Source organism: Pseudomonas sp. GW821-FHT02H09 (assembly GCF_059421425.1).
The window spans coordinates 115,344-173,014 of record NZ_JBWKVA010000007.1 but is presented as its reverse complement, the minus strand read 5'-3'; the positions used below and the strand labels follow the sequence as shown (position 1 = coordinate 173,014).

Genomic DNA, 57,671 nt, shown 5'->3' with positions numbered 1-57,671 from the left:
GGCGATGCCCAAGTCAGCGCACATCTGCCTGATTTCACGCGGGCTGCCGTCGTAGTAGAGAAGGTCATTCTCGAAAATCTCCACCCCGTCAAAACCGGCGGCGGCGATGGCTTCAAGCTTTTCCGGCAGGGTACCGCTCAAGGAAACGGTGGCAATGGAACGCTGCATGTTTCAACTCCCGGTGAAATGGGCTGATCTTGTTAGAGGACCTGCACGCTTTTCGTAGCAGCTGCCGAAGGCTGCTACGGGGTTAGCGGTGTGAATTATTGAGCCGAGCCATCCATACAGCAATTCAAAGTGTACGAACTGGTTAGTTTTTCGGGCGATTATCGAACACAATGGCCGTTAGTGAATTGACGATTTTTCGCTCACTGCGCACCATCGACACCACATTGAACCCACCTTAAAAAAGCGGGTTTCAGTTACCAAAGACCCAGAACACACCATAAAAATTTCAAAAATCGGGTACACGCTCATGCTCGCATCCAACGCTTTGCTCCCTTGCTCGCCCCTTCACATGCCCTGCCTGGCGCCCATCCGCAGCCCTCATTCCGACGTTCTACGCGCCCTCGGCTGAACCGTGTTGCACGCTGAATAAACCGCTTTCGTCCGCTCGGCCCAGCCTTGAGTCGACGAGAACACTCAGCCGATCAATCATTGAGTTCGCCCTGCGTAAGCCCGCGCACCCTGACGATTGATCACGCGCCCTTGAAGTCCCGACGAGCAATGCTCGTCAGTCATTGAACGGATGGCACACATGATTCCTTCTCAAAGCTCACGCATGGCCCCAGATCTGGGCGTCGCCAGAGGCGGCGTAGGTGACAAGATTCGCGCAGCAATGTCTGTTGGCAAGACCCGCTGGGGCATGCTGGCACTGGTGTTTTTCGCCACCACGCTGAACTACATCGACCGCGCCGCACTGGGCGTGATGCAGCCAATCCTGGCCAAGGAAATGAGCTGGACAGCGATGGATTACGCCAACATCAACTTCTGGTTCCAGGTCGGCTACGCCGTTGGCTTCGTCCTGCAAGGACGGTTGATCGACAGGATCGGCGTGAAACGGGTGTTCTTCTTCGCCGTGCTGCTCTGGAGCCTGGCCACTGGCGCCCATGGCCTGGCAACCTCGGCAGCGGGCTTTATGGTCTGTCGGTTCATTCTCGGCCTGACCGAAGCCGCCAACTACCCGGCCTGCGTTAAAACCACCCGGCTGTGGTTCCCGGCTGGCGAGCGTGCAGTAGCGACTGGCATCTTCAACGCCGGCACTAACGTCGGTGCGATGTTCACGCCGATGCTGCTGCCGCTGATCCTGCAGGTCTGGGGCTGGCAAGCCGCGTTCCTCTGCATGTCGGCACTGGGCGCGATCTGGCTGATGTTCTGGGGCCTGAAATACTTCAACCCGGAAGATCACCCCTCGGTAAAACAATCCGAACTGGACTACATCCAGAAGGAAGTCGAGCCGGAACAACCTTCCGTACCCTTCTCGCGAATCCTGCGCATGCGTGGCACCTGGGCTTTCGCCCTGGCCTACGCGATCACCGCGCCCGTGTTCTGGTTCTACCTGTACTGGCTGCCGCCATTTCTGAACCAGCAATACAATCTGGGCATCAACGTGACCCAAATGGGTATCCCGCTGATCATCATTTACCTGACCGCCGACTTTGGCAGCGTCGGCGGCGGCATTCTGTCTTCGTTCCTGATCGGTCGCGGAATCAACCCGATCAAAGCGCGGCTGATGTCGATGCTGCTGTTCGCTTGCTGCATCATCGGCGTGATCATGGCTGCAGGCTCGAGCAATCTGTGGGTCGCGGTGTTCGCTATCTCCCTGGCCATCGGCGCACACCAGGCCTGGACCGCAAACATCTGGAGCCTGGTGATGGACTACACACCCAAGCACATGATGAGTACGGTGTTCGGCTTCGGCGGTATGTGCGCGGCCATCGGCGGGATGTTCATGACCCAGTTGGTCGGCTACATCCTGACCACCACCCATAATAACTACACCGTGCTGTTCACCATGATCCCGGCGATGTACTTCATTGCGCTGATCTGGATGTACTTCATGGCACCGCGCAAGATCCCGAAAATCGAAGACTGATCCACCTCCACGCAGGCCTGGGCTCCAGGCCTGCGTACATGCCCCTCCCCCCTCACTTGCCCCCCCTCTTTTTTCTCTTGCGCCCAAGGAACTCACACCATGTCGCCTGGCAACCTGAGCATCGCCAAACGCGCGTTGATCAGCTTCGGCCTGATCGCCCTGCTGGTCCTGCTGCAAGGGTTATTCGCCCTCAAGCAGGTCGCTGAGGTTCGCGCCACCGGTCAACATACAGAAAACGTTTCCCTGCCCAGCACCCGGTATCTGGGGGAGATCCGCGACTATATTCTGAGCATTCGGGTGCTCAGCCTGCGCATGGCTCTGAATCGCGAGCCCAAAGTACTCGACGCGACCATCGCCCGCCTGCATCTGGTAGAAGGCTGGCTGGAGCAGGCTATGGGTCGGTTCGCGCCCTTGGTCGGCGACTACAATCGCCCGCAATACCAACAATTCGTCAATACCGTGCAGAGTTACCGTCAGGCGCTGGATCAGTACGAACAGTTGTCCGGGCAAAACCGCAGCGAGGAAATGAGCGCGCTGCTCAACGGCAAGATCCAGGATTACTCGACCCGCACCGGCGATCAGTTCGCCGAACTGATGAGCCTTACGGCCAATGAAGTCAGCCAGTCGGCCAGCCATGCCGACACACTCTATTCCCAAGTGAAAATGACCGTGATCGGTGCGTTGATCGCCGTTGCCCTGCTGACGTTGTGCCTGGCCTGGCTGTTGATTCGCAGCATCGTCATCCCGATTCGTCAGGCCGTTCAGATCGCCGAGCTGGTCGCCCACGGTGACTTGAGCAGCCCTATCCAGAGCCTCGGCACCGATGAGACCGCACGCCTGCTCAGGGCCTTGGCGAGTATGCAAACCAGCCTGCGCGAAACCCTGCAATTGATCAGCGGCACGTCTACGCAACTGGCCAGCGCGGCCGGACAAATGAGCCAGAGCACGGAACAAGACTCCAACCGTTTGCAGCAGCAACACAACGAAATCGAGCAGGCCGCCACAGCGGTCAATGAAATGACCGCCGCCGTTGAAGAGGTCGCACGCAATGCAGTCTCGACCTCCGACGCCACGGGCCAATCGACCCTCGAAGCGACCCGCGGTCAGACACGAGTCGCCGAGACTCTGGATGCTATCCGGGCAATGAGCAACGACGTGCAATCGGCCCTGCATCAGGTCCAGGACCTGGCCGGACAGTCGCGGGAAATAGGTAAGGTGCTCGATGTGATCCGCGCCATTGCCGAACAGACCAACCTGCTCGCCCTCAATGCCGCCATCGAGGCCGCACGGGCCGGTGAGGCGGGACGCGGCTTTGCCGTGGTTGCCGACGAGGTTCGCGCTCTGGCTCATCGCACTCAGCAATCGACCCGGGAAGTAGAACAGATGATCGCCCGGGTTCAGGGCGGTACTGACAGCGTGGTGCTATCAATGCATAGCAACAGCCAACGCGTCGCCCACACCCTGGCTATCGCCGAACATGCGGGTCAGGCGTTGACTGAAATCACCCGGACCATGGCGCAGATCCACCAGCGCAATCTGGTAATCGCCAGCGCCTCCGAGGAACAGGCCCTGGTGGCTCGGGAGGTCGACCGCAACCTGCTGAATATCCGCGACCTGTCCCTGCAAAGCGCCGGTGCGTCCACCCAGACCAGCGCTACCAGCCACGAGCTGTCACGGCTGGCGGCCGGGTTGCAAAGCCTGGTAGTGCGCTTCAGGTTTTGATCGATGTCAGCGGCGGCGTTGTTGCCACGCTGCGGCCAGGCCACTCAGGCAGATCACCAGTATCCCGATCTGAGTGGTGAGGTCAGGGGTGTGCTTGAACAGCAACCAACCCAACAGGCCGGCAAAAACGATCTGGCAATAGCTGAAGGGTGCCAGCAACGCAGGCGCCGCATGACGGAAGGCTTGGGTCAGGAACAAGTGAGCGGTCATGCCGCAACCGCCCAGCGCCAGCATCAGCAAGCCATGACTGAAGCTCGGTACTTGCCAGAAGAACGGCACCAACGCGCTCATCACCAAGGTGTTGCACAGGCCGGCGAAGAAGTTGCTGGTGGTTGGACTGTCGTACTCGCTGAGCTTGCGCGTCAGCAACTGATAGAAGCAGAAAAACAGCGCCGAACAGAATGGCAACAGCACCGCCGGGGTGAACAGTTCACCGCCGGGGTGGACGATGATCAGAACCCCGATAAAGCCGCAGAGCACCGCCACCCACTGGCCACGCGTCACCCTCTCACCCAGCAACGGCACCGACAAGGCTGTCACCAATACCGGAGCAAGAAAGTTCACCGCCGTAGCTTCGGCCAACGGGATGAACAGCAATCCCGTGGTGAACAACAGGCTGGTACTGAGCAGGCACAGCGCCCGCAGCAATTGGAGCAGCGGCCGCTTGGTGCGCAACACCCGAAGGCCGGACTGCGGCACAAAGATGCCGGCCATCAGCAACGTATGAACCAGATAACGCGCCCAGACCACCATCACCACCGGATAGAAACCACAGAGGAACTTCGACAACGCGTCATGACTGGAAAACAGAAAGGTCGCCACGACGATCAACACAATGCCTTTAAAGGGCTTATTGACGCCGGAAAGGGGTGTGCTGAGGGTCATGGGATTCTCTTCATTGATCATTCCCACGCTCCGCGTGGTAACGCATCCATGGACGCTCTGCGTCCGCTTCCAAAGTGACGCAGAGCGTCACGGTATGCTTTCCCACGCAGAGCGTGGGAACGATCAGCTATAGGTTTTCCAACAACACCCGGGTCTTGTCCAGCGCCATCTGCGCCCGCTGCAAGGCACTCACACCCTGCTCCAACAACCGCGCGGTGGGGACTTCCAGACTCAAAGGGAGATTGCCTGGCAAACAACGCAACAGCTCGAGCAAATCGCACTCGCCATCACCAGGGAAACGCCGCTCATTACGCGCCTGGCGCAGGATTTCCTGCATATCGTCCGGTCGCGGTCCCGCCACATCGCAAAGTTGTGCATAACGCAGCCGGGACGGCGCGACCCTGGCCAGATCCTCCAGGCGCGATCCCGAGCGGTCGAAGTGGAAAGCATCCACCAGCACGCAACCATTCTCGCGGTCGGCGTTTTCAATGATGCGCACAGCCTGCTCGAGGTTGCGCGCATCGGTCCAGGGCATGAACTCCAGATGCAGATGCAAACCGTATTGACCGGCCAGATCACACAACGACGCAACGTTGTCGGTGAGTCGACGTTCATCAGGATCGTTACCGGCGACCAGCAATTCACTGGCACCCAGTTCAGCGCCCACAGCGATGATCGCCTCAAAATCAGCGACGCAGGTCTGCGGTTTGAGCCGCAGGATCTCGACATCCAGCACCTGTATGCCGGTATCGCGCAGCCGCGCCATCGTCTGACGGCGCAAACCGGTATCGCCGACCAAGGGGAAGTGATGCTCCTCAGGCGTCGCCGGCACTACGCGCAAGCCAACATGACTGTAGCCCGCGCGGGCTGCGACTTCGACCATCTCGGGCGGTGAAAGCTCAAGAACGGTCAGGGCTGCCAGAGAAAAAACGCGTTCGTTCATCATCGTCACTTCATCCAATGTGGGCTGGGGCGCAAGCACGACCGGTTTCGGCGGCTTCACGAATCGCTTCAATCAGCGCCAGAGTGCGAGCGGCGTCGGCGACACTCACCAACGGTTCCACTTCACCTCGCACAACCCGGACGAAGTGCTGCAGTTGCAGACGCAACGCCTCATCCGCGGTGAAGCTTTCCTGCACCGCCAGCAACGGCTGATGCCACCCGGCACCGGCCTCGGCGTACTGCCAACGCTTGAGCTGCGGGATGCTCAACGCGCCGCCGGTCCCGGCCAACAAATAGCAGGGTTGATCGGACTGCCGTGGATAAATCGGGTTTTCACCGGAGCCCAGTTCCCAGCTCCAGGGCGCCGCCACCGCGTCGGAGCCGGTCAGGCTGCCGAGCACGCCATTGTCGAATTGCAGCAACACCGCCGCGCAATCTTCATTGGCAAAACCGCGCACCGCGTTGCTGGTAATGGCTTGAACCTGGCGCACTTCACCACACAGGTGGCGCAGCAAATCGAGGTCATGGATCAGGTTGGTCAGCAGCATCCCGGCGCCGGGTTCGCGACGCCAGGGGGTCTCGAAATAGCTGTCGGGCTTTTGCAATTGCCAAAGCGCGGTGACCGTGGTCAGCCGTCCCAGCGCGCCGCTGCGCACCAGTTCATGGGCGCGGACGATCAGCGGATTGTGTCGCCGATGATGCCCCACCAGCACCGGCACCCCCGTAGCTTTCGAGGCGGCAACCAGCTCGCGCACTTCGTCCATGTGCACGCCTACCGGTTTCTCCAGCAGCACCGGCACGCCCATCGCCAGGCAATCCAGCGCCGTGCCGACATGCAGGTTGTTCGGGTTGGCGACGATCACCGCCTCAGGCCGTACCTGCTCGAGCATCTGCCGATGATCCGCGAAATACGGCACATCCCATTGCGCCGCGATGCCCACGGCCTGAGACCCGGGATCGGCCACCGCGCACAATGTGGCCTCGGGCAGATGTTTGAGGTGTTGATAATGCTGCTGGCCCATGTTGCCGGCGCCGATCAGAGCGATGCGAAGTGGCGGGTTCAAAGCGGAAATCCTCTTGTGATTGTTCTCGGGACGCTGAACTCAAATTATTTAGAACTCAGTTCCAGTTTCAATCAAGAGAAAAACAAAATGCTGGGCGAACAGCGAACAGATTTGAAGACGATTCGCCCGCGTAGCAGCTGCCTAAGGCTGCGTTCGATCTGGGCCGCATCCGGACGAAGCGGTCGTAAGAAGGTTAACCGCGATTCGTCAGGTGAAACGAGGAAACCCGATTGCGTCCGCTACGCGGCCGAACGCAGCCTTCGGCAGCTGCTACAGGTTTGAGGTCAACCCGAAAGGTTCAGCTGAAGAGTTCAGACGCCTGGCTCGCCGCCGACAACTCGTGCGCAAACTTCAACAGCAGCGGCGCCAGCTCATGCAGCCTTGCCTGCGGCAGCCGCGCGCTCGGCCCGGCGACGCTGAGCACGCCGACCACCCGCCCATCCACCGGATGACGTACCACCGCGGCAATCGCCGAGGTACCGACCGCCGAGCTTTCCTCGACCCAGGCATAGCCCTGTTCACGCGCCAATCGCAAACGCTCGAGCAGTTCGATATTGGAGCGTGGCGCGTTCGGCCCCAGCTCCGCTGGAACGTGCGCTGCTTGTCGCTCAACCAGCGACAAGGCCTCGGCATCGCTCAGACAAGCCAGCCAGGCATGCCCGGAAGCGGTGTAGAACAGCGGCGCTTCACGGCCCATGTCCGGGTCGTAGCGCAGGCCGGAGCGCGCCCCCTGAGACTTGGCAATCCAGGTCTGACGCTCGCCCTCGATCACCCCCAGACGCACCAGCTCACCGGTTTCCTGAGCGAGGCGATCAAGCACTGGCTGAACGATGTCCGCACCGCTGCTCGCCAGGTAACGAAAGCCCATCGCGACCAGTTTGGTTGACAGGTGATAACGCAGATTGTCTGGGTTTTGCCGCACATAGCCCAAGCGAATCAGCTCGGCGAGCAGACGATGGGTGGCGCTTTTCGGGATGTCCAGTTGCTCTGCCAGGGTCTGCATCGGCAGGCCCCGCGGGTCACTGGTGAGACTTTCCAGAACGCTGAAAACACGTTCGATTTGACTGCCGGCCATGGTTGGGGTCCAGACGAAATTTGCGTGATTCTAGAAGACAACACACCGAATACGAAACCTGGAACTGCGTTCCAGAGTGAAATCAGTCGGTAGCCCGTCACTTGCTGTTTCTAATTCGACTACGTATATTTTGGAACCAAGTTCCACAAAATAACAATCTACTGAATATTTCTGGAGTTCTGCCACGATGCCTGCCGCCTCCTCCCAGCAAGAAATCGACTGCGACGTGCTGATCGTCGGCTCTGGCGCGGCGGGTCTGGCAGCCGCCGTCACAGCAGCCTGGCATGGCCTGAAAGTCATCGTCGTCGAAAAGGACGAGGTGTTCGGCGGCGCCAGCGCCTGGTCGGGTGGCTGGATGTGGGTGCCGTGCAACCCTTTGGCCCAACGCGCGGGTATCGTCGAAGATGTGGAACTGCCGCGCACCTACCTCAAGCACGAACTGGGTGAACGCTATGAACCGGCGCTGATCGACGCCTTCCTCGAAGCCGGGCCACACATGGTGTCGTTTTTCGAGCGCCACACCTCGCTGCAATTCGCCGACGGCAACGCCATCGCCGATATCCATGGCGACACTCCCGGTGCCGGCACCGGCGGGCGCTCGGTCATCGCCGCGCCCTATGATGGTCGCCTGGTCGGCAAACTGCTCAAACGCCTGCGCAAAACCCTGCGTGAAACCTCATTCATGGGCATGCCGATCATGGCCGGTGCTGACCTCTCGGCGTTCCTCAACCTGACCCGCTCGCCATCTGCGGCACTGCATGTGGTCAAGCGCTTGAGCCGACATGTGTTTGACCTCGCGCGGCACGGTCGCGCCATGCAACTGGTCAACGGCGTCGCGCTGATCGCACGCCTGGCAAAATCGGCTGAAGACCTCGGCGTGCTGCTCTGGGAGTCGGCACCAGTCACAGAACTGCTGCGCGAGGGAGATGAGGTCAGCGGTGCGATAGTCAGTACCGCCAAGGGCACGTTCCACATCCGCGCCCGCAAAGCCGTGGTGCTGGCCGCGGGTGGTTTCCCCAACGACATAGAGCGACGTAAAGCACTGTTCCCGCGCACACCCACCGGCCACGAGCATCTGGCATTGCCGCCTATTGGCGCTTCAGGCGACGGGCTGCGGCTGGGCGAAAGCGTCGGCGCGCAGGTCAAGACCGATCTCGAGTCCCCCGTCGCCTGGGCCCCGGTCTCGCAAGTGCCGTACAAGGACGGCAGGATCGGCCACTTCCCGCACATTATCGAGCGCGGCAAGCCGGGAATCATCGGTGTCTTGAGCAATGGCCAACGCTTCGTCAACGAAGCCAACGGTTACTACGACTATGTCACGGCGATGGTTGAAGCAGCCCCACAAGGTGAGGAAGTCGCATCCTGGCTGATCTGCAGCCATCGTTTCCAGCGTCGTTATGGTCTCGGCATCTCTCGTCCCTTTCCCTTGCCGGTGGCGCCGTTTATTCGCTCGGGTTACCTCAAGACCGGCGACACCCTCGAGGAACTGGCCCACGCCTGCGGTATCGACGAGCAGGGCCTGCGCTCCACCCTGTCGCACTACAACCAGCATGCGCGACACGGCGACGACCCGCAGTTCGGCCGCGGTTCGACACCCTATAACCGTAAACAGGGCGACCCATTGCAGCAGCCCAACCCCTGCGTCGCCCCCATCGAACAAGGTCCGTTCTATGCAGTGAAAGTCCAGCCGGGGTGTTTCGGCACCTTCGCCGGACTCAAAGTAAATGAACACGCCCAAGTGCTCGATGGAACCGGCCAGGCGATCCGCGGGCTATACGCTGCGGGTACCGACATGGCCAGCATCATGGGCGGCTACTACCCGGCCGGCGGCATCAATCTCGGCCCGGCGCTGACCTTTGGCTACATTGCCGGTCGACATATCGCCGGTGCCACCGCTTACGAATAGGAGATCGACCAGCCCTCTCGAAGCAGACGTTCTGCCCTCCTTAATAAAACCCGTCACCCGACGGAATTTGATGGGTCGCCTGTGTTCTATGGAACGCTGAATATTTCTCGGCGACGACGAAATCGTTGCCGCGAATACCACCGTTCGCGGCAAACGCCGGACGGCCGGACTGGCGCCAGCGCCACTCACCAGCAACACTCATCACCAGATTAAGAGAGGATTCCCACATGCTATGGAAAAAAGGTCGACGCAGCGACAACGTGGTGGATGCTCGCGGTGACGATACTGGCGAGGGCGGCAGTGGGATGCGCTTCGGTGGTGGCAAGGGCCTGAGCCTGACTGCCGTCGTGCTGATAGTCGGCATCGGCTGGCTGACCGGCCAGGATCCGATGCAGATTCTCGGGCAACTATCCGGCCAGCTGACCGAGCAAGCGGCCACCACCCAACAGATGCGCAAGGCACTGCCGGCCAAAGATGAGCAAGCAGAATTCGTCCGCGCCATCCTCGGCGATACAGAGGACACCTGGGGGCAAATTTTCCAGCAGGCCGGACGCCAATATAAGTACCCTACGCTGACCCTGTTCAGCAACGGGGTGAACTCCGCGTGTGGCTTCGCCAGCTCCGCCACCGGCCCCTTCTATTGCCCGGCGGACCAGAAGGTTTATCTGGACATGAGTTTCTTCCGGGAGATGTCCCAACGTTTCTCCGTTGCGGGCGACTTTGCTCAGGCCTATGTCATCGCCCACGAAGTCGGCCATCACGTACAAACCTTGCTCGGCGTCTCTGCCAAGATCCAGGCTGCTCGGCACCAGGGTCGGCAGATGGAGGGCGACGGTGGTCTGTTGGTGCGTCAGGAGTTACAGGCCGACTGCCTGGCCGGTGTCTGGGCCAACAATGCGCAAAAACGTCTGAACTGGCTCGAGCCGGGAGACATCGAAGAAGCGCTGAACGCAGCCAATGCCATCGGTGACGACCGCTTGCAACAGCAGGGTCAGGGCCGCGTAATACTGGACTCCTTCACTCACGGCACCTCGGCACAACGGGTTCGCTGGTTCAAGACCGGGTTCGCCCAGGGCCAGATCAGCCAGTGCGATACCTTCGCTGTGAAAGACCTGTAAATGATCGCTCGATGGCTGACGTTTCTGGGCCTGTTGGTCATCTGCATCGGCAGCCAGGCTGCCGAGCACGGGGTCAAGGAGATCAGCCCCGGGCGCTTGCAGTTGGAAGCCGGCGAGATGACCGTGGACATCGGCCCTGCGCCGACGAAGATCGAACGCGTGCTGATCATCATTCATGGCCATTTACGCAATGCTGAAACCTACCGTCGGAGTGCCGAACGCGCAGCCGAGCAGGCCGGGCAAAGCGCGACCACACTGGTGATCGCACCACAGTTTCTCAATGAATCCGATATCGCCCGCCATCAGTTGCCCGACAGCATGTTGCGCTGGCAGGGCAATGACTGGATGGCCGGCGGCTTGTCCTCAGCTCCGCACCCTCTGAGTTCCTACGCAGTTATCGACGAAATCGTCGCCCGACTCGTCGATCGACAACAGTTTCCGGATGTGAAGGAAATCGTCATCGCCGGCCACTCCGGCGGCGCTCAGGTGGTTCAGCGCTACGCGCTGCTGAGCCATGATCAGCCAGCCATCAAGACCGCCGGCGTGAAGGTGCGTTATGTGATCGTCAATCCCTCGTCGTACGCGTATTTCGATGAAAAACGGCCAGTCGCGTTCAATCACGCCAGTTGTCCGGCATTTAACCACTGGAAGTACGGGCTAACGGATTTACCCGCCTATGCAAGCGGGCAGACGCCTGCGCAGCTGGAGGCAAACTACGTCAAACGTGACATCGTTTATCTACTGGGGAAGCAAGACATCGACCCGCATCATCCGACGCTGGATAAAAGTTGTGAGGCCCAAACCCAGGGCGCTTATCGATTGATTCGAGGGCACAATTATTTTGACTATCTGAGGCGGCGCCATCCTCAAGGACTGAGTCAGCGCCTGATCGAAGTGCCCGGGGTTGGGCATGACGAGGATGGAATGTTTACATCGCCTGAGGGGCAGGCGGCGTTGTTCAGGTAGTTGGAAACGTCGTCAAACAGGACGCCGCGGGCAAGGACTGGGCGCCCCTCGCTCCTACGGACCGCATGTACCTGTAGGAGCGAGGCTTGCCCGCGATGAACGATAACGTGGTGTGCCCTGACAGACCTACCCCGCAACCGCCTCGCTCAACTCCTCCAGCGTCTTGCCCCGGGTCTCCATCCCGAACAGCCAGACCACCGCTGCGGCGGTCGCAAAACACAGTGCACCCAAGGCGAATACACCGCCCTGCCCGGTGATCGGGAATACCAGCCCGGTCACCATCGGCCCGAGCAAAGAACCAATCCGACCGATCGCCGAGGCGAAGCCTGATCCGGTAGCCCGCGCCGACGTCGGATACAGCTCGGGTGTATAGGTATAAAGCACCGCCCACATACCGAACAGAAAGAACTGCATCAGCAAGCCCGAGCCAATCAGCAGGCTGACATTGCCGCCAAACACCGCACTTTGCCCGTAAAAGAACGCCATGATCCCGCCACCGAGCAAGGTCACGATGCACACGGGTTTGCGCCCCCAGCGCTCCACCAGCCACGCTGCCATCAAAAAGCCAGGGATCCCGCCGAGGGAAATCAGCACGGTGTAATACACCGACTGCGTCACGGCAAAACCCGACTGCTGCAGCAACGCGCTGAGCCAGGAAGTGAGGCCGTAAAAGCCCAGCAGAGCAAAGAACCAGACGCTCCAGATCATCATCGTGCGCTGGCGATAGAGTGGCGACCATAGCTCGCGGAATGCCGAAAAGAAGGTCACGGGGTGGATGACGATGCGCGGCAGGCGAATCGGCTCAGGCAAATCAGCCCGTTTCAACGAGGCGCGAACCCGGTCCTCGATGCGCAGCAATACTTTGTCTGCTGAGTCGTGGTGCCCGGCCTGTTCCAGCCAGCGCGGTGACTCCGGAATGAAGAAGCGGATAGCCAGAACAAACACCGCCGGCACCGCCAACACCAGAAAAATGTCACGCCAGCCAATGACGGGTAACAGGAAGTAGGAAAGAATTCCCGCCGCTACAAACCCAAGGGGCCAAAAGCCGTCCATCAACGCGATGTAACGTCCCCGCCCCTTGGCCGGAATCAACTCGGAGAGCATTGATTGGGCAATCGGAAACTCCATGCCCATGCCGATCCCCAACAGGATTCTGAATAGCGTAAGCATCTCGATCGTCTGCGCCGTGGAACACAGGTAGCTCGCCAGGCCCCATAACACAATGCTCCACTGGAACACCGGCTTGCGGCCGAAACGATCGGCCAACATACCGGACAAGGACGCCCCCAGGACCATGCCGAAGAAGCTCGAACTGGCCAGCAACCCCGCCTGCGCCGTGCTCAGTCCAAACTCGGCTTTGATCGAGCCAAGCAGGAAGGTCATCATTGCCAGGTCCATGGAGTCGAAGAAAAACGCCAGGGCAATGATGATGAAAATGATTCGGTGGTAACCACTGATGGGTAACCGTTCCAGACGCTCAGCAGCGCTATATCCTTGAATCCCCATGTCCTCTCCCCCGATTCGATAGTCTGCAAATCGAGTGTGCGGGATCGTTTACCAGGGCTATTGCTGGATGCGACCTGCCCGCATCTGTTAACGACTCTTTAAACCCAGGGCACAGACGTCTTATGGCGGTTAATCATCAGAGACAAACAATGTTGGACATTGGCTGGATATCGTCTCGCAACGTGACTTAATCATTTCACGCAACAAGTTCACCGGTTTACTTAATTGCGCGCGATGGGCGCACAACAAATTCAGCGGCGCACGCTCACATGACAATTCCGGCATCAGCACTCGCAAACGCCCGGCCAGCACATCGGCGGCCACATCAAGCCAGGACTTGTAGGCAATCCCTGCACCCGCCACGGCCCATAAGCGCACCACATCGGCATCGTCACTGAAGCGATCGCCGCTAACGGTCAGGCCCACTTCGCGCTTGCCGTCATGAAAACTCCAGTGATCGTGAACCCGACTGCCGAGCATGAATAGCAGGCAATTATGCTGGGCCAATTGCTCCAGTTGCCGGGGCTCACCCCGCCGGGCCAGATAACTGGGGGCCGCACACAACACCCGACGGTTCTGCGGTGCAATCGGCAACGCCACCAGGCTTGAGTCTTCCGGCTCACCGTAACGCAGAGCGATATCCACCGGCTGGCGGAACAGGTCGGCAATCCGGTCGCCCAGCAACAAACGTACGGTGAGCCTGGGGTGCTCACGCTGGAACTCATCCAGCCAGGGCAGCAACACGTTGCGCCCGAAATCGGAAGGCGCCGACAGCTGTAAGATCCCGCTCACCTGATCCTGCCCGCTGGTCAGCAGACGCCGGCCCTCATCGAGGTTACTCAACGCGGCCCTGGCGTACTCAAGAAAGCCTTCGCCCTCGGCCGTCAACCGCAGGCTGCGGGTCGAACGCGCCAGCAGCCGGGCACCCAATTGCTGCTCGATACGTTTCAACGCGGCACTGGCCACCGCCGCCGACATATCCATCACCCGCGCCGCCGCAGACAAACTGCCCAGGTCCGCCGCGCGCACGAACAACTGCAAGTCATCGAAACGCAACATCGTCTATCACCAGCCGATTATCAAAAAAATATTGAAAGAGACTGCTGTTTTAGCGGGTTTTATCTTCAAGAGAAATAACCAATGATCCACCTATCGAACTATTGCCTTTCAGCGCTATTACCCTTCAGGAGCTCCCATGAAAGCCGTTGCCTACTACACGTCCTTACCCATTGACGACCCAAAATCCCTGCAAGACATCGAGCTGCCAGAACCGGTAGCCGGCCCTCGGGATCTGCTGGTTGAAGTCAAAGCCATCTCGGTCAACCCGGTGGACACCAAAGTCCGCCAGAACGTCCAGCCCGAAGGTGGCACCGCTAAGGTATTGGGATGGGATGTGGCTGGCGTGGTCAAAGCCGTCGGTAGCGAAGTCAGTCTGTTCAAGGCTGGCGACAAAGTGTTCTACGCCGGGTCCATTGCCCGTGCCGGCGGCAACAGCGAGCTGCACGTCGTTGACCAGCGGATTGTCGGCCACATGCCAAAAACCCTCGGCTTCGCGCAAGCCGCTGCATTGCCGCTGACCGCGATTACCGCGTGGGAGTTGCTGTTCGAACGGCTGCAAGTCAGTGAAGGCAAAACCGATCAGGGCCAAAGCCTGCTGATTGTCGGTGCCGCCGGTGGCGTGGGTTCGATCCTGACTCAACTGGCCAGCCAGCTCACGGCGTTGAGAGTGATCGGCACCGCGTCACGCCCCGAAACCCGGAGCTGGGTGCATGAACTGGGGGCCGATCTGGTGATCGATCACAGCCAGCCGCTAAGCGAAGAACTCAAGCGTGCCGGCCAGACTCACGTGACCCACGTCGCCAGCCTGACGCAAACCGATCAGCACCTGGACCAATTGGTCGAAGCGCTGGCGCCCCAAGGCAAACTGGCGCTGATCGATGATCCGAAGGCGTTGGACGTCACCAAGCTCAAGCGCAAGAGCCTGTCGCTGCATTGGGAGTTCATGTACACCCGTTCGCTGTTCGAAACCACAGACATGCTCGAACAGCACAAGCTGCTCAACCGCGTGGCTGAGTTGATCGATGCGGGCACCCTGAAAACCACCGTCGGCGAACACTTCGGCACCATCAACGCGGCCAACCTGCGGCGTGCCCACGCACTGCTGGAAAGCGGCAAGTCCAAAGGCAAGATCGTGCTCGAAGGCTTCTAAAGCGCAGGGACATCGCAGTCATCCGCAACCTGAGCGGGATGCGGATGACACCGTCAGTCAGAGACTTGACCTGCGTCATATCTGCGACCGCATTCGGGTCTACACTCTAGGTCTTTGCAATGTTGTCTTTTACGTGAGGAGGTCAGCAATGAAGATCCTGATAAAAGAACTGGCAAAACCCCAAGGCCCTCAATGGCAGGTCCGGCTCGACCAACACGCGGTGACCTTCCGTAGTGAAGCCGAAGCCCGCGCCTTTGCCCATACACTGGAAACGCGGCTCCAGGCTCCCCATCGATTTCCCGACAGACAACAGTACACTGCTGGCTGAGTCAGGCAGCCGCTTGTGCTGCGGTCCGGGCGTTTTGCAGTCGGCGAGTGACCATCGCCACGCTCACCGCAAGAATCCCGCACAGACTGATCACCATAGCCATCGGCATTGCGCTGCCATCATGCAGAACACCTACCAGTGACGCCGCCCCGGCGGCAACACTGAACTGCAGACATCCCAGCATGGCCGAGGCGCTGCCCGCCCGTGCGCCTTGACCACTCATGGCGCAGGCCGAAGCATTGGGGATGATGCAGCCCAAACTCGCGATGCAGATAAACAGCGGCACCAGCAGCGGCCACAACTGAGTCGTGTGCAACGCACTGACGCCCAGCAGCGTTAAACCGGCCGCCAGATAAATCCACACCGTACGCGCCAGCAAAAAGGCCGGCCCACGCCTGGACAGCAACCGCGCATTGATCTGCGCTACCAGAATGAAACCCGCCGCGTTACTGCCGAACAACCAGCCGAAGTGCTCAGCCGGTACGCCGTAGAGTTTGATGAAGACAAAGGGTGAACCGGCGATATAGGCAAACATCCCGGCAATCGCAATCCCGCCGGTCAAGGCATGTCCGAGATAGACTTTGTCTGACAGCAAGCGACCATATTGGCGCAAGGCACCCGACAACGGTTGGCGCGGCTGACTGGCCGGCAGGCTTTCCGGCAGTCCCAGTGCCACGGCCAGTGCGGACAGGGCACTGAACAATGTCAGCGCAATAAAGATCGACTGCCAGCCATAGAGGTTGACCATCAGCCCGCCGAGCATCGGCGCGAGGATCGGCGCCAGGCCCATCACCAGCATCAGTTGCGAGAAGACTTTGGCCGACCCCACCGCATCGCATTTGTCGCTGACCACCGCCCGGGAAATCACCATCCCCGCGCAGCCGCCCAAGGCCTGGACAAAGCGCGCGCCGATCAGCCAATCGAGACCAGGCGCAAAGGCACAAGCCAGCGACGCCAGGGTGAACAGCGTGACCCCGGCCAGCAGCGGAATCCGCCGACCGAAGCGATCCGCCACCGGGCCATAGGCCAGTTGCCCGATAGACAAGCCGAGAAAATAAGCTGCCAGCGTTAGCTGAATATGTTTTTCATCAGTACCGAAAGCGACCGCCATCGCCGGAAAACCCGGCAGATAAAAATCGATCGCCAGCGGTGCGAAAGCGCTCAAGGCACCAAGAATCAGGATTGTGCGAAAGTTCATCAGGCATCCAGTTGAACGTCAGTCAGCAGCCCGACAGTCTAGCCGCGCTTGGACGCCTTGAACATTCCGATAGGTCGCTAACTAATAAAAAGACTCAGGCGAGCGTCACTGCGTAGCCTTCTTCGCTGATCAGGTTGATCACTTCATCCGCCGACAGAGCGCTTTCAACACCCACCTCTTTCGCAGCAAGATCGACACGAACACTGGCCGCCGGATCCTTGGCCTGTAGCGCCTGAGTAATGGCCCGAACGCAGTGGCCGCACGACATACCTTGAACGTTGAATACTTGCATCACACTTCTCCTTTTAATGAGGGATGTGACCATCCTCGACCTTGCCACGATGGCAAGGTCAAGTTCTGAAGTGATCTGCCGGGCTGGCAATCGGCGCCCTGCTCGGCCAAGCTGCGTCATCAATGAAACGACAGTAGGAGATTCAGCCATGCGCTGGTCAGCCTTTAGCCTATTCAGCCTCCTCAGCCTTTTCGGTGTCGCGCAAACGACCAGCGCCGCCGGAACAGATTACGGCGTGTTGATTATTTCCCGCGAACGCCTGGAAGTCGCGACCTCGTGCGAGATCGGCGTGTACATACAGGATCAGTTATCTGCGCGATTGTTCCAGGAGCAGAGCACTTCGTTCAATTTGCCACCGGGCAACGTTTCACTACGACTCAAGTTGCTGCCGGGCCAGGCGCCGGGCTGCAACCCCGGGATGCTGGCTTCGGGGCCGCAGAACATCACCCTCAAGGCGGGCGACATTGTCAAATTCCGCATCGCCATGACCCAGGCAGGCATGTACCTGAAACAGGCGTCGCTGGAGTATTAATCACCGCCCTGTAGGAGCGAGCTTGCTCCGGGCGGCGTTCCGACGATGAACTTGACGCGTTTCTTCAATGAGTACGCGTTATCGTTAACGTCCATCGCAAGCAATCGAGCGTCGACCGGCTGCTCCTACAGTTATTCTGTGTCCGCAAATTGGCGCTTGACCTTGCCAGCATGGCAAGGTTGATCCTGTAGATAATTTCTACAGGGAGTACTGCCCATGCCCGAATCAACCACCTTCGATCTGCCGATTGCCGGCATGACCTGCGCCAGTTGTGCCGGGCGTGTGGAACGCGCCTTGAGCAAGGTCATCGGTGCCAGCGCCGTCAGCGTCAACCTGGCCACCGAGCAGGCTCGCGTCCAGGCGCCGAGCGACAGCCTCCCGGCGTTGATGGAAGCTGTGCAGCTGGCTGGTTACAGCGTTCCGGCCCAGAGCCTGGAACTGAGCATCGGTGGCATGACATGCGCCTCTTGTGTCGGGCGAGTCGAGCGAGCATTGGGCAAAGTCGCCGGGGTGAAGAGCGTCAGCGTCAACCTGGCCAATGAACGTGCCCACCTCGAACTGCTTGGCCAGATCAATCCCGCGACCTTGATCACAGCCGTCAGCAACGCCGGGTACTCCGCCAGCCTGTGGCAAAGCGAACAATCGACTTTCACCGATCAGGAACAGCGTTTGCATCGCGAACGCTGGGCCTTGTTGCTCGCAATCATCCTGGCACTCCCGCTGGTGTTGCCGATGCTGGTGCAACCCTTCGGTCTGCACTGGATGCTCCCCGCCTGGGCGCAATTTGCCTTGGCGACGCCGGTGCAGTTCATCTTCGGTGCGCGCTTTTATATCGCCGCCTGGAAGGCCGTTCGGGCCGGCGCCGGGAACATGGACTTGCTGGTGGCGCTGGGCACCAGCGCCGGTTATGGCCTGAGTCTTTATGAATGGGCCACTGCCACCGCCGGCAGCATGCCGCACCTGTATTTCGAAGCGTCGGCAGTGGTCATCGCTCTGGTGCTGCTTGGCAAATACCTGGAAAGCCGCGCAAAACGCCAGACCGCCAGCGCCATCCGCGCCCTTGAAGCCTTGCGTCCGGAACGGGCGATTCAAGTCATCGACGGCCGCGAACAGGACGTCGCCATCAGCGACTTGCGCCTCCAGGATCTGGTCATGGTCAAACCCGGCGAGCGTTTCCCGGTGGATGGCGAGGTGCTCGAAGGTCAGAGCCATGCCGATGAGGCGCTGATCAGCGGCGAAAGCCTGCCAGTACCGAAACAGCCCGGCGACAAAGTCACCGGTGGCGCAATCAATGGAGAAGGTCGCCTGTTGGTGCGCACCCTGGCACTCGGCGCGGAAACCGTGCTGGCGCGAATCATTCGTCTGGTGGAAGACGCCCAGGCCGCTAAGGCGCCGATCCAGAAACTGGTGGATAAAGTCAGCCAGGTGTTCGTGCCCGTCGTACTATTGCTGGCCCTGGCAACGCTAATTGGCTGGTGGCTGTATGGCGCACCGCTAGAGATTGCCGTCATCAATGCGGTGGCGGTATTGGTCATCGCCTGCCCTTGCGCGCTGGGCCTGGCAACGCCGACGGCGATCATGGCCGGGACCGGCGTTGCAGCCCGCCACGGCATTCTGATCAAAGACGCCGAAGCACTGGAACGCGCCCATGAAGTCAGCGCGGTGGTCTTCGACAAGACCGGCACATTGACTTGCGGCACGCCACGAATCGCCCACCTCAGTGCCATCGACGGTGACGAAGGCACACTCTTGCAACTGGCCGGTGCGCTGCAACGCGGTAGTGAACACCCATTGGCCAAAGCCGTGCTGGACGCCTGCGCCGAGCGTAATTTGCCCGTGGCCAATGTCAGCGCCAGCCAGTCCCTGACCGGGCGCGGTATCGCCGGCACACTTGACGGCCGAAAACTGGCACTGGGCAACCGTCGCCTGCTGGAGGAAAGCGGCTTGAACGCCGGAATACTGAAAGAATCCGCTCAAGCATGGGAAATCGAAGGCCGGACCTTGTCCTGGCTAATCGAACAAAGCCCGCAACCTCGTGTGCTCGGCCTGTTCGCGTTTGGCGATACCCTCAAGCCCGGCGCCCTGCAAGCCGTGCAAGCGCTCAACGCCCGCGATATCAGCAGCCACCTGCTGACAGGCGATAACCGTGGCAGCGCTCGGGTCGTCGCCCAAGCGCTGGGGATTCGCGACGTACACGCCGAAGTGCTGCCAGCCGATAAAGCCGCCACCGTCGCCGATCTCAAAAAGACGGGCGTGGTGGCCATGGTCGGAGACGGCATCAACGATGCCCCGGCCCTCGCGGCAGCCGATATCGGCATCGCCATGGGCGGCGGCACCGATGTCGCCATGCATGCTGCCGGGATCACCTTGATGCGCGGCGATCCGCGGCTGGTGCCGGCGGCGCTGGAGATCAGCCGCAAGACCTACGCGAAGATTCGCCAGAACCTGTTCTGGGCCTTCGTTTATAACCTGATCGGGATCCCGCTGGCGGCGTTCGGTCTGCTCAATCCGGTACTGGCTGGCGCCGCCATGGCATTGTCCAGCGTCAGCGTAGTGAGCAATGCGCTACTGTTGAAAACCTGGAAACCCAACGACCTGGAGGACGCTGAATGAACATCGGCCAAGCAGCCCGTCAGAGCGGCCTGAGCGCGAAGATGATCCGTTATTACGAGTCGACCGGCCTGCTCAAAGCGGCCCATCGCACCGACAGCGGCTACCGCGTGTACGGTGACGTCGACCTGCACACGCTGGCCTTTATCAAACGTTCACGGGATTTGGGGTTCTCGCTGGAAGAGGTCGGCAAGCTGCTGACCCTGTGGCAGGATCGGCAGCGGGCCAGCGCCGACGTCAAGGCGCTGGCTCGTCAGCATATCGAGGAGCTGAACCTGAAGATCCGCGAACTGGGGCAGTTACGCGACACGCTGCAAGACCTGGTCGAACACTGTCACGGCGACCATCGACCCGACTGCCCGATCCTCAAGGAGCTGGCCTCGGGGGGATGCTGTGAGAAGGGTGTTGCCTGAAGCCGCTATACGATCCGTAGCAGCTGCCGAGCTTACGAGGCTGCGTTCGGCTGCGAAGCAGTCGCAAATCCTGCTTCCACGGTTCGCCTGGAATACCGCAGTGCCTGATTTTACGACTGCTTCGCAGCCGAACGCAGCCTAGCGGCAGCTGCTACAGGAAATGTGCCGCGTCGTGAGAAAACACCCTCCACAAAAAATCCGGCCGAGGCCGGATTTTTTTACCCAATCACTGCATCCAGGGTGGAGGCGGCTCTTCGGTTTTGCCCGGTGGCGCATCGTCAGCGGCGCGCACCGCTTGCCGACGCTCTTCATCGAACCGTGCGGCTTCGATCTCGCGCATGATGCCGCCGACGTCCGCCAGCTCCTCCGGTTCGTCGAACTCGCCGGTCAACACGCTGGCCGGATGCAAGGTGCCGGCTTCATACAAGGACCACATTTCCTTGGCATACCTGGTGCCTTTCAACTGCGGAGCAAAACGCCCGAAGTAGGACGCCATGTTGCCGACATCCCGCTCCAGCATGCTGAACGCATGGTTGTTGCCCGCCGCGTCCACTGCTTGCGGCAGATCGATGATCACAGGACCCGTCGGCGTCAGCAGTACGTTGAACTCGGACAGGTCGCCGTGCACCAGACCGGTACACAACATCAGCACGATCTGCTGAATCAGGAAAGCGTGATACTCAAGCGCCTGATCCGGTTCCAGCACCACATCGTTCAAACGTGGCGCCGCGTCACCGTATTCATCGGCGATCAGCTCCATCAGCAGCACGCCTTCAAGGAAGTCGTACGGCTTGGGAACCCGCACGCCGGCACTGGCCAGACGGAACAATGCAGCCACTTCGGCATTCTGCCAGGCGTCTTCGGTTTCTTTACGACCGAACTTGGAGCCCTTGGCCATCGCTCGAGCCTGCCGGCTGTTGCGCACCTTGCGACCTTCCTGGTACTCGGCCGCCTGACGAAAACTTCGTTTATTCGCCTCCTTGTAAACCTTGGCGCAACGTAACTCGTTACCGCAGCGCACCACATAAACAGCTGCTTCTTTACCACTCATGAGTGGGCGCAGCACCTCGTCGACCAGACCGTCCTCGATCAGGGGTTCAATGCGTTTTGGAGTCTTCATCAGCTTTTATTGTGGGTCCTTTATTACCAAACACGCGAATGTCACTCGTTATACGGCAATCCTCTCACAGCGGGGAGGGGTTGCCGACCTATGAACACCTCAGATGCACTCAATGTGCCAGATTAATCAGAGAAACCGGTCGACATCGGTCGACCGCACAGAATCATAGCCGAGAGTCCTGCCCTTGTTAGCGGCCCGATACGAGGGCATTTGTGACACAAGCTGAGACCGGGTCACCAGGCCAGTGCAGGATTTTTTTTGAAGAGCCTCAATTTTCTCTCCAATCAGCCGAAGTCATCAGAGACAAACCTATTTTGTCTGACAATCAGAATAAAGACGCCAGCGTACCGCACTGGATCTCCTTGATGGAGGCCGCGCACGTCGCAGGATGCAAGAGACTGCAAAAAACACCGCAAGGCTTTACGGCTGCCGTTAATCCGCGAGTCATCAGCACTTCGTGGGCTTATAAGAAAAATCTGGAGCGCGGATGAACATCAAACAAAAACTGACGTGGGCGTTTGCAATCATCGCCTGCTTGCCGGTCGTACTGGTCGCCACCCTGGTGGTGCTGAACCTGCGCAGCGATGCGAAAGACGCTTTCGTCGACGGCAGCGGCCGTGAGATTCGTCAGGTCAGCAACGCCATGCAAATATTTTTCGATAGCATCAGCCAGAACGTCAACTATCTGGCCAACCAGCCGCTGATCAAAAACAGCGATGACAGCCTCAAAACCTACATCAGCGCCAACGCGGCGGACATTCCCCAAGGGGAGATGGACAAACAGATTTTTACCCTGCTCGAGAGCATAGGCACCAGCCATCCGTCTTACGCCTATGCGATCGTGGGCACCAGTGCTGGCGGTTACGTCTCCTGGCCTGACGAAGCGAAGCTGAACAACTACGACCCGCGTCAGCGCCCCTGGTACAAGGCCGCCATGGCCAATCCGGGCAAACCGTTTCGCACAGAAGCTTATTACTATGCCGCCGACGACACGACCTACGTCAGTACCGTGCGCACCATCGGCAACAAGTTGGGTGCCACGGGCGGCGTGGTAAGTATCGACGTGACGCTCAAACAGCTCACCGAAATCGTCAAACAGATCAAGCTTGGCGATACCGGTTACCTGATGCTGATGGAAAACACCGGCACGGTGCTGGTCGATCCCAAGCAACCGGAGCACAACTTTAAAGCCCTGAGCAGCCTGGGTGATGGTTATGCGCAACTGGCCAAGGCCGGCAAAGGCCTGGTGGAAGTCGAACTGAACGGCGAGCACTACATGGCCAACGTTTGGCCATCGGAACAGCTGGGCTGGACCTTTATCGGCCTGATCAAACAGACCGAAGTGATGAGTTCGGCGACCCAGCTGACCTGGTTGATCGCAATCATCGCCACGGTGTTGGCGGTGATCTTCGCCGTGGTCGGTGCCAGTTTCGCCAGCCTGATCGTGCGGCCGATCCGCAGCGTCGCCAGCGGTCTGGAAGGGATCGCCCAGGGTGAAGGCGACCTGACGCAGAACCTGCAGATCCGTGGCAGCGATGAAACCGCGCAACTGGCCAACTGGTTCAATCAGTTCCTGGCAGCGATCCGTAACCTGATCCAGAACATCGGCCAGGCAGCGAACAAGATCCTCGCCACTTCCAAGAGCTCGACCCAGGTCTCCAGCGACATGGCCGAAGCCGCCGGACGCCAGCGCGAAGCAGTGGACATGGTGTCCACCGCGTTCCACGAAATGGTCGCCACCGCCAACGAAGTCGCGCGCTCTTGCAGCCAGGCCGCCGAATCGGCCGACAGTGGTCAGCGCCAGGCCCGCGAAGGTCAGCAACAGATCGATGCCGCGGTCAGCAGCGTTGATCAGTTGAGCCAGGAGATCGAGCAGTCAGCGCAGTCGATGCAGCAACTGGAGCGCGACAGCAATGACATCCAGTCGATTCTCGGCACCATCCGCTCCATCGCCGAGCAAACCAACCTGCTGGCCTTGAACGCGGCCATTGAAGCCGCCCGTGCGGGTGAGCAAGGTCGCGGTTTTGCCGTGGTTGCCGATGAAGTGCGAGCCCTGGCCAAGCGTACCGCCGACTCGACTGCCGAGATCGACGGCCTGCTGGGCAATCTGGCCAAGCGCACCAGTCAGGTCACGCAGCAGATGCACGCCAGCCTTGAAGTGTCGCAACAGTCCGTCAGCCGCATCGGGCTGGCGCGTAGCAGTTTCGGGCAGATCCGTGAGTCGGTGGACGTGATCCGCGACATGAACACCCAGATCGCTACGGCCGCCGAGGAGCAGCACCAGGTCGCTGAAGACATCAACCGCCACATCAGCCAGATCCATGGCGATGCGCAGCTGGTGGCCGAACTGGCCAACTCGGCGCAACTGGACTCCCGGAGCCTGGCAGGGTTGTCCAATGAGCTGGATGTTTTGGTGAGAAGGTTCCGCACTTGAGAGCCTGATCGTTCCCACGCTCTGCGTGGGAATGCCTCCGCTGACGCTCCGCGTCACGCTTCAAAAGCGCCGCTGGAGCGTCCATCGCTACACTCCCACGCGCTGCGTGGGAGCGATCGCTCTTTTAGCGCTTTCACTGTTTGAACAATTCTCCCGGGGTAAATCCGAACAACCCCTTGAACGCCGCAATAAACGCCGAGGTCGAGTCATAGCCACACGACAGCGCAGCAGTGGTCACGCTGTCGCCCTCCTCCAATGTGCGCAATGACGACAACAAGCGCATACGCTGACGCCAGCTGCGGAAACTCAGACCCGTCTCACGCTGAAATAGCCGCATCAAGGTTTTCTCCGATGTCCCCAGATGCTCAGCCCACTCGTGCAACGTGACGCTTTGCTCAGGGCTGGCGATCAACTCGTTGCACAGCCCAAGCAGGCGTGGATGGCGTGGCAGCGGCAAGGAGAAGCCGACCTCAGGCAAGCTCGCCAACTGGTCCATCAGCACCTGCACCAGGCGCGCTTCACGAGTGTTGCCCTGTGGATAATCCACCGGCAATTGGCAAAAACTCTTGATCAACTCCCGCGCCAGCGACGTCACTTCCAGCACCCGGCAACGCTCAGGGGCCCATGCGCAATCTTCGCGGCGCACATAGAGGCTACGCATTTCCGCACGCATCGAGGTCACCACGTGATGCTCCAGGTCAGCCGGAATCCAGATCCCCCACTGTGGCGGCGCAAAGAAGCTGCCCTCGGCGGTATGCACGCCAAGTACGCCACTGATCGCGTAGGAAAACTGCACCCAGTCGTGGCGATGAGCCGGCGTCCATGAGCCGGCGCTGAGACTTTCAGCCCGGGCATACAGCGGGCGCGGCAATGCCGTCAGAGCGGGAATTTGCCGTTCGAGTCCACGTTGTCCGTTAGTCGGCATTGATTGGCCTTATGTCGCAAGACGGCTTGTTGCACCGACGTTAGGCTAAGTCATCAATTCTTACAATCCTATCGGTGCCGGATATGCATGCCTTCAAACACCTCAAACGCGTGGTCACCGACTGGTTCTTGTGCGGCATGCTGGTGGCGACCTTGCTGTCGTACCTGTTCCCACGCTTCGGCGCTTCGGGCGGATCGATGCATGCCGAATGGGTGATCAACATTGGTGTGTTTCTGGTGTTCTTTCTGCATGGGGTCAACCTGTCCAGCGAACAGATCAGCCATGGTCTGAAGAACTGGCGTCTGCACATCATGGTGCAGAGTTTCACCTTCGTGGTGTTTCCGCTGATCTGGCTGCTCAGCGACAAACTGCTGGGTTCCCATTTCCCGTCGCTGTTGATGCTCGGCTTTCTCTACTTGTGCGCCCTGCCCTCGACGATCTCCTCCTCTGTGGCCCTGACCGGCAGCGCCGGCGGCAACGTGCCAGCGGCGATTCTCAATGCCAGCCTGTCCAGCGTGCTGGGGATCTTCCTCACGCCGTTGCTGGTGAGTTTGGTGATGGGCAGCGGCGCGGGCGGGATCGATCTGGGCTCGACCTTGCTCGACCTCTGCGCAATGTTGCTGCTGCCGCTGGTGCTCGGCCAGTTGCTACGGCCGTTCTTCGGCAAGTTTTTCGCCCGACACAAACGCTACACCAACATCGTCGACAAGCTGGTGATCCTGTTGCTGGTCTACGCCGCGTTCTGCAACTCGATGGTCTCCGGCATGTGGCAGCAGCAGGGTAACTCGGTCATTCTCAGCGCCTTGATTGGCAGCGCGATACTGCTGGCAACTATCCTCTGGATGACGACTCGCACCGCCCGCGCCTTGAAGTTCAGTCCGGCCGACGAGATCGCCGCGGTGTTCTGCTCCAGCAAAAAGTCTCTGGCCGCCGGCGCACCGATGGCCGCGCTGATCTTCGGCGCCAACCCGGGGCTGGGGCTGATCCTGTTGCCGATCATGATCTATCACCCCTTGCAGTTGATCGTCTGCTCGGTGATGGCCGAGAGTTACGCCAACCGCAATCGGTTGATCGCCGAGCAGCAAGGCGCAGCTGTGCTCAGCGCTCAATGATTGCAGTGACACCCTGACCGCCAGCGGCGCAGATCGAGATCAAGCCTCGACCCTGCCCCGCCGCGTCCAGCAACTTGGCCAGACTCGCGACGATCCGCCCGCCCGTGGCCGCAAACGGATGTCCGGCGGCCAGAGAGCTGCCTTTGACGTTTAGCCGACTGCGGTCAATGGAGCCCAGCGGCGCGTCCAGGCCGAGACGGGTTTTGCAATACACCGGATCGTCCCAAGCCTTGAGGGTGCACAGCACTTGCGCGGCAAAGGCTTCGTGGATCTCGTAGTAATCGAAGTCCTGCAGCGTCAGACCGTTACGCGCCAGCAAGCGCGGCACCGCATACACCGGCGCCATCAACAGGCCTTCCGCACCTTTGACGAAATCCACCGCAGCCGCTTCGCCGTCGCGCAGATACGCGAGGATCGGTAAGCCGCGCTCCTTGGCCCATGCCTCACTGCCCAGCAATACCAGCGACGCACCATCGGTCAGCGGTGTCGAATTGCCCGCCGTCAACGTACCCTTTTCACTGCGCTCGAACACCGGTTTGAGCGACGTGAGTTTTTCCAGGGTCAGGTCAGGGCGCAGGTTGTTGTCACGGGTCAGGCCAAGGAACGGCGTCATCAAATCGTTTTGCCAGCCTTCAGCGTAGGCGGCAGCCATTTTCTGATGGCTTTCAAGCGCCAGCTGATCCTGCTCGGCACGGGGAATGCTCCAGGCCTGCGCCATCAACTCGCAATGCTCCCCCATGGACAAGCCGGTGCGCGGTTCGCCATTTCGCGGCAGTTCAGGCTTCAGGTGATGGGGCCGCAGTTGCAGCAGGGTTTTGAGCTTTTCGACGGTGGTTTTGCTGCGATTGACCTGCAACAGAATCTTGCGCAACCCCTCATTCACCCCGATCGGCGCATCCGAGGTTGTGTCGACCCCGCCAGCGATGCCGCATTCGATCTGCCCCAGGGCGATTTTGTTCGCCACCAGCAGCGCCGCTTCAAGGCCTGTACCGCAGGCTTGTTGAATGTCGTAGGCCGGGGTGGCCGGTGACAGCCGCGAGCCAAGCACGCATTCGCGGGTCAGGTTGAAATCCCGCGAATGCTTGAGTACCGCGCCAGCAACCACCTCGCCCAGGCGCAGGCCGTGCAGGTTATAGCGTTCGATCAACCCTTCGAGCGCCGCCGTCAGCATCGCCTGGTTACTCGCCGTGGCATAAGGACCATTGGAGCGGGCGAAGGGGATACGGTTACCGCCGATAATCGCGACGCGGCGCGGCTGAGTCATGAAAAGCTCCCTATCCTGTGAGTGGTGCACGCTTGTACAAGCGTAGGTTGTATCTCGTTTAATCGAACGACTGATGACCATCAATGGTCCACAGTTTGAACCCCAGCAGCTGGAGGGCGTTCCATGTCTGATCGCTACATCGACTTCGCCAACTCGGCAATCGGCCGCCGCCTGGTCGGTGCCCTTGGCCTGCCGTCACCGGGACGTCTGGAGCGCTGGCAGGCCGGGCGCCTGCGACCCGTCGAAGGCGCGTTGCTGATTGGCGGTGGCCCGCTGGCGCAGAACATCAGCGCGTTCGCTAACAAGCTGACCGATGCTATTTACAGCTACGGCCCCGAGCCGCTGGTGGCGCCTGCCTGGATTCCCGGTCACGGCCCCAAACTCAAAGCCGTGGTGTTCGATGCCAGCGCCATTACCCGGACCGATCAACTCAAGCAATTGCGCGAATTCTTCCAGCCGCTGCTGAGGAACCTCGACAACAGCCCTCACGTGGTAATTCTCGGACGCGCACCGCACACCCTGAGTGACCCGTTCGCCGCCAGTGCCCAGCGGGCGCTGGAAGGTTTCAGTCGCTCATTGGCCAAGGAATTGCACAACGGCGGCACCTTGCAGTTGTTGCAGGTGGGCGAAGGCGCCGAAGAGCAGCTTGAAGGTGCACTGCGGTTTTTCCTTTCGCCCAAAAGCGCCTACGTGTCCGGGCAAGTGTTGCGCCTGAGTGCCTGCGACACCCAGGTGCAGGACTGGAGCCGCCCCCTGGCCGGGCGCAAAGCCCTGGTCACCGGCGCTGCACGCGGTATCGGAGCAGCGATTGCCGAGACTCTGGCCCGAGATGGCGCCGACGTCATCCTGCTTGACGTGCCGCCGGCCAAATCCGATCTCGATGCCCTCGCCGCTCGCTTGGGCGGGCGCGGTATCGCGCTGGATATCTGCGCAGAGGATGCCGGTACGCAACTGATCGAACAGCTGCCGGACGGCATTGATATCGTGGTGCACAACGCCGGGATTACCCGCGACAAGACCCTGGCCAACATGACCCCGGATTTCTGGGACGCGGTGCTCGCCGTCAACCTCAACGCGCCGCAAGTACTAACCCAGGCGCTACTGGACAGCGGCACCCTGTGCGATAACGGTCGAGTGATTCTATTGGCCTCCATCAGCGGCATTGCCGGCAACCGCGGGCAAACCAACTACGCCGCGAGCAAGGCCGGGCTGATCGGCCTCGCCCAGGCCTGGGCGCCGCTGCTGCAGGAGCGCGGCATCAGCATCAACGCGGTAGCGCCGGGCTTTATCGAAACACAGATGACTGCACATATTCCGTTCGCTCTGCGCGAAGCCGGGCGGCGCATGAGTTCTCTGGGTCAGGGTGGTTTGCCCCAGGACGTCGCCGAAGCTGTGGCCTGGCTCAGCCAGCCGGGTAGCGGCGCAGTCACCGGGCAAGCCTTGCGCGTCTGTGGGCAAAACGTATTGGGAGCATAATCATGGCAGTGGACTGGCACACACTCAACAGAGCCCCCAACCTGACCGAGCTATACGTTCGGGCAGCCACGCGGCGCAAGATCACCGGCACCACACTGCCCGAGAATGGCTTGCGCTGCTGGGTCGATGTCGACCCAAAACGGCTGGCGGCCTATCGCAAAGTCTGCGGTTTTACCGAGAACGGCTTGCTACCGCCGACCTATCCCCATGTGCTGGCGTTCGCCTTGCAGATGCAACTGCTCACCGCCAGTGACTTCCCTTTCCCGCTGCTGGGGCTGATTCATCTGGCCAATCGCATCCGCGTGTTAAGACCCATGGGCGGCGTCGGCAGTGTGCGAGTGAGTGTTCATCTGAAAAACCTGCAACCTCACGCCAAAGGTGCGGTGTTCGACCTGATCACCACGCTTGAAGATCCGCTCGGTCCGCTGTGGGAAGCCGAAAGCCGCATGCTGTGCAGAGGCGTCGAGTTGCCGGGCGAACCACTCGAAGAAACGCAATCAGCGCCCACGGCCTTGAGCGAATTGACGCGCTGGTGGGCTCCCGCCAACATCGGCCGTCGGTACGCCAGGGTCTCCGGCGATTACAACCCGATTCACCTGAGCGCCGTCAGCGCCAAAATGTTCGGATTCCCCAAGGCCATCGCCCATGGATTGTGGAACAAGGCGCGCACCCTGGCAGCACTCAGCGAGCGTTTGCCCGCGGCCAATGTAGAAATCGCGGTGGAGTTCAAAAAACCGGTGCGCTTGCCCGGCGAGGTCACATTACTGAGCAGCGCAGCTGGCTCCAGTGGGGACTTGCGATTGATGGGTGCCGGGGATCTGGAGCACATGCTCGGCAGTTGGCGGCCGATTGCCTGAGGCTGCGACTCAACCACGCCGGATCATGAACACCCCGGCCAGGATCAGCACCAGCCCGGCAACCTTGCCGACGCTGATCGGCGCTTCGCGAAAACCGGCCCAGCCGAAATGGTCCAGTGCCAGGGCCATGCCCAACTGACCGGCCAGTACCAGCGCCATGAACAACATGGCGCCGATTCGCGGGCCGGCAAACGCGGCCGTGGTGATAAAGAAAGCGCCGAGCAGCCCCCCGCTCCAGTGCCACCAGGTCAGGCTTTTCAGCGCGTTCAACGTCGGTACTTCACGTTGAACCATGACCAGAATCAGCAGCGCCACAGCCCCTACAAAAAATGAAATCAATGCCGCAGCCAGAACGCTGGACACCTGCTTGGCCAGTTGGCCATTGATTCCCGCCTGCAGCGGAAGAAAAGCGCCGGCAATAAAGGGCAGGCAAAGCAGCCACCAGACAGGGGCGGGCATAGTGTTCTCCAGCGGGGAAGTCAGGACGCGCAGTATAAGGCAATGCCTCTTGTTAAATGATCGGCATACCGCTTTCTTCCGGCATGCGCAGGTCGGCGATGACCAGCGCGATATCCGGATTGCGGGTCAAGTGTTGCAGGGCAAGTTTGACCGAGGTCGCGGTGAAGCAACTGCAAGAACGGATTAATCACAAAGTATTAACCGGAAGGATCACGCCAAAAGTCCGTCGTTTTTGAAATTTTTTCAGACGTCTTCGAGTTATTTCTTTCTGGGTAATGGCATTTTGGCTGGTCTGCGCTACCGTCAAATAGCAAATAGATACATGTTCATAGCTGCCTGATTGCGAAACTGACCGTCTGGAAATACAGACTGGTAATACGGCAGGAAAGGGAGAGCCGTGATGAACAGTCGCATCACCATGGGCCTGGCCGGATTACTTTTAGCAGGGGCCATTTTTGTTGTTTATTGGGGGCTCGTACTCAGCCACCAACCAGTGCTGGTAGCCGAACCAATGATCCAAAGCGCCGCCCCCGTCGCACTGGAAAAAGCTGTTGCCACGGCCGAAGACCAGCCCTGTCAACCGGTCGTGGTGCTGGTCCACGACGTACCTCCTTTCGTCCCGATCAGCGCCGCTGACCTTGCTCTGGAAAAACTTCGCAGTGCACCTGCTGGCAGCCTGAGCAGTATCGATCAGGTTGTTGGTCGTGCGCCTTGGCGGCACCTGAGCGCCGGTGCCTGGTTCAGTGATGACAGCTTCGAGGCCGGTGGCCCGCAAGCCCTTTCCTGGGCAGGCGAAAGCGACTCCCCGGCCAACCTCTACGCCGTCGATAGTCACTTGTTCAAATTCACCCAACTGGCCCTCGGTGCGGCGTCCAAAGGGCTGGCTAGAAACAATACTGTGGCTACGCTACACACAGCCATAGAGATTATTCGCGGTAACCAGGCCTCATGACAAACCCCTTGATAAAGCAGGGAAGAACATACATGCGCAAACATTCCGTGCCAGAGTTCAAACGTGTGATCTGGGCCATGATGCTGGCCGGACTACCTATCGATATGGCGCTAGCCGCCTCCAGCAACTGCCCCGCATTAGACCGATTACCAGCAGCGATTGAAGTCGGCGAGGGCCTCCAGCGAGAGATACCATCCCCTGTGGCGATCACTCGCCTGGCGGTAGGCGATCCGAAAGTCGCCGACGTGCACCTCAATGGCAACAACGCTTTTCTGCTCACGGGTATGGCCCCGGGCGCAACCAGTCTGATGGTCTGGACCGCGTGCTCCAGTGCTCCTCGTCAGAGCATGATATTCGTTCAGGGCAAAGCCAGCGCCTCCCTGACCAGCAGTTCGTTAGCACCGTCCGAAGACCCGACACTGCCCATCCAGGTGCAGACCGACATCCGCTTTGTCGAGGTCAGCCGCACCAAGCTCAAAGAAGCCACGACCTCAATTTTCGGTACCCGTGGCAACTTCCTGTTCGGCGCACCGAAAACCCTGCCGACGATTAACGGAGTCGTCACCGCCACCGCACCAGTGGATAACGCCCAGTTCAACTTCAACTGGATCGGCGGCAAAACCCTGGTAGCGATCAACGCATTGGAGGGCAGCGGTTTTGCCTACACCCTGGCACGTCCGAGCCTGGTGGCCCTCAGCGGCCAGAGTGCAAGCTTCCTCGCCGGCGGCGAGATTCCGATTCCGGTGCCCAGCTCCGGCAGCGACAGCGTGTTCATCGAATACAAGGAATTCGGCATCCGCCTGAGCTTGACGCCGACGATTGTCGGCCGCAACCGCATTGCCCTGAAGGTGGCGCCGGAAGTCAGTGAACTCGACTTCACCAACGCCGTGACCATCGCCGGTACCGTGGTGCCAGCGCTGACGGTGCGACGTACCGACACCAGCGTTTCCCTGGCCGATGGCGAAAGCTTCGTGATCAGCGGCTTGATCAGTACCCGCAATAATTCTCAGGTCAACAAGTTTCCCGGCCTGGGTGATATTCCAATCCTCGGAGCTTTTTTCCGTGACTCGAAGATCAATCGCGAAGAGCGCGAGCTTCTGATGATCGTCACCCCGCACCTGGTTCAGCCGCTGGCGGCCAATGCGCAACTGCCGTCGCTGCCCGGCGAGCAACTGCGCAATTACGACCCGAACTTTTACCGCATGTACTTCCTGGAAAACGGCGACTTCGACAAGAAAATGGGACTCTCGCAATGATCCAAAGCCTGAGTCAGACCTTCCTTGCGATCACTCGCAACAGTACTTACTTTGAGGCGCCACTGGGGCAAGTGATCAGCACCGACATCGCCCGTGCATTTGCTTACTAGAGGGATCCTGATGAAAGCAATGATTGCTGTACTAAGCCTGCTGATGCTGGGCGGCTGCGCCACCAACGGTCAGGGCTCCTGGTCGAGCCTTTCCCCACCCGGCCCCTGTGCCAAATTGAACTCCGATCAGGAACTGTCGCTGAACCTGGCCGACGACATGATCAATGATGGCAAGCTGCACGCCGGCCTGGCCAACCTGCAAAATCTGCCCGATGACCTCAACCAGGTGCGCTTGCGCAAAGCCAGGATTTACCGCTTGCTGGGCCAAAATGAAGCCGAGCCGCTGTACCGCAGCCTGCTCGGCACCTGCCTGTCAGCCGAAGCTGAACATGGCCTGGGCCAACTGGCCGCGGCCAAAGGTGACAACGACCAGGCCCTGGAACATATGTCGCGTGCCGCGCGACTCTCGCCCACTGACGAGAAAATCCGCAACGACCTGGGCGTGGTCTACCTCAACCAACTGCGGATCAACGAAGCACGCTTTGAGTTCCTCACCGCCATTGAGCTCAAGCAGACAGATCAATTGGCGGCAGTGAATCTGGTGTCCTTGCTACTCTATCAAGACAACTGGAGACAAGCTTCCGAGGTGGTCAGCCGCGCCGGCCTGAGCCCTGAACAATTCACCAATGCCAAGGCGCGCGCCGAGAAGCTCAAAACCCTGATCAAAGCCAAACCGGCCGTAGGCGATCAAGTCGTTACCGCCAGCGATCCACAACAACCGAGTATCAAGTAAGCACCAAGAGAGGCCATGATGAAACTGAATATCCTCTGCTATGCGGGCCTGCTGAGCCTGCCGTTGACCGCCCTGGCCATGGATGCCGGGCCCGCCTCGGCGCAGCAACAGGGAACCGAAGTCTGGCTGCAGCTGCAAGGCCGCAACACAGTGGCATCGTCAATACCGCAAATAGCAACGCCCGCCGAGCGTGAGCTGAGCATGCAGCGCTGGCTGAAAAGCTATCAACATGAAATTCCTGCCCTCTATGAGCAGAAAATGGCCGGGAGGGTGAAATCCAATTAGTAAAGGCGAGATCTTCGTTCAATGACAGGCCGCCATCACGCCCTGAGCCTTTCCGTCAACACGGCTTTGCTGTGTCCGGCTCGCTGATCAAAGGCGGCCCCGGCGCGTAGCGCCTTGATCACATGCTGCTTATCGGCATGCCCGGTGAGCATGATCGCCTCGAACGCTCGCTGTTTGCCGGCGATGCGTTGCAGCTCCTGCACCAACTCAATGCCGTCCAGCTCGGGCAAGTGCAAATCACACAGCACCAGGCCTATTTCAGCGTCCTCACTGAAACGTTCGATGGCGTGTCTGCTGGATTTACAGGGGACACAGCGATAACCGCTGTTTTCGAGAAATTCGCAGAGTTCTTCCACGACCGGCGGCTGATCGTCGACCACAAGCACTTTTACCGGGGACATTAGCTTGTTCACGCGCGACTCCATGTCTGGCAGCCGAAGACTGACTGACCTTTCCTGTACCTGCAGCGTCGGGCTGTTCAGGTACTGAATTGAAAATAGACTACTTTGCGACTATGTACATAGCGCTAGTGGCCTGTGTGGCTAGTTCGTTAGCTCAAATTCGGATGCCGGCGGCCCAGAGCCAAGGCGCTGTGACGAGTCATAGCCCGCTATGGCGAGGAACAGCAACGCAGGATATGGGCTGCTGGCGCCGAAGTTGACTAACAGAACTAGCCACACAGGCCACTAGTAGCTCAGGGCTACTAATGAATCCAGGCGACAGCCAGGAGCATGCCGACAAAAACGAATGGCGCAAAGGGTTGTTGTCTGGACTCTTTCGGATCGAGGTACTGCAAGCGGGTTCTCAGTTTTTTACTGATATGCGGCCATAGCCTGGGAGCAATCAGCAGCCAGATGACACTGACGATGCCCGCGCCAATGAAGGTTCCCAACAGATGCAGGTTGTCGGTCGCCAGCCCCAACGCAGCCATCAGCTTCACATCAGCCGCCTCCAGACGCCCTGACACGTAGCCGGGCAACGTGAAGGCCAACGCCAGCAAGAATGCCCAGACACCCTGCTCCGCACGGGCGCCTAGCCACGTGGTGTCGTTCCACAGCAAATACACCAGCGCCACGACCGTCGCGCCAAGGGTCAAGCCATTGGCAATTTGGCGGTGCTGAATGTCCTGCACAGCGCAGAGAGCCAGCCAGATAAATAGGATAAAGCTCTGCATCAGGTAAAAAGCGTCCCTTTTGGCTGAATGATTCTATGCTGGTATGACGTAATACTTGTCAGGGTAGACGCACTGATGACGCTAAGCCTCCTCAGAAAGCAAAAAGGTGCCGTGGCGATTGAATTCGCTTTGGTGTTTGTCATTTTCTTCGCGGTGTTTTATGGCTTGGTCAGTTACAGCCTGCCGCTGCTGCCGATGCAATCGTTCAACGAGGTGTTGACCGTCAGCATGAACTATCCAACCATTAAATTAAATCAGGTCCTGCCGTTTCTGCTGCTACCCGGCGTGGGAACAGTCCCCAATCTGCCGGTGACATTCAGCGCGAAGTCGAGTTTGCAGTTTTGAATTCGGGGGAAAAACTCTTCGGGCGCTTGCTCGGACGCCAGCCCCCGCTCACTGCCCAGACGCCGGGCAGCGTCACCGCGCGCAGTGTCGGGCTGCACCTGTACCTGGACCACGAGGGCCGCGTGCTGCAGATGACCGGACCCTTGCACCATGCTCTGGTCCAACAAACACCCGGTAATCAGTCGCCGCGTCTGCTCGATTTCCTGTTGCCCCACAGCGCGCTTGTGGTCGACGGCGCGCCCGCCGATTGGCAGGGACAGACCCTCGACCTGGACTTCCTGAGCCTCACCGGACAAAGCCTGCATCTGCGCGGTTGGGTCCAGCCCACAGCGGACGGCTGGCTGCTGCAGTTACTTGATATCGGCGACTTGCTCCACGAGCGGCAACTGTCCCAAAGCCGTGAGCAATGCCAAGTGTTTGCCGGACAGATGAGCGAACATCTGTACTTGTGCAGCATGGCGCGGCTGGCGGAGGTATTGAACGAACAACTGCAAGCGCTTGCCCAGCGCTGGTGCATCCCCTGTATCGCCCTCGCGTTGCTCGACGAACAGGAGCAGGGTTGGCAAATCCATAGCCAGTATGCGGCCCACGATGCCCCGGCGCTATGGCACGCCGGGCAGCTTCTGGGTACCAGCCTGGACAGCTTGAACGGCAATACACCGTTGCGCCTGAGCGTGCGCCAGGGCTTCAGCGAACATCCGCGCTTGCAAAGTGCCTTTGGCAATAGCGATGGGTTTATGGTGCCCTACCGCGATGATCATGGTGTTGCGGCCTGGTTGCTCTGTGGCTTCTACCCGGTGCAAAAGCGCGCCCCGGACCTGAGTGAGCGTGACTGGTTGCTGCTGACCGCTTCGCTGGCCGGGCCGTTGTTGAGCCGCTTGCGCGAACAGCATCACCATCAGCAACTGGAGCGACTGGAAACCCTGCAAGGATTACTCGGCACCGGTTGGTGGGAGCTTTATGCGCACAGTGGCGAGGTACAACTGGCGCCACAACTGGCCCTCAACCTGCATCTGAAACCAGACACTGCCCGGATGTCCCTGGACGCGTGGCTGGCCCTGATTCATCCCGCCGACCGCCAGGAGCTGAGCAGCCGCTTGCAGGACCTGCAACAACACGGCAAAGCCTTGTTGCTGTGTGTACGCCTGCACCGGTCAGACGCCGCGCAAAACCCGATCTGGTATCGCCTTCAAGGCCAGGCACTGGGAGTGGGCGAAACTCGGCGGGTGGTCGGTTTCATGCTCGACATCAGCGATATCAAGAACCAGGAACGGCAAGCCGATGCCGCCCATGCGCGGCTGGATAACCTGATCGCCAGCTCGCCTGCGGTGATCTACGTGCAGCGTTATGTCGAAGGTGCGTTGCAACCGACGTTTTTCAGCGACAGTTTGCTGCCGCTGCTCGGCTGGAACCTGGTCGATTGTCTCAATGGTGCACTGGTAGACCGGGTTCATCCCGAAGATCGCGACCTGTATTTCGAACGCACCCGGCAACTGCTGCGCGAAGGCTCGGTGCGCTGCCGTTATCGCCTGCAAGATAAACACGGCAATTACCACTGGCTGCTGGATGAAGCCAAATTGCTCCGTGATGACCTGGGCCTGCCGGTGGAGGCCGTCGGACTGTGGCTGGATATCACCGAGGCGACCCTGGCCGCCGAGCACGTGAAACAGAGCGAAGAGCGCTATCGCATTCTGGTAGAGGACTCGCCAGCGATGATCTGTCGCTATCGCCCGGACCTGACCCTGACCTTTGGCAACCGGCCCCTGGCGAACTATCTGGAATGTCTGCCTGCGCAACTGCCGGGGGTGAATCTGGGCAGTTGGTTGTCTGCCGAACAGCGCGAAGCGTTTGTCCAGCGCATCAGCCGGTTAAGCCCGCAACTCCCGGTGAGCACCGCAGAAATCAGCCTGCAATTGCCTGGGCGCGAACACGCCTGGTGGATCTGGTCGGATCGGGGGGTGTTCGATGAGCAAGGCCGATTGCTGGAGGTTCAAGCCGTGGGCCGTGACAACACCGAAGTCCGTCGCTCCCAACAGCAACTCGCTCAAAGCGCAAAAATGGCCACACTCGGTGAAATGGCCACTGGCCTTGCCCATGAAATCAACCAGCCGTTGCACGTGATGCGCATGGCCATCTTCAATGTGCTCAAACGTTTGAGCCGCGGCGAGGTGCAGATCGACTACCTGCAAGACACACTCAACCGTATCGACGCCCAGGTCCAGCGTGCGGCGCGGGTAGTCGATCATATGCGGGTGTTCGGTCGACGCTCGGAAGTCGAACAGCAACCGTTCAACCCGGCGCAGGCGATAGAAGGCATGCTATCGCTGCTCAGCGAAGGTATGCGCGGCAAAGGCGTCGAACTGCGGGTCAGGGAGATGGCCTTCGAGGTGCAAGTACGCGGTTATGTCGATCAGCTTGAGCAGGTGCTGATCAACCTGATGGTCAACGCTCGCGACTCACTGCTGAGCAAACGCGAGGCCAACCGGGAATTCATACCCTGGATTGCGGTGTCTGCCCAACGAGATGGCAGTTCGGTGCGCCTATGGGTGGAGGACAACGGCGGCGGAATCGACCCGCGGCTGCTGGAGCGGATTTTCGAACCGTTTTTCACCACCAAACCGGTCGGTGTCGGGACCGGACTCGGGTTGTCAGTGAGTTACGGCATCGTCGAGAACATGGGCGGACGGCTAAGCGCCAGCAACACGGTTGAGGGTGCGCGGTTTTGTATTGAGTTGCCGGTGGTGGGGTAGATCACCCGAATGGGACATCGAGCACTCCTTTGCCGGCGCAGTGCCGAGCGCTTCCTCCAGTAGGTAATCCCCGGGGGAGGCGAAGTTCCCTGCAGCCGCTGCCGCAGGCTGCGGCAGCAGGGTATTGCGCAAAACCAATTGCTTAACCGACTGACATTACCTGGCTTCTGATGAAAAGGTCCTTACCTCGGCGGATAATTCGCCAAAATCCTGCCCACTGTTACCCGTATAGCGGCGCTGCGGTCTGCCGGCTCCGGCGTGCGGCTGAGCATTTGCTCGTCACTGCCTCTCCAGACAAGCTTGCCGTCCTTGCCATCGAGCAGGTCGATCTGAATGGTCGCGACCTTGTAGGTGACATTGCGGGTTTCGTTGTACATCGGCCCGCCCCAATAACCATTCCATGGGCGACCCCAGGCGCCGCCGCCGCCGTAACTGGTGGTCACTTGTTGCTGACGGTTTTCGACGATCAGGTAAGCCTGCACCTTGAGATCGCCCTTGGTACCAGTGGCAGCCGGACGCAGACCACGCTGATCCAATTGATCGCTGATCGCCTGGCGGATGCGCTGCTCGGTCAGGTCACTTTTGATCCGTGGATCATCGGGGCGGTATTGCAGGGCGGGTTCTTTCCAGCTCCAGCTGCGATAGGCGGCGAAGTCTCGGCTGGCATCGAAGTCGTGGTTGACCTGGCTGGAAGCGCAAGCGCCGAGCAACGCAACCAAAGCCAGTAAAACGAGACGGCGGAACATGATTTTTCTCCGGTCGAAGACATGAACCTGACGACGTGTCGCTAACCAGGAGGATACGCCGAAAGGGCCTTTTCCACAGCTTTGCGCAATGCATCGGCACGCTCGCTGAGACTGCCCTGGCTACTGGTTTCGGCACTGGAGCTCCACACCGGCTGACCGCTGCCGGCGTCAAACAAGTCGACCCGCACGACCATCACTTGCACCTCATACGTGCGCACGACCGGCACCGTGTTGTACATACCGTAGCCATTGCCATATCGGTTATAACCGCCGTAGCCGTAGTCGTCCTGCACCTGACGCAGTCGTTTCTCCAGATGCACGTCGGCGCTGACCCACAGGTCCGCCGGACGGTTGTCACGCAGCGGGCGCAAACCGCGTTGGTCAAGAGCATTGCTGACCGCTTCAGCAATCTGCGCTGAGTCGGCCCAAGCCGAGCCGGCGGGCAAACGCCCGTTGAGCCAGGCCCAGTTGCGATAGCGACCGTAATCCCGTTGCGGCGCCGGATAGGCGCTGCGGTCGAAAGTATTGGCGGCTTGTGGCGGTGCGGGCGGAATCGGGTTAGAGCTGGCGACATAAGGATTGTTGCCCTGGCAAGCGACCAGGCTCAAGTACAGCGAGCACCACAGCACGATTGATCCAACGCGGCGTTTCATTTCGCTCTCCACTGACGGGACCGCTTAAACCGGACGGCAGATCCAATGCAAATAACGCCCAAGTCCGGCAAAGCTTGGGTGACGACGATGAGCCAGCTCCATTTCCAGCAAATCCAGCAATTCGGCGCGTGCCTGGAATTCCACCGGCATATAGTCGTGGAAAACCCGCACCCCGCTCTGAGTTTCGACCTGCCACAGACCTTCGAGTTGCACTGCCAATTCACGTGGATCAAGCGGCTGCTGAGGCGTCAGGCTCTGCTTTTCACCGGCCATGTTGTTCTTGCGCATCTTGCGGAAGTGGCCCTTGAGCAAGTTGCGATAAATCAACGCATCACGGTTGTAGAACGCCAGCGATAGCCAGCCTTCCTGGGTCGTAAGCTGATGCAGCACCGGCAGGATCGCGTGGGGCTCGGCCAGCCATTCCAGCACCGCGTGGCAAAGCACCAGGTCGTAAGGCTCGGTGAGCTGGCCGAGCAATTCCTGCCACGGTGCCTGAATGAAGGTCGCGGTTTGACCCGCCTCGGCGAAACGCTGGCGCGCGCCTTCGAGCATCGGCTCGGCAGGCTCGGCCAGTGTCACCTGATGCCCACGCTCGGCCAGCCACAGGGACATGTGACCAAGACCGGCACCGATATCCAGCACCCGCAATGGGCGGTCCGGCAGGGCCTCGGCCAGATCGGCCTGGAGCACCGCGAGGCGAATCGCGCCTTTGGCACCACCGTAGATTTTCTCGGCGAAACGGGTCGCCAACTGATCGAAATGACGGTCGCTCATTAGCTGAATCTCCGTTCGCTGTCTGCCAGCTTGCTGCGCACGACCTGTTCCATGTCCAGCCCCAACTCGCTGCACAACAACAATAGATAAAGCACGATGTCGCCCACTTCCTGACCGGCATGGGCAAGTTTTTCGGCAGGCAACTGCCGCGACTGATCCTCGCTGAGCCACTGGAATATTTCCACCAGTTCAGCCATTTCCACACTGGCGGCCATGGCCAGGTTTTTCGGGCTATGGAATTGGCGCCAGTCGTTACGGTCGCGGATGGAGTGTAGGCGTTCGGTCAGTTCGTCAAGGTTCATCGGGCTCTCCTGAAGGCGTATAGCTTCGGGTGGATGGCGAGTGAAGGCAAGTACCGGGCATTGCTGTCGCTTCGCGACAGATCGCGAGCAAACTCGCTCCTGCAAGAACAGCGCATAACCTTTCGGAGCAAGCTTGCTCGCGATGACGGACTAATCAACAACACTGAATTCGACCTGTGCGGTCTGCCCGCCCTCGTCGAGCACGCTGAGCTGGTAGCGGCCGAGCTGATCAAAGGTCGCGTTGATGCTGTCTTGACTGGCGCTGTCACCCAGCGGTGCGCCATTGATAAACCACCATCGTCGACCGCTGCCGCCCAAGGCCGAAAGCTCCAATCGCAGCAGTTCCTGGCTGGCGGCCGGGCGGCGCAGTTGATCGCCTTCGTGCACGCCGACAATCGATAATGGCGACGCGGCTGACAGCATCGGCCCCGGGCACTCAGGGTCGTTGGCCGGCAAACGCGCTTCGCGACGCTCCACCCTCGGCAACCACGGTTCCAGCGGTGCTGGCCACAACGCAATATCAAGAGCCTGCGCCCCTGGGCATTTGACGTCGACCCGCAGGCCCTTGGCGTTAACCCAGATTTTTTCCAGCAAACCGACGCCCAGTGGTTGATCAAGTGCCTGCAAGGTTGGCGGGGTGGTGCCGTCCAGGGTCCAGGCGAAACGCTGGCGCCGACAATTGGGATCGTTACGGTTCATGGGCTGACCTAATGGCCAACAGATCGCCGCTACCCCGACGTTCATCGGCACCGGTTGCGCCGGCACGGTGATTCCCCGCTGACTGTCGCGGTTGATCAGCACGTCGTGCACTTGCAGCATCAGTGGCGCTGCCGAGGCCAGACCAAACTGCCCCGGCACCGGGGTGCCGTCCGGGCGGCCGATCCAGGTGCCGATCAAGTACCGTGGGCCGACGCCAATCGCCCAGGCATCGCGAAAACCGTAGCTGGTGCCGGTTTTCCAGGCCAGCACCGGGCGCTGCACCAACTCGGCAAGCGGATCGCGATCCGGCCGCGCCTGACCGCTGAGGATCCGCCGCACGATCCACGCCGAGCCCGGCGACAGCAACGGCCGCTCATACAGCACATCGTCCGGTTGCAAACGAATATTGGCGCTCTTGCCACCACGGGCGAAAGCACTGTAACCACTGACCAGATCCTCCAGACGACTACCAGCCCCGCCCAAAATCAACGCCAGGTTCGGCTCGGCCAACGCCGGCAGCGTCAGCGGCACGCCGCCGATGCGCATCCGGGCGGCGAAACGTTTCGGCCCGTAGGCTTCGAGCAGCTGCACCGCGGGCAGATTCAGCGACATCGCAAGCGCGCTACTGGCCGACACCGCACCGCTGAAGCCCATGGAAAAGTTGCCCGGCCGGTAATCGCCGTAACGCCGCGGCACGTCCTGCAGCAGGGATTCGGAATGGATCAGCCCGGCATCCATGGCCATGCCATACAGGAAGGGTTTTAGGGTCGAACCGGGCGAGCGCATGGCGCTGATCATGTCCACATGACCAAAGCGCCGTGTGTCGTTGATGTCTACCGAGCCAAGGTAGGCGCGCACCGCCATGGTCTCTTCTTCGACCACCAGAATCGCTGCGGACGTATGCTCCGGCAAGCGCGCGCGCCAGCCCAGCAGCAGGTCCTCAAGACGTCGCTGCAAAGTAGCATCCAGGGTGGTGCGGATCAGCGGCGGGCTGTCCGGGCGATTCAACCTTCGCGCCAGCAACGGCGCGAGGCTCGGTTCCAGGCGTGGCGCCAGCAGCAAGGGCTCTTCCAGTGCTTCGTTCACCGCTGATTGCGGCCAGACATGGAACTGTGCCAGCCGCCGCAAGACTTTATCCCGTGCCACTTGGGCTCGCGCCGGGTGACGGTCCGGGCGCAAGCGGCTCGGTGCCTGCGGCAGGACCGCCAGCAGTGCAGCTTCGGCGTGAGTCAGTTGCTGCGGCGACTTGCCAAGGTATGCCCAACTGGCCGCCGCCACGCCTTGCAGCGTACCGCCGAACGGCGCGCGATTGAGATACAGGCTGAGGATTTGATCCTTGGACAGATGCCATTCCAGTTGCGCGGTGCGCCAGAGTTGCCGCAGTTTGCCGAGCAGCGTTCGCGTGTGCGGATCAAGCTGGCGCGCGACCTGCATCGACAATGTGCTGCCCCCCGACAGCACGCGCCCGCCAGAGAGGTTCTGCCATACGGCGCGCCCCAGCGCCAAGGGATTAACGCCGGGGTGCTGATAAAACCAGCGATCTTCGTAGGTCAGCAGCGCTTGGAGGTAATACGGCGAAACCTGATGGGGCTCCACCGGGTAGCGCCATACGCCATTGGCATCGGCGAACCGCCACAGCGGCGTGCCGTCTTCGGCCAGCACCACACGCGCCAGATCGTCTTGGGGCAAGGGCAACGGCCAGATGCGGTCGGCGAGCCAGAGCAGTGCGATCAACAGCAGTACAACAACCAGAACCCTACGCAAAAATCTCATCCAGCGCGGCCCCTGCCGGAGCCTGGGGGGACGCCGGGTTCTTGCTCGCGAAGGTAATTCACCTGACACACCGCGTCGCCGCAATCGCAGGCGAGCCAGCCCCCACAGGGAACGCAGACGCTCAGTAACTAATCGCAAATTCAAACCCGCAAACCTCTATGCTTTAAGGGAACTCGCTAAAGCGAATAATGGCCTAAGGCCCGGGCATGGCAATGACGCCAACCCTTTCATCAGGACGCATACATGCAGGTAGAAAGCTTTTCCGAATGGCTCGGCCAGGCACTTGGTTCAGTCATCCGGTTTATCGTCGATGTGCTCAGTGGATTTTTCGATGCATTGACTCACGCCAGCAGCAATTTTATCGAGGGGTTTTCCCGGGCGCTGGGCATGGACGCCTCGATCATCAGCATCCTCGCGCTGATTATCGGCCTGATGCTGCTGTACTCGGCGATCCGCGCCTTTATGCGGGCCTCAATCATCATGGGGATCATCTGGCTGGTGCTCGGGCTGTGGTTGTTGAGCTGGATTATTCATTGAACCCAAAGAGCAAAATATCGTCCGAACGCGACCCGAACCTTCGGCAGTTCCTACGCGCTGATCGTTCCCACGCTCCGCGTGGGAACGATCACAAAAATCTCTGCGCTATCTACCCTTGATCACCATCTGCGGCACTGTTTCGCCCACAGCCTGCCAGTTCGGCCGGTACATCGACTCCACTTGCGGCGGTGGTACGCGGTAGGCGCCAGGGGTGACGGCCCGCGCCAGGTACAGCAGGTGCGCAGTGCCGTAACCGTCCAGGTCCATCGCCGCCACGTAGCGGTCATCGCGGAATTCCTGATGCTTGAGGCGGGCGTTCTGCATCGAGTCCCGCCATTCCTTGACCTTGCTACTGGCGTTTTCCAGGCTCGCAGCGCTCTGAGCCAGGTTCTGGTTTTCCAGCTCCAGACCGGCCGGCAATAAATCCACCACCAAGGCATCCGGCACTCGCTGTTTGGCACTGAGTGCCAAGTGCACCAGTACCAGATCACCACTGGTCAAGGCCTTGAGGTTCAACGGTTGGCCGTTCATGCCCAGGTACTCGCGGCGAATGCTCAGGTTCTCGCCACCGGCTACCGGCGCCAGTTGTGGATAACCGGAGATGGTCAGTTGCTGATACACAGGCTCCTTGCCTTCGTTGTGGAGGGACAGCGGCGAAGCCAGCAACGGGCCTTCAAGTTTCAGGCCAGGCTGGTTATTGCTCAGCTCACGGGTTTCACCACCACTGCTCAGTTGCGCATTCCAGATGGCTTCGGGTTTACCCAGCAAACCACGGCCGGCGAGAAACAGCGAGTTGCGCTCCTGGGTCGACAGGTATCGGCTGGCAGCCAGTTGATCGGACAACTCGAACAGACGCTCTTCACGCTTACCCCTGGCCAGGTCGTTCTCTTCCAGCAAGGCTAGAATCAGCGCCTGATCGCGCAGCGGGCTGCCGTAATCGGCGAGCCAGTCCTTGCTGTTGCGCGACGCTGCCAACCCTGTGATCAAGGCCTGATCAGCACGCGGCTGATCGCCCATTTTCTGCAAGGCAATGGACAGTTGCACAAGCGGCAGACCGGAGCGGGCATCGGTACGCCGCTCGAACAGACTGCGCAACGCACCCAGCGGCGCCTGTTGGCTGCGGGCCAATACCAGACCGGCATAGGCCTGCACCGCGAAACGCGTGTGCTCGGCATTTTCGCTGTAGTTCACTTCGATCAGGTTACGTTCCTGCACATAACGCAGCAGCCGCTCGCTGGCCTTTTTCAGGGCTTCAGGCGGTACCGTGAAACCTTGCTCGCGAGCACGCAACAGGAAGTCGGTGACGTAGGCGGTCAGCCAGTACTCTTCTTCACCGTTCGCCCCCCATAAACCGAAGCTGCCGTTGTAGCGCTGCATGCCCAACAGGCGCTCGATGCCCAGCTCGATCTTGCGTTTGCGGTCAGCATCCGGCTCGCCTTCCAGACCGAGGCGTTCAAGGCTCGCGGCATCGGCATAAAGCGACGGATACAGCCCGCTGGTGGTTTGCTCCAGGCAACCATACGGATACGCCTTGAGCGCACGGATCTGTTCGCCAAGGTTCAACGGCGGTCGGCTCGACAGGCTGAGCAAGGCTTCACGCCCGGCCGGTTCGAAAGCCGCCAGCTCACCTTCCGGCAAGTTCCACGGTTGATCCTTGAGCACCGCGCGGTAGTGTTTGAGCATCGCCGGATAGGCTGGACGCACGCCCAGCGTCCAGTCGCGGGTGAACGGCGGCAAGCTCTCGCCCGGCAGGTCGAGGCCGTTGACCAGCACCTTGACCTTGCCCTGACCAAAGCCACCCAGTGCCTGCACCGGAATCTGCAACGTCGTGCGCTGGCCTTCAGTCAGTTGCACGCTGTGGGTCACGTCACCGAGCAGACTCAGTTGGCCCTCGGCACTCAGTTGCACCGTCAGATTCTGTGCCTTGCCCGAGAGGTTCGACAGGTCCAGCGCCAGCTTCGTCTGGTCACCACCAGCAAGGAAACGCGGCGCCGACAGCTCGGCGATCAGCGGCGCGGCGATCACGGTTTTGCCTTCGGCCATGCCGTAGCGATCATCGGTCCAGGCCTGAGCCATCAGACGCAGTTCGCCGTTGAAGTCCGGAATGTCGACGCTGACTTCACCTTCGCCCTGTTCGTTCAGGGTCACCGGCGCACTTTGCAGGGCAACGATGGTCACGCTGGTGTCGGGACGCTTGCCACCCTTGGCCAGCGCCGCGTCGCCACCGAACGCCAGGCTGGCCAAACGGCCCTGCCCGGCTTCAATCAGTTGCCCATAGATATCCAGTTGGTCAGCGCCATACGCCTTGCGACCGAACAGGCTGGAGTACGGGTCAGGCGTTGGGTATTCGGTGATATTGAGGATGCCCACGTCCACCGCAGCCAGCAGCACGTGCACGTGTTTCGGCATGCTGCCATCGGCATTTTTCGCCTGAATCTTCACCGTCAGCGGCTGTTTGGGGCGCATCTTTTCCGGTGCATTCAGGGTCACCCCGAGTTTGCGCTGGGTCCGATCCAGCGGCAGGTGCAGCACGCCGACCGCGCGTTTCGGGGTGACATTGGCTTTGCGTTCACCCGGACGAATCACCAGCGCGCTGACATACAGGTCATGCCGCGACCATTTCGGATCAAGCTTGACCGCGAAGCTTTTGCCTGCGGCCGGCACATCGATTTCCTGCCACCACAATGGTCCGTCGCTGGACTCCACCAGCAGATAACCTTTGCCAGCTGCGGGCGCCGTGACTGTCACGTTAGCCGTGTCGCCATCGCCATAGGCGGGCTTGTCCAGCGCCAGTTTGACCTGATCCGGTCGCACCGCGCCGCCTTCGGTGTTGTCCTGGGAGCGGTAACCGGCCCAGAAACGCAGACTGCTGAGCAGTCCGGTCTGCGGGTCTTCGACTTCGACGCGATACGGGCCCCACTCCACCGGAAAACTGACTTTCGCGGTGTCACCGGCCTTGATGCTGACGGTCTCTTCATCGAGGGTGAGGAATTTTTCGTTGAAGTGATAGCTCCAGCCATCGCTTTGCGAGTAGTTCCAGTAGTAGTCACGACGCTCGCGCACCAGCCGTACCTTGAGGTTGTCCGCCGCCAGCTTCTGACCTTCATTGTTGGCCAGCAGCAGCTCGAACCCGACCGGGCCGTTGCCGTCGGTTTCTTTGCCATCAAACAACGCCCGCAGCCCCGGCAAACGATCCGCCGGCCATACCGGTTGCACCACACGACGAGTGATCGGGCGACCACCGGACTCGTGCAGGCTGGCCTGAACGATCAGTTGTAGCGGCGACCTGGCCCCGGCCCACTTGCTTTCCAGATCGATGGTTGCCTCGCCGTTGGCGTCCAGCGTGCTCTCGTCCAGATCCAGATCCTGACTCAGCTCTGCTTCGGTGACCGAGCCGAATTGATAACCGGGTAGCGCGTTGACCGCCTCACGCAGCGGGCGCACATAAACCTGGCCGCTCAGGCGATTGCCCGAGGCCGGAGCACCATAGAGATAACGGCCTTTGACGCTGATTTCCGCGGTATCGGCCGGTTTGATCGGGGCATCGCGGCCTTTTAGCTCAAGGGCCAGACGCTCGGGCAGGAAGTCTTCGACGAGGAACTCATACAACTGCGGCTTGCCGTCACCCAGATCGAACACCAGCTGCCAACGCCCGGTCGGCGCTTCACCGGCCAGTTGCAGTGGGTATTGATAGAGACCGGACGCATCGGCGTCCCAGACGAACTTGCGACTGACCTGCTCATCCGGGCGACGCACTTCAACGCTGACCGGCTGCGGTTTGACGGCATTACCGTCCTTGTCCCGCAGCAAGGCGTTGAGCAGCACGGTTTCGCCGGGGCGATACAGGTCACGCGGGCCAAACACAAAAAACTGCAGGGGATGGGCTTGTGGCCCGCCGATATCGAACTCGGCAAGGTCCAGCGCGGCGCTGTTGAGTCGTAACATACTGGTCTGCTCGCCCTGATGGGCCAGCAACACTTCGGCTTTTTTCGGCAGCGACAACTCGGTATGGCCGCCCTTCTCGGTCTTGCCCTGGCCTACTACCCGGCCCTCGCTATCAAGCAGTTCGAGACTGACGTCATCCAGAGCTTTACCGCCGTCCAGCGCTTGAGTAAAGACATCCAGACGGTTCTGGTAACGGTGCACCGACAGACCGATGTCACTGAGGGTAAAGAGGGTCGCCGGTTGCGAGTAGTTATAGGTGCCGGAAGCCCGCATCACCGCCAGGTAAACGCCAGCCTGTTGCAGTTGCTTGAGGCCGGCGATCGGCAGTAACAGGGTTTCCCGGGTATTGCGTGCCGGGTTCAGGTCGAAGCGACCACCGTAAACCAGATCGGCCATCGGCAGCAGTTCGCGCGATTCATAACTTTGCAGACTGGCGCTGCGGCCCCACCGACTGAGAAACGCCGGGAGGGATTCGGGTTTGATCCGGAAGAACTCGACGTCGATCTTGTCGACATTCAGCGCGATCACCGGCAGGCCTTCGGCCAGACGGGTCGGCAACAAGGTGCCACGACTGGCGAAGCCTACGGTGGGTTGCAGGTCACGGGTTTCCAGGCGGCTGACGTACTCGGCGGCAAGTCTGGCATCGTTGACCCCGCGTAGCCCGGCATCGACAGTGAGCACCAGTTTGCGCCGGGGCTCAAGATGGCGCAGGCGCAGTTCCATCAGGTTGTCGGAGAGTTCCCAGGCACCGTCGATCTTGCCCGATTTGCTGTCGACCAGATGCAGTTTTTCGTCGAACTTCTGCTCAGGGTCCAGCGGCACCGAAAAGCTCACCGACAGCGTGCTGGCACCATCAAGCTGAACTTCGGAAACGTCCACCACGCTTAACTCACGGCCGGCGTAGCGCTGCTTCAGTACCGCAGTGTCCTGAATCGCCTTGGCCGTGGGCGCTGTGACCGCCGCCGGGGGCGCGGCGGTGGGAGGCGCTTTTTCGGAAGTCGACGAATCGCAAGCGCTTAGCAGCGCCAACGCACAGGCCAGAAACAGTCCTTTGTTAAGCATGGGGCACTCATTGGCAGGAGTATCGTAGCCTTGAACTATATATCACTGATGCCAAACCGCCTGGGGCGCCGGTCACATTGACCGACGCCGGGCGGGCTGGTTCTGGTCATTGAAGAATTTGCTGATGATCGTTCCCACGCTCCCGCGTGGGAATGCATCCCGTGACGCTCCGCGTCACATCAACGGCGATTGCTGCGCGTCCATGGCGGCGTTCCCACGCAGTGCGTGGGAACGATCAAGGAGGCGGCGCGAGTCCCGAAACTGCCGCTACAATGCCTGCTCTCTCAAGGAGCCTGCATGTCCACCCTGATCACCGACTGGCGCCACCGCTCAACCCATCGCCGTGTCTGGGCGCTCGCGGCGCCGATGATTCTGTCGAACATCTCCGTTCCACTGGTGGCCCTGGTCGACAGCACGGTGATCGGTCATCTGCCCTACGCCCACCAACTCGGTGCTGTGGCTATCGGTGCCAACCTGTATCTGTTTCTGGCCTGGTCGATGGGCTTTCTGCGCATGGGCTCCACCGGTTTTGCCGCCCAGGCCGCCGGGCGTGAAGACGGCGCAGCACTTCGACAGGTCCTGCTGCAAGGTTTGCTCTTGGCCATAGGCCTGGCGCTGCTGCTTGGGGTCATCGCCGTGCCGCTGAGCGGCGTCGCTTTAAACCTGATGCACCCCTCCGCCGAACTCGAGCAAATGACCCGGGACTTTTTCCATACCCGGCTGTTCGGTCTACCCGCAGCGCTGGCCAGTTACGCGCTGGTCGGCTGGTTCCTCGGCACCCAGAACGCCCGCGCACCTCTGGCGATTCTGCTGAGCACGAACCTGGTAAACATCGCGCTGAACCTGTGGTTCGTCCTCGGACTGGAGTGGGGTGTAGTCGGCGCGGCGCGGGCCTCGGTCATCGCCGAATGGACCGGTACCCTGATTGGTCTGGCCATGACCCGCAAAGCCCTGCGCGCCTACCCCGGCCACATTGCATGGGCGGCGCTGGCACTATGGCAAAGCTGGCGACCGCTGCTGGCGGTCAATCGGGACATTTTCATTCGCAGCCTGGCACTGCAATCAGTGTTTTTCCTGATCACCGTGCAAGGCGCACGGCTGGGTGACGCAACCGTCGCGGCCAACGCTCTGCTGCTCAACGGTTTACTACTGACCGCCCATGCGCTCGATGGCCTGGCCCATGCAGTGGAAGCTCTGTGCGGTCACGCCATCGGCGCCCATGACCGGCAGGCCTTGCGCCGTTCGCTGGTGGTAGCCTGCGGTTGGTCGTTGCTGACCAGCCTGGGCTTCGCCGTGGTATTTCTGTTTGCCGGTCATCTGTTCATCGAGATGCAGACCAACATCCAGAGCGTGCGCGACACCGCGTTCAGCTACTTGCCTTACCTCGCCGCGCTACCGCTGATCGCGGTCTGGAGCTACTTGCTCGACGGTCTGTTCATCGGCGCCACCCGTGCCAGGGAAATGCGCAACGGTATGCTGCTGACCGTGATCATCGTGCTACCGGTGGCCTGGGCTCTACAGAGCTTTGGCAACCATGGTCTGTGGCTGGCGTTTCTGCTGTTTATGCTGCTACGCAGCCTGACCCTCGGCGCTTTCGCCTGGCTCTTAAGCAAGAATGATGGCTGGTTTAGCGTCATCGCCCGCTGAGCGGGTGCAGTTCGAACACGAACGGTTCGCTGGCTGGATCAAATATTGGCGTGTTTCTACAGAGGGGGCGACGTGAGATTCTCGCTGAGAGACATCGTCGAGTAGAGAGCCTGGTACAGATCAGAAAGCGGCCTAAATGAAATGAAGACCTGCACTCTTTGATTCTTCGAAAACAAATGGCTTGCGCCATATACGTCTGAAAAAAATGCCGCGCCAGACCATCTGAAAAAACACACGGGTTGCAGTGCGTTTTCAGACAACCTGGCGCGACAGTTTGTTACCTCAAGAAGACAGGTAAGACGAGCGAGTCAGCCCCAGACGCAGAGCGTCGAGGTATTGAGTGCGTTCGGCCGGGCTGATCTTCGCGCAGGCGACTTTGTCCCGATAGTGGGTCATCAGCTCTTCCGGAGACAAATGCACGTAACGCAGCATGTCTTCGATGGTGTCGTGGGTTTCGATACCGGCGTGATACACGCTGCCGTCCGCATTCTGGTAGATATTCACCGAGTCGGTATCACCGAACAGGTTGTGCATATCACCGAGAATTTCCTGATAGGCGCCCACCAGGAAAATCCCCAGCAGGTAATCTTCACCGTCGTTTAGCGCATGCACCGGCAGGCTGGTTTCGATGCTTTGTTCATCGACGTACTGCTTGATCTTGCCATCGGAGTCGCAGGTCAGGTCTTGCAGCACAGCACGGCGCAGCGGCTCTTCGTCGAGACGGTGCAATGGCAGAATCGGCAGTACCTGGCCAATCGCCCAGGTGTCCGGCAGGCTCTGGAATACCGAGAAATTGCAGATGTACTTGTCGGCGAGCTTGTCGTTGAGTTCGTCGAGCACCTGACGGTGGGAACGCTGACGGGCTTTCAACGAGTTGTGCAGGCGACGGCAGACCGCGAAGTAGCACTGTTCGGCCAAAGCTTTCTCGGCCAGGGTCAGTTTGCCATCGGCGTACTGGGCAGCGATGTCACTCATGTAGTGCGTGGCACGCCAGTAGGTCTCGGTGACCATCTCGATGTCGGTCGGACCCAGCAGGTCTACCAGCCATTGCACGGTTTCCGGCAGCTCTTCCTTGTTCTCGATGACTGGCACGTCGTCGTTGTGCTTCTCGACGTCGGTCACCTGGACCACCAGCATGGCGTGGTGGGCGGTCAGCGAGCGGCCGCTCTCGGAGAAGATGTTCGGATGCGGCAGGCTCTGCGCATCGCAGAACTCCTTGAGCATTCCGACCACGACACCGGCGTAGTCGTCCATGTCGTAGTTGATCGAGCTGGCATTGCGCGAGTGGGTACCGTCGTAGTCAACGCCCAGGCCGCCGCCGACGTCGATGTGATCCACCGGCAGGCCAAGGTTGCGCAATTCGCCGTAATAGCGGATCGCTTCCTTGAAGCCATGCTGGTAGTCCGCCAGGTTGGCGATCTGCGAGCCCATGTGAAAGTGCAGCAAGCGAATGCCCTGATCCAGACCTGCGGCGCGGAAACGCTCGACCACTGAGATCAGCTGAGCGGCGGACAGACCGAATTTGGATTTTTCACCGCCGGTGTCAGCCCACTTGCTCGAGGCCAGGGAAGACAAACGCACCCGTAGACCGACCTGAGGTTTGACCTTAAGCGAGGCCGCTTCTTCGATCACCAGCTCAACTTCGGATTCTTTCTCGATAACGATGAACACGTTGTGACCAAGCTTCTGGCCCATCAGTGCCAGACGAATGAACTCACGGTCCTTGTAACCGTTGCAGACAATGGTTCCGCCTTTGGGCGCCAGCGCCAACACCGCCAGCAGTTCCGGCTTGGAGCCGGCTTCCAGGCCGATGGACACGTCCTGGGTGGCAATGATGTTCTCGATCACCGCTTCTTGCTGGTTGACCTTGATCGGGTACAGCGCGGTGTACTTGCTCTGGTATTCCAGACGCTCGATGTTGGCGTCGAATGCGCCGGTCAGCTGACGTACGCGGTCTTGCAGAATGTCCGGAAAGCGCACCAGTAGCGGCAACGACAGGCCGCTTTTACGCAGCTCATCGACTTGTTCGAACAGATCGATAGGCGAGCTGTTCGGGCCGTTCGGACGAACTTCGACGCGACCGGCGTCACTAATCGCGAAATACCCGGCCCCCCAATGGCGAATCCCATAAACACTGCGGCTGTCCGCAACTGTCCATTGGCTGCCATCGTCTTTGCGTGTGCGTCGTACGGACATCGAAGTCCCCTATAAATGAAGTCATAGAGCGTCGCCTGAGATCAGGCTGGCGCAGTCTAAAGAATGAAAATGACGATTAGCCTGTATTCGAGGGGGATAGACCTCGCATACAGCGCGGAGTTTAGAAACCGGTCATGAACAGGCTCTGTGAAAACCATGGAGACGACGGCAAACCTGTATCGGATCAGGACTGCGTCAAGTCGGGGTGGTCTTCACAGAGGCTGCTAGCCGCCGGACTTCTTCGCTTTAAAACCGAGCTTGATCAGCTCTGCCAAGAGTAGCTCGACATGCTCGCCCTGGATCTCGATGACCCCGTCTTTCAACGTGCCGCCGGTGCCGCAACGCTTTTTCAGCGTCGTGGCAAGCGTACTGAGGGCATCTTCGGCCAACGGCACGCCGGTGATGGTGGTCACCGTCTTGCCGCCACGGCCCTTGCTTTCGCGACGCACGCGAGCGATGCCGTCGCCGGCAGGGACAACGGTTTGTTTGCAGATGCAGGCATCCACCGGCTGGCTACAGTCCGGGCAATGTCGACCTGCGTCGGTGGAAAATACCAAGCCACCAAGGGCGGCGAAGGATGCGGCTTTTTTGGCCACCGGCAATCCTCTTGGGAGGACAAAGACTGGTCGAAGCGCTTTGGCAAGTGCCATCGACCGCGAAGCCCCACTCAGGCAGGGGCAGCGCTACTGAAACGGTACAGACTTGTAGGAGCAGAGCTTGCTCGCGATGGACGTCAACGATAACGCGCGGCATCAGACAGCACGTGTCGTTCATGCGTCCTTCGCGAGCAAGCTTCGCTCCTACAAAAGGTCGCGCAGTGTAACGGCAAAAAGCGCACTTGCTAAGAGCCAATCGGCGCCAATTTATACATCTTTTGCGACGTTTGCGCCCTGTGAACGCAGATAACGTTTCAAGGCCGCCAGAGAGTCCGGGCAATAAGGCTTTTGCTGAATTTCCTGCATGACCTGATCGATCGGCATAAAGCGCGCCTCCAGCACTTCCTCTGGCTGCAAACGCAATGGCCCGTCCCAGACCGCCGAGAACGCCGAACACCACAGTCGATTATCAGTGTCTTCGAAGAAAAAGTGATCATGTGCAGTCAATTCCACACCGCTGACCCCAAGCTCTTCTTCCAGTTCACGGGCCGCCGATTCGGCATAGGTCTCAGTCGCCAGCACCATGCCGCCGGCTGCCACGTCCCAATAACCGGGATAGATAGCTTTGCTCAGGGTGCGCCGATGCACGCACAGCTCACCGGCCGAATTGAACAGCATGATGTAAGTTCCGCGCCCGATCAGCCCACGCTCGCGCAAATCGGACCGGACCAGGGCGCCAAGCAAGTTGTCTTGCTCATCGACCCAGGCGATGTGTTCGGCATCCGAGGCCGCGCGATGTACGGCCTCTTTAGAGGTAACGTCCATGACTCAACCCTGGGAGAGCAGTTGACGCAAATCGATGACCGCTGCATTGGCCCGCGAGATGTAGTTGGCCATGACCAGCGAGTGGTTGGCCAGCACGCCAAAGCCGCTGCCGTTGAGAATCATTGGGCTCCATACTCGCTCCTGGGAGGCTTCCAGCTCACGAATGATCTGACGCACGCTGACCGTGGCGTTTTTCTTGGCCAATACGTCGGCAAAGTCGACTTCGATGGCGCGCAGCAGATGGGACAATGCCCAGGCCTGACCGCGGGCTTCGTAGAACACGTTGTCGATCTGCAGCCAAGGGGTTTCCACCAATTCTTCATCTAGCTGCGGCACTTGACCGGGTGCCAGTGCTTCGGTTTTCAGCGCGGTATTGAGTTTGACCCGACCGACGCTGGCCGACAGTCGTTGCGACAACGAGCCCAGGCGAGTGGCCACATCACCGAGCCAGTTATTGAGGTTGTCGGCCCGGGCGTAGAACAGGGCGTTCTTCTGCGATGGATCTGACAGCCGCGCCTGATAGCGACTCAGCGAGTTGATGCCTTCCTGGTACTCGGACTCACTGGAAGGCAGCATCCAGCTTTTGTTGTCGAAGTTGAAACGCGGCTCGGCCTTGCCCAGATCAGCGTCTTCTGCGGACTGCGATTGCGAACGGGCGAAGTCTTTGCGCAGGGCACGGGTCAGGTCGCGGACCTGTACCAGCACGCCATATTCCCAACTAGGGATATCGTCCAGCCAGACGCCCGGTGGAAAGCGATCATTGGAGAGGTAGCCGCCAGGTTTGTGCAGCAGCGTACCGGCAACAGTCTTGAGGGTTTCTACCGTGGTGTAACCGACGACCATCTGCTTGCCGTCCTTCTCAGCCGCCATTTGAGCATTCTGCTGAACCGCAAACAGTGCCGGTTCCTGGCTCCAGTACCAGCCCACGACAAGGGTCACCAGCAGGTACAAACCCACCACTGTGCCCAAGGCACGGCTGAACAGCAAACCACCGAAATAGCTGCGGGTTGCCGACTCAGGTTCAGCGGCACGATCAGGCGCGCTGCCTGCGCGGTTCTTCCAGTCCAGCATGGCTATATCCTTTCAATCACTTGAATTCATCGGTTCGACCACAACCCTACTCCATCGCGCCCCGGTTCGAGCGGATTAAATCAGCCGCAAACCAGGACGCCGCACAATAGTCGCGCATCAAGCCGCCACTATCAATGAAGCGCAGCCACCACCCCATGAGACCCGCCGTTCAAAAAATGAATGGCATCGCTTTGCAGTTTATTGATGCAGGACACTCATGCAATCGAAAAGAGGTGCTAGCATAGAGCCACCAGTCAATCTCAGCATGCCCCCTAACTAGTAGTCAGGATATGACCGAGCCAGAAGACCCCAGCCGTGAGCGCCTCAAGCACCACTTTGCCCAGCGGGTGATTCATCAGGCACGTCAGATTCTTGAGATATGGCAACGCCTGCAGCGAAGCGAATGGTCGACCACTGATATGTCCGAACTGGCCGAGGCCAACTTGCGCCTGCTGCGGTTCGCCGAACGGTTTGAACAGCCCGAACACTGTCAGCTCGCGCACAGCATCGGCCACTCTCTGAAAGCCGTGGATGCCAACCGCGGGCGCCTGAACAGCGGGCTGATCACCGATCTCAATCGCCTGATGCAACGCTTGTCCCGCACCGGCCTGCGTCATGGCGAGCAACTCGAACAAACCTTCCTGCCACCGCTGCGCAAGCCGATCTACGTGATGCTGCAAGATCACGACCGCGCCGAGCGGCTGGCCAAACAACTCGAGTTCTTTGGACTCAGCGCTCAGTCGCTGGACAGTGTAGCGGCGTTCCGCTCCTCGCTGGTCGAGCGGCTTCCGGCAGCGATCGTCATGGATGTCGATTTTTGTGGCGCCGGCATGGGCCTGCAGCTGGCGGCCGAGGCCCAGGAAGGCCTTGAGCACAAGCTGCCACTGCTGTTCTTCAGCCTGCACGAAACCGATACCCCGACCCGTCTCGCCGCCGTTCGCGCCGGCGGTCAGGAGTTTTTGACCGGTACCCTTGAAGCTTCGAGCCTGCTGGAGAAAATCGAAGTCCTGACCTGCGTCGCCCAGTACGAACCGTACAAAGTGCTGATCATCGATGATTCGCGCGCTCAGGCATTGCACACTGAACGCCTGCTCAACAGCGCCGGTATCGTCACCCGCACCCTGATCGAGCCGATTCAAGCGATGGCTGAACTGGCGGACTTTCAGCCGGACCTGATCATTCTCGACATGTACATGCCGACCTGCACCGGTACGGAACTTGCCAAGGTGATCCGCCACAATGACCGCTATGTCAGCGTGCCGATCATCTATCTGTCGGCCGAAAACGACCTGGACAAGCAACTCGACGCCATGAGCGAAGGTGGCGACGACTTCCTGACCAAGCCGATCAAGCCGCGGCACCTGATCACCACGGTGCGCAACCGTGCGGCCCGGGCGCGCAATCTCAAGGCGCGGATGGTTCGCGACAGCCTGACCGGCCTGTACAACCATACCCATATCCTGCAATTGCTCGAAGACTGCAGCTTCCGTGCCCGCCGCGAAAGCAAGCCGCTGAGCTTTGCCATGCTCGACATCGACCACTTCAAACGGGTCAACGACAGCCACGGCCACCCCATGGGCGACCGCGTGATCAAGAGCCTGGCGCTATTCCTCAAGCAACGTCTGCGCAAGACCGACTTCATCGGCCGCTATGGTGGCGAAGAGTTCGCCATCATCATGCCCGACACCGATATCGAATCGGCCTACAACGTGCTCAATGAAATCCGTCAGCGCTTTGCCGAGATTCACTATCCGGCGCAACCTCAGGATCTCTGGTGCACCTTCAGCGCCGGCGTCGTAGAACTGCGCGAGGACTCCGACAGCCTGATGATGGCCAGCCAGGCGGACGAAGCGCTGTACCGTGCCAAGCACGCCGGACGCAATCGTGTGCAAGCCGCTCTGCGATCAAAGCAAAGTGCCACTTTTTTATCGGAAACCACCGAGTCAGTCATAACGCTGTAACAGAAACGCAATAACTTCAAGCGCTTACCATTCTGTCGTTGGTAGAGCCACGATGCGCCTGAAGCTGCTGACCAATCTCAACACCCTCCTTTTAGTCGCCGTTTGTCTCGCTCTGGGCGCCACGCTCTGGTGGTCGCAACAGGCACTGGAACGCCCCTATGTGCTGATGGAACGCTACTTGGGCCTGTCGCAGCAGTTCCAGAATCAGGTGGTACGCAATGTTGAAGATTACCTGGCCAGTGGCGACGCCCTGCGCTTGAGTGCCGCCAGCCAATCGCTCGAAACGCTTCAAACAGAGCTCGGCGAATTACCTGCCGAGCTGGCGCAAAGCCTGCGCCCAAGCCTTTCGAGCCTGGATAGCTTCAGCAAGACCGACCTGCTGGCTGCCGGCAAACTCGCCGGCGACCCGCAAGCCCTGCTCCTGCAGGCCGAGCGTGAGCTGGGCGCCAACCTGGAACAACTCAGCCAGTACGCCAGCGGCGCCAATACCCCGATTGCCGCAGGTTACTTGCCGTTGCTACTGTCGGCATCACAGCACCTGGCCAAGCTGTCGCTGGCCCGGGACAAACTGGTCAGCAGCGGTCGTAGCGAACTGGCTGCCGACGTCGAGCGTGAGGTGACCAGCATCCGCTCCCAGGCTGAACAGCTGGAGACTCTACCGTTGTTAGGCGTCACCACCAGTAGCGAATCGAATACCGAAGACTTCGCCTCCATGATGGGGCTGGAGAACACTGAAAAAAGCGCCGCAGAAGATACTGGCATTGGCCTCAA

49 protein-coding genes and 3 pseudogenes (2 of these 52 cut by a window edge) are annotated in these 57,671 nt (G+C 60.1%); 25 read left to right on the top strand and 27 right to left on the bottom strand.

The window, feature by feature from the left end; all coding sequences use genetic code 11:
• On the bottom strand, nt 1-168 hold the start of the coding sequence (gene quiC / locus AC07VR_RS11620) for a 3-dehydroshikimate dehydratase QuiC (RefSeq protein WP_494993564.1). It extends 1,743 nt beyond the left edge of the window; only the first 168 of its 1,911 coding nucleotides appear in the window; the start codon lies at nt 166-168; the stop codon falls past the left edge of the window.
• A 589-nt stretch (nt 169-757) separates the two neighbouring features.
• On the opposite strand from quiC, the gene AC07VR_RS11615 reads away from it, so the two are divergent.
• On the top strand, nt 758-2,095 hold the full coding sequence (locus tag AC07VR_RS11615; RefSeq protein WP_495011301.1) for an MFS transporter: 1,338 nt from the start codon (nt 758-760) through the stop codon (nt 2,093-2,095).
• Between the two features lie 99 nt (nt 2,096-2,194).
• Nucleotides 2,195-3,817: a methyl-accepting chemotaxis protein gene (locus AC07VR_RS11610; protein ID WP_495011300.1), complete on the top strand. Its 1,623-nt coding sequence runs from the start codon at nt 2,195-2,197 to the stop codon at nt 3,815-3,817.
• Between the two features lie 6 nt (nt 3,818-3,823).
• Here the strand turns inward: AC07VR_RS11610 and AC07VR_RS11605 are convergent, their stop codons facing one another.
• From AC07VR_RS11605 to AC07VR_RS11590, 4 genes are all read right to left on the bottom strand, one after another.
• Nucleotides 3,824-4,702, bottom strand: a complete 879-nt coding sequence (locus tag AC07VR_RS11605; protein ID WP_494993561.1) for a DMT family transporter — start codon at nt 4,700-4,702, stop codon at nt 3,824-3,826.
• A 127-nt stretch (nt 4,703-4,829) separates the two neighbouring features.
• The gene (locus AC07VR_RS11600) at nt 4,830-5,645 is read right to left on the bottom strand and encodes a sugar phosphate isomerase/epimerase family protein (protein ID WP_495011299.1); all 816 of its coding nucleotides are present in this window, start codon (nt 5,643-5,645) and stop codon (nt 4,830-4,832) included.
• A gap of 10 nt (nt 5,646-5,655) precedes the next feature.
• Nucleotides 5,656-6,708 (bottom strand): Gfo/Idh/MocA family protein, encoded by a 1,053-nt coding sequence (locus AC07VR_RS11595; RefSeq protein ID WP_495011298.1) that lies wholly within the window; start codon nt 6,706-6,708, stop codon nt 5,656-5,658.
• Between the two features lie 298 nt (nt 6,709-7,006).
• On the bottom strand, nt 7,007-7,783 hold the full coding sequence (locus AC07VR_RS11590) for an IclR family transcriptional regulator (protein WP_495011297.1): 777 nt from the start codon (nt 7,781-7,783) through the stop codon (nt 7,007-7,009).
• Between the two features lie 187 nt (nt 7,784-7,970).
• On the opposite strand from AC07VR_RS11590, the gene AC07VR_RS11585 reads away from it, so the two are divergent.
• Nucleotides 7,971-9,689: an FAD-dependent oxidoreductase gene (locus AC07VR_RS11585; RefSeq protein WP_495011296.1), complete on the top strand. Its 1,719-nt coding sequence runs from the start codon at nt 7,971-7,973 to the stop codon at nt 9,687-9,689.
• 40 nt (nt 9,690-9,729) lie between these two features.
• Here AC07VR_RS11585 and AC07VR_RS11580 read toward each other — a convergent pair whose 3' ends face one another.
• Complete coding sequence (locus AC07VR_RS11580; RefSeq protein WP_494993556.1) at nt 9,730-9,918, bottom strand: hypothetical protein; 189 nt, start codon at nt 9,916-9,918, stop codon at nt 9,730-9,732.
• On the opposite strand from AC07VR_RS11580, the gene ypfJ reads away from it, so the two are divergent.
• Together ypfJ and AC07VR_RS11570 are read left to right on the top strand one after the other, a co-directional pair.
• Nucleotides 9,917-10,807, top strand: coding sequence for a KPN_02809 family neutral zinc metallopeptidase (ypfJ, locus tag AC07VR_RS11575; RefSeq protein ID WP_494993555.1), 891 nt, complete (start codon nt 9,917-9,919; stop codon nt 10,805-10,807). The two genes, AC07VR_RS11580 and ypfJ, sit on opposite strands and share 2 nt — an antisense overlap.
• Nucleotides 10,808-11,773, top strand: coding sequence for an alpha/beta hydrolase (locus AC07VR_RS11570; RefSeq protein ID WP_494993554.1), 966 nt, complete (start codon nt 10,808-10,810; stop codon nt 11,771-11,773).
• A gap of 126 nt (nt 11,774-11,899) precedes the next feature.
• On the opposite strand, the gene AC07VR_RS11565 is transcribed toward AC07VR_RS11570, so the two are convergent.
• Together AC07VR_RS11565 and vimR are read right to left on the bottom strand one after the other, a co-directional pair.
• Nucleotides 11,900-13,279: an MFS transporter gene (locus AC07VR_RS11565; protein ID WP_494993553.1), complete on the bottom strand. Its 1,380-nt coding sequence runs from the start codon at nt 13,277-13,279 to the stop codon at nt 11,900-11,902.
• 129 nt (nt 13,280-13,408) lie between these two features.
• Nucleotides 13,409-14,338 (bottom strand): transcription regulator VimR, encoded by a 930-nt coding sequence (vimR, locus tag AC07VR_RS11560; RefSeq protein WP_494993552.1) that lies wholly within the window; start codon nt 14,336-14,338, stop codon nt 13,409-13,411.
• A gap of 136 nt (nt 14,339-14,474) precedes the next feature.
• Between vimR and AC07VR_RS11555 the strand changes: the two genes are divergently transcribed.
• Together AC07VR_RS11555 and AC07VR_RS11550 are read left to right on the top strand one after the other, a co-directional pair.
• On the top strand, nt 14,475-15,488 hold the full coding sequence (locus AC07VR_RS11555) for a zinc-binding alcohol dehydrogenase family protein (RefSeq protein ID WP_495011295.1): 1,014 nt from the start codon (nt 14,475-14,477) through the stop codon (nt 15,486-15,488).
• A gap of 148 nt (nt 15,489-15,636) precedes the next feature.
• Complete coding sequence (locus AC07VR_RS11550; protein ID WP_494993550.1) at nt 15,637-15,816, top strand: hypothetical protein; 180 nt, start codon at nt 15,637-15,639, stop codon at nt 15,814-15,816.
• A gap of 1 nt (nt 15,817) precedes the next feature.
• Here the strand turns inward: AC07VR_RS11550 and AC07VR_RS11545 are convergent, their stop codons facing one another.
• Together AC07VR_RS11545 and AC07VR_RS11540 are read right to left on the bottom strand one after the other, a co-directional pair.
• A complete protein-coding gene (locus AC07VR_RS11545; RefSeq protein ID WP_495011294.1) occupies nt 15,818-17,014 on the bottom strand; it encodes a multidrug effflux MFS transporter in 1,197 nt (398 codons plus the stop codon).
• Between the two features lie 94 nt (nt 17,015-17,108).
• A complete protein-coding gene (locus AC07VR_RS11540; RefSeq protein ID WP_494993548.1) occupies nt 17,109-17,306 on the bottom strand; it encodes a heavy-metal-associated domain-containing protein in 198 nt (65 codons plus the stop codon).
• 148 nt (nt 17,307-17,454) lie between these two features.
• On the opposite strand from AC07VR_RS11540, the gene AC07VR_RS11535 reads away from it, so the two are divergent.
• The 3 genes from AC07VR_RS11535 (at nt 17,455) to cueR (ending at nt 20,861) form a co-directional block, all read left to right on the top strand.
• Nucleotides 17,455-17,838, top strand: coding sequence for a hypothetical protein (locus tag AC07VR_RS11535; protein ID WP_494993547.1), 384 nt, complete (start codon nt 17,455-17,457; stop codon nt 17,836-17,838).
• Between the two features lie 216 nt (nt 17,839-18,054).
• Nucleotides 18,055-20,451: a heavy metal translocating P-type ATPase gene (locus tag AC07VR_RS11530; RefSeq protein WP_495011293.1), complete on the top strand. Its 2,397-nt coding sequence runs from the start codon at nt 18,055-18,057 to the stop codon at nt 20,449-20,451.
• The gene (cueR, locus tag AC07VR_RS11525; RefSeq protein ID WP_495011292.1) at nt 20,448-20,861 is read left to right on the top strand and encodes a Cu(I)-responsive transcriptional regulator; all 414 of its coding nucleotides are present in this window, start codon (nt 20,448-20,450) and stop codon (nt 20,859-20,861) included. The genes AC07VR_RS11530 and cueR overlap by 4 nt, the downstream gene beginning before the upstream one ends.
• A 226-nt stretch (nt 20,862-21,087) precedes the next feature.
• Here cueR and AC07VR_RS11520 read toward each other — a convergent pair whose 3' ends face one another.
• Nucleotides 21,088-21,981, bottom strand: a complete 894-nt coding sequence (locus tag AC07VR_RS11520) for a PA4780 family RIO1-like protein kinase (RefSeq protein ID WP_495011291.1) — start codon at nt 21,979-21,981, stop codon at nt 21,088-21,090.
• Between the two features lie 487 nt (nt 21,982-22,468).
• Between AC07VR_RS11520 and AC07VR_RS11515 the strand changes: the two are divergent.
• Both AC07VR_RS11515 and AC07VR_RS11510 read left to right on the top strand, forming a co-directional pair.
• Nucleotides 22,469-23,557: pseudogene (locus AC07VR_RS11515) on the top strand (cache domain-containing protein); the annotation flags it as partial.
• Between the two features lie 90 nt (nt 23,558-23,647).
• On the top strand, nt 23,648-24,415 hold the full coding sequence (locus AC07VR_RS11510) for a methyl-accepting chemotaxis protein (protein WP_494993631.1): 768 nt from the start codon (nt 23,648-23,650) through the stop codon (nt 24,413-24,415).
• Nucleotides 24,416-24,548: 133 nt separating this feature from the next.
• Here the strand turns inward: AC07VR_RS11510 and AC07VR_RS11505 are convergent, their stop codons facing one another.
• Nucleotides 24,549-25,340 carry an AraC family transcriptional regulator gene (locus AC07VR_RS11505; protein ID WP_495011290.1) on the bottom strand — a complete coding sequence of 264 codons (792 nt, stop codon included), beginning with the start codon at nt 25,338-25,340 and terminating at the stop codon, nt 24,549-24,551.
• 83 nt (nt 25,341-25,423) lie between these two features.
• Between AC07VR_RS11505 and AC07VR_RS11500 the strand changes: the two genes are divergently transcribed.
• On the top strand, nt 25,424-26,452 hold the full coding sequence (locus AC07VR_RS11500; protein WP_495011289.1) for a bile acid:sodium symporter family protein: 1,029 nt from the start codon (nt 25,424-25,426) through the stop codon (nt 26,450-26,452).
• Here AC07VR_RS11500 and AC07VR_RS11495 read toward each other — a convergent pair.
• Nucleotides 26,439-27,716 carry an acetyl-CoA C-acetyltransferase gene (locus AC07VR_RS11495; RefSeq protein ID WP_494993541.1) on the bottom strand — a complete coding sequence of 426 codons (1,278 nt, stop codon included), beginning with the start codon at nt 27,714-27,716 and terminating at the stop codon, nt 26,439-26,441. The two genes, AC07VR_RS11500 and AC07VR_RS11495, sit on opposite strands and share 14 nt — an antisense overlap.
• A gap of 123 nt (nt 27,717-27,839) precedes the next feature.
• On the opposite strand from AC07VR_RS11495, the gene AC07VR_RS11490 reads away from it, so the two are divergent.
• Together AC07VR_RS11490 and AC07VR_RS11485 are read left to right on the top strand one after the other, a co-directional pair.
• Entirely contained in the window at nt 27,840-29,192 is a 1,353-nt protein-coding gene (locus AC07VR_RS11490) for a 3-oxoacyl-ACP reductase (RefSeq protein ID WP_495011288.1), read from the top strand.
• 2 nt (nt 29,193-29,194) lie between these two features.
• Nucleotides 29,195-30,049 carry a MaoC family dehydratase gene (locus tag AC07VR_RS11485; protein ID WP_495011287.1) on the top strand — a complete coding sequence of 285 codons (855 nt, stop codon included), beginning with the start codon at nt 29,195-29,197 and terminating at the stop codon, nt 30,047-30,049.
• A gap of 9 nt (nt 30,050-30,058) precedes the next feature.
• Here AC07VR_RS11485 and AC07VR_RS11480 read toward each other — a convergent pair whose 3' ends face one another.
• Complete coding sequence (locus AC07VR_RS11480; RefSeq protein ID WP_494993538.1) at nt 30,059-30,508, bottom strand: DMT family transporter; 450 nt, start codon at nt 30,506-30,508, stop codon at nt 30,059-30,061.
• Nucleotides 30,509-30,563: 55 nt separating this feature from the next.
• Nucleotides 30,564-30,692: pseudogene (locus AC07VR_RS11475) on the bottom strand (response regulator); the annotation flags it as partial.
• A gap of 216 nt (nt 30,693-30,908) precedes the next feature.
• On the opposite strand from AC07VR_RS11475, the gene AC07VR_RS11470 reads away from it, so the two are divergent.
• From AC07VR_RS11470 to AC07VR_RS11455, 4 genes are all read left to right on the top strand, one after another.
• Entirely contained in the window at nt 30,909-31,460 is a 552-nt protein-coding gene (locus tag AC07VR_RS11470; protein ID WP_495011286.1) for an SAF domain-containing protein, read from the top strand.
• Nucleotides 31,461-31,537: 77 nt separating this feature from the next.
• Nucleotides 31,538-32,716: a type II and III secretion system protein family protein gene (locus AC07VR_RS11465; RefSeq protein ID WP_495011343.1), complete on the top strand. Its 1,179-nt coding sequence runs from the start codon at nt 31,538-31,540 to the stop codon at nt 32,714-32,716.
• A gap of 120 nt (nt 32,717-32,836) precedes the next feature.
• A complete protein-coding gene (locus AC07VR_RS11460; protein WP_494993536.1) occupies nt 32,837-33,559 on the top strand; it encodes a tetratricopeptide repeat protein in 723 nt (240 codons plus the stop codon).
• A gap of 18 nt (nt 33,560-33,577) precedes the next feature.
• A complete protein-coding gene (locus tag AC07VR_RS11455; RefSeq protein WP_494993629.1) occupies nt 33,578-33,844 on the top strand; it encodes a DUF3613 domain-containing protein in 267 nt (88 codons plus the stop codon).
• 92 nt (nt 33,845-33,936) lie between these two features.
• Here the strand turns inward: AC07VR_RS11455 and AC07VR_RS11450 are convergent.
• Nucleotides 33,937-34,257, bottom strand: a pseudogene (locus tag AC07VR_RS11450) (response regulator); the annotation flags it as partial.
• A gap of 290 nt (nt 34,258-34,547) precedes the next feature.
• Nucleotides 34,548-35,018, bottom strand: a complete 471-nt coding sequence (locus tag AC07VR_RS11445; protein WP_495011285.1) for a prepilin peptidase — start codon at nt 35,016-35,018, stop codon at nt 34,548-34,550.
• A gap of 75 nt (nt 35,019-35,093) precedes the next feature.
• Here AC07VR_RS11445 and AC07VR_RS11440 point away from each other — a divergent pair, with 75 nt between their 5' ends.
• A complete protein-coding gene (locus AC07VR_RS11440) occupies nt 35,094-35,363 on the top strand; it encodes a TadE/TadG family type IV pilus assembly protein (RefSeq protein ID WP_495011284.1) in 270 nt (89 codons plus the stop codon).
• Nucleotides 35,360-38,113, top strand: coding sequence for an ATP-binding protein (locus tag AC07VR_RS11435; protein ID WP_495011283.1), 2,754 nt, complete (start codon nt 35,360-35,362; stop codon nt 38,111-38,113). Before AC07VR_RS11440 ends, AC07VR_RS11435 begins: the two co-directional genes overlap by 4 nt.
• Before the next feature lie 182 nt (nt 38,114-38,295).
• Here AC07VR_RS11435 and AC07VR_RS11430 read toward each other — a convergent pair whose 3' ends face one another.
• The 5 genes from AC07VR_RS11430 to pbpC form a co-directional block, all read right to left on the bottom strand.
• Entirely contained in the window at nt 38,296-38,859 is a 564-nt protein-coding gene (locus AC07VR_RS11430; protein ID WP_494993532.1) for a DUF4136 domain-containing protein, read from the bottom strand.
• 41 nt (nt 38,860-38,900) lie between these two features.
• Complete coding sequence (locus AC07VR_RS11425; RefSeq protein ID WP_495011282.1) at nt 38,901-39,512, bottom strand: DUF4136 domain-containing protein; 612 nt, start codon at nt 39,510-39,512, stop codon at nt 38,901-38,903.
• 24 nt (nt 39,513-39,536) lie between these two features.
• Nucleotides 39,537-40,286 carry a methyltransferase gene (locus AC07VR_RS11420; RefSeq protein ID WP_494993530.1) on the bottom strand — a complete coding sequence of 250 codons (750 nt, stop codon included), beginning with the start codon at nt 40,284-40,286 and terminating at the stop codon, nt 39,537-39,539.
• On the bottom strand, nt 40,286-40,588 hold the full coding sequence (locus AC07VR_RS11415; RefSeq protein ID WP_494993529.1) for a MazG-like family protein: 303 nt from the start codon (nt 40,586-40,588) through the stop codon (nt 40,286-40,288). The genes AC07VR_RS11420 and AC07VR_RS11415 overlap by 1 nt, the downstream gene beginning before the upstream one ends.
• Before the next feature lie 150 nt (nt 40,589-40,738).
• Nucleotides 40,739-43,060, bottom strand: coding sequence for a peptidoglycan glycosyltransferase PbpC (gene pbpC / locus AC07VR_RS11410; protein ID WP_495011281.1), 2,322 nt, complete (start codon nt 43,058-43,060; stop codon nt 40,739-40,741).
• Nucleotides 43,061-43,303: 243 nt separating this feature from the next.
• Between pbpC and AC07VR_RS11405 the strand changes: the two genes are divergently transcribed.
• Entirely contained in the window at nt 43,304-43,597 is a 294-nt protein-coding gene (locus AC07VR_RS11405) for a hypothetical protein (protein ID WP_494993527.1), read from the top strand.
• A gap of 105 nt (nt 43,598-43,702) precedes the next feature.
• Here AC07VR_RS11405 and AC07VR_RS11400 read toward each other — a convergent pair whose 3' ends face one another.
• Nucleotides 43,703-48,604 carry an alpha-2-macroglobulin family protein gene (locus AC07VR_RS11400; protein ID WP_495011280.1) on the bottom strand — a complete coding sequence of 1,634 codons (4,902 nt, stop codon included), beginning with the start codon at nt 48,602-48,604 and terminating at the stop codon, nt 43,703-43,705.
• A gap of 297 nt (nt 48,605-48,901) precedes the next feature.
• Between AC07VR_RS11400 and AC07VR_RS11395 the strand changes: the two genes are divergently transcribed.
• Entirely contained in the window at nt 48,902-50,251 is a 1,350-nt protein-coding gene (locus AC07VR_RS11395) for an MATE family efflux transporter (RefSeq protein WP_495011279.1), read from the top strand.
• Between the two features lie 282 nt (nt 50,252-50,533).
• Here AC07VR_RS11395 and speA read toward each other — a convergent pair whose 3' ends face one another.
• The 4 genes from speA to AC07VR_RS11375 form a co-directional block, all read right to left on the bottom strand.
• A complete protein-coding gene (gene speA, locus AC07VR_RS11390; RefSeq protein ID WP_494993524.1) occupies nt 50,534-52,447 on the bottom strand; it encodes an arginine decarboxylase in 1,914 nt (637 codons plus the stop codon).
• Nucleotides 52,448-52,671: 224 nt separating this feature from the next.
• A complete protein-coding gene (locus AC07VR_RS11385; RefSeq protein ID WP_494993523.1) occupies nt 52,672-53,043 on the bottom strand; it encodes a translation initiation factor Sui1 in 372 nt (123 codons plus the stop codon).
• Nucleotides 53,044-53,310: 267 nt separating this feature from the next.
• Nucleotides 53,311-53,868: an NUDIX hydrolase gene (locus tag AC07VR_RS11380; RefSeq protein ID WP_495011278.1), complete on the bottom strand. Its 558-nt coding sequence runs from the start codon at nt 53,866-53,868 to the stop codon at nt 53,311-53,313.
• 3 nt (nt 53,869-53,871) lie between these two features.
• Nucleotides 53,872-54,939: a DUF2333 family protein gene (locus AC07VR_RS11375; protein ID WP_494993521.1), complete on the bottom strand. Its 1,068-nt coding sequence runs from the start codon at nt 54,937-54,939 to the stop codon at nt 53,872-53,874.
• Nucleotides 54,940-55,229: 290 nt separating this feature from the next.
• Here AC07VR_RS11375 and AC07VR_RS11370 point away from each other — a divergent pair, with 290 nt between their 5' ends.
• On the top strand, nt 55,230-56,900 hold the full coding sequence (locus AC07VR_RS11370) for a diguanylate cyclase (protein WP_495011277.1): 1,671 nt from the start codon (nt 55,230-55,232) through the stop codon (nt 56,898-56,900).
• Between the two features lie 52 nt (nt 56,901-56,952).
• Nucleotides 56,953-57,671: the start of a methyl-accepting chemotaxis protein gene (locus AC07VR_RS11365; RefSeq protein WP_495011276.1), read on the top strand. Its footprint extends 1,243 nt past the window's final position; 719 of the gene's 1,962 nt are visible here — the first part of the coding sequence; its start codon is at nt 56,953-56,955; its stop codon lies off the right edge, out of view.

Coding starts and splice junctions, on each gene's coding strand:
- vimR (WP_494993552.1), bottom strand. CDS start 14,338: ATGTTGCGTTTCGATGACTTGCAGTTGTTCGTGCGCGCGGCGGACCTG.
- AC07VR_RS11565 (WP_494993553.1), bottom strand. CDS start 13,279: ATGGGGATTCAAGGATATAGCGCTGCTGAGCGTCTGGAACGGTTACCC.
- AC07VR_RS11400 (WP_495011280.1), bottom strand. CDS start 48,604: ATGCTTAACAAAGGACTGTTTCTGGCCTGTGCGTTGGCGCTGCTAAGC.
- AC07VR_RS11605 (WP_494993561.1), bottom strand. CDS start 4,702: ATGACCCTCAGCACACCCCTTTCCGGCGTCAATAAGCCCTTTAAAGGC.
- AC07VR_RS11520 (WP_495011291.1), bottom strand. CDS start 21,981: ATGAAGACTCCAAAACGCATTGAACCCCTGATCGAGGACGGTCTGGTC.
- AC07VR_RS11535 (WP_494993547.1), top strand. CDS start 17,455: ATGCGCTGGTCAGCCTTTAGCCTATTCAGCCTCCTCAGCCTTTTCGGT.
- AC07VR_RS11480 (WP_494993538.1), bottom strand. CDS start 30,508: ATGCCCGCCCCTGTCTGGTGGCTGCTTTGCCTGCCCTTTATTGCCGGC.
- AC07VR_RS11470 (WP_495011286.1), top strand. CDS start 30,909: ATGAACAGTCGCATCACCATGGGCCTGGCCGGATTACTTTTAGCAGGG.
- AC07VR_RS11465 (WP_495011343.1), top strand. CDS start 31,538: ATGATGCTGGCCGGACTACCTATCGATATGGCGCTAGCCGCCTCCAGC.
- AC07VR_RS11440 (WP_495011284.1), top strand. CDS start 35,094: ATGACGCTAAGCCTCCTCAGAAAGCAAAAAGGTGCCGTGGCGATTGAA.
- AC07VR_RS11540 (WP_494993548.1), bottom strand. CDS start 17,306: ATGCAAGTATTCAACGTTCAAGGTATGTCGTGCGGCCACTGCGTTCGG.
- speA (WP_494993524.1), bottom strand. CDS start 52,447: ATGTCCGTACGACGCACACGCAAAGACGATGGCAGCCAATGGACAGTT.
- AC07VR_RS11430 (WP_494993532.1), bottom strand. CDS start 38,859: ATGTTCCGCCGTCTCGTTTTACTGGCTTTGGTTGCGTTGCTCGGCGCT.
- AC07VR_RS11545 (WP_495011294.1), bottom strand. CDS start 17,014: ATGAACTTTCGCACAATCCTGATTCTTGGTGCCTTGAGCGCTTTCGCA.
- AC07VR_RS11420 (WP_494993530.1), bottom strand. CDS start 40,286: ATGAGCGACCGTCATTTCGATCAGTTGGCGACCCGTTTCGCCGAGAAA.
- AC07VR_RS11380 (WP_495011278.1), bottom strand. CDS start 53,868: ATGGACGTTACCTCTAAAGAGGCCGTACATCGCGCGGCCTCGGATGCC.
- AC07VR_RS11415 (WP_494993529.1), bottom strand. CDS start 40,588: ATGAACCTTGACGAACTGACCGAACGCCTACACTCCATCCGCGACCGT.
- AC07VR_RS11405 (WP_494993527.1), top strand. CDS start 43,304: ATGCAGGTAGAAAGCTTTTCCGAATGGCTCGGCCAGGCACTTGGTTCA.
- AC07VR_RS11370 (WP_495011277.1), top strand. CDS start 55,230: ATGACCGAGCCAGAAGACCCCAGCCGTGAGCGCCTCAAGCACCACTTT.
- ypfJ (WP_494993555.1), top strand. CDS start 9,917: ATGCTATGGAAAAAAGGTCGACGCAGCGACAACGTGGTGGATGCTCGC.
- AC07VR_RS11500 (WP_495011289.1), top strand. CDS start 25,424: ATGCATGCCTTCAAACACCTCAAACGCGTGGTCACCGACTGGTTCTTG.
- AC07VR_RS11485 (WP_495011287.1), top strand. CDS start 29,195: ATGGCAGTGGACTGGCACACACTCAACAGAGCCCCCAACCTGACCGAG.
- AC07VR_RS11425 (WP_495011282.1), bottom strand. CDS start 39,512: ATGAAACGCCGCGTTGGATCAATCGTGCTGTGGTGCTCGCTGTACTTG.
- AC07VR_RS11375 (WP_494993521.1), bottom strand. CDS start 54,939: ATGCTGGACTGGAAGAACCGCGCAGGCAGCGCGCCTGATCGTGCCGCT.
- AC07VR_RS11615 (WP_495011301.1), top strand. CDS start 758: ATGATTCCTTCTCAAAGCTCACGCATGGCCCCAGATCTGGGCGTCGCC.
- cueR (WP_495011292.1), top strand. CDS start 20,448: ATGAACATCGGCCAAGCAGCCCGTCAGAGCGGCCTGAGCGCGAAGATG.
- AC07VR_RS11490 (WP_495011288.1), top strand. CDS start 27,840: ATGTCTGATCGCTACATCGACTTCGCCAACTCGGCAATCGGCCGCCGC.
- AC07VR_RS11550 (WP_494993550.1), top strand. CDS start 15,637: ATGAAGATCCTGATAAAAGAACTGGCAAAACCCCAAGGCCCTCAATGG.
- AC07VR_RS11530 (WP_495011293.1), top strand. CDS start 18,055: ATGCCCGAATCAACCACCTTCGATCTGCCGATTGCCGGCATGACCTGC.
- AC07VR_RS11445 (WP_495011285.1), bottom strand. CDS start 35,018: ATGCAGAGCTTTATCCTATTTATCTGGCTGGCTCTCTGCGCTGTGCAG.
- AC07VR_RS11510 (WP_494993631.1), top strand. CDS start 23,648: ATGGCCGAAGCCGCCGGACGCCAGCGCGAAGCAGTGGACATGGTGTCC.
- AC07VR_RS11570 (WP_494993554.1), top strand. CDS start 10,808: ATGATCGCTCGATGGCTGACGTTTCTGGGCCTGTTGGTCATCTGCATC.
- AC07VR_RS11495 (WP_494993541.1), bottom strand. CDS start 27,716: ATGACTCAGCCGCGCCGCGTCGCGATTATCGGCGGTAACCGTATCCCC.
- AC07VR_RS11395 (WP_495011279.1), top strand. CDS start 48,902: ATGTCCACCCTGATCACCGACTGGCGCCACCGCTCAACCCATCGCCGT.
- AC07VR_RS11600 (WP_495011299.1), bottom strand. CDS start 5,645: ATGAACGAACGCGTTTTTTCTCTGGCAGCCCTGACCGTTCTTGAGCTT.
- AC07VR_RS11505 (WP_495011290.1), bottom strand. CDS start 25,340: ATGCCGACTAACGGACAACGTGGACTCGAACGGCAAATTCCCGCTCTG.
- AC07VR_RS11585 (WP_495011296.1), top strand. CDS start 7,971: ATGCCTGCCGCCTCCTCCCAGCAAGAAATCGACTGCGACGTGCTGATC.
- AC07VR_RS11460 (WP_494993536.1), top strand. CDS start 32,837: ATGAAAGCAATGATTGCTGTACTAAGCCTGCTGATGCTGGGCGGCTGC.
- AC07VR_RS11590 (WP_495011297.1), bottom strand. CDS start 7,783: ATGGCCGGCAGTCAAATCGAACGTGTTTTCAGCGTTCTGGAAAGTCTC.
- AC07VR_RS11580 (WP_494993556.1), bottom strand. CDS start 9,918: ATGTGGGAATCCTCTCTTAATCTGGTGATGAGTGTTGCTGGTGAGTGG.
- AC07VR_RS11455 (WP_494993629.1), top strand. CDS start 33,578: ATGAAACTGAATATCCTCTGCTATGCGGGCCTGCTGAGCCTGCCGTTG.
- pbpC (WP_495011281.1), bottom strand. CDS start 43,060: ATGAGATTTTTGCGTAGGGTTCTGGTTGTTGTACTGCTGTTGATCGCA.
- AC07VR_RS11555 (WP_495011295.1), top strand. CDS start 14,475: ATGAAAGCCGTTGCCTACTACACGTCCTTACCCATTGACGACCCAAAA.
- AC07VR_RS11610 (WP_495011300.1), top strand. CDS start 2,195: ATGTCGCCTGGCAACCTGAGCATCGCCAAACGCGCGTTGATCAGCTTC.